At 70.2% G+C, this 47,321-nt stretch carries 42 protein-coding genes, 1 other RNA gene and 1 pseudogene; 12 read left to right on the forward strand and 32 right to left on the reverse strand.

All coding sequences use genetic code 11. The features are described from left to right. Positions 1-411: DUF6318 family protein (locus ACTHJJ_RS01170; protein WP_440301110.1), on the reverse strand; the 411-nt coding region annotated here is incomplete at its 3' end. Here ACTHJJ_RS01170 and ACTHJJ_RS01175 point away from each other — a divergent pair. Both ACTHJJ_RS01175 and ACTHJJ_RS01180 read left to right on the forward strand, forming a co-directional pair. Then, entirely contained in the window at positions 392-598 is a 207-nt protein-coding gene (locus tag ACTHJJ_RS01175; RefSeq protein WP_440301111.1) for a hypothetical protein, read from the forward strand. The genes ACTHJJ_RS01170 and ACTHJJ_RS01175 overlap by 20 nt on opposite strands. Positions 599-729: 131 nt before the next feature. Continuing rightward, complete coding sequence (locus tag ACTHJJ_RS01180; RefSeq protein ID WP_440301112.1) at positions 730-1,581, forward strand: hypothetical protein; 852 nt, start codon at positions 730-732, stop codon at positions 1,579-1,581. Positions 1,582-1,690: 109 nt separating this feature from the next. On the opposite strand, the gene ACTHJJ_RS01185 is transcribed toward ACTHJJ_RS01180, so the two are convergent. The 9 genes from ACTHJJ_RS01185 to ACTHJJ_RS01225 all read right to left on the reverse strand — a co-directional run bounded on the left by ACTHJJ_RS01185 (position 1,691) and on the right by ACTHJJ_RS01225 (position 14,390). Then, on the reverse strand, positions 1,691-2,551 hold the full coding sequence (locus ACTHJJ_RS01185; protein WP_440301113.1) for an RDD family protein: 861 nt from the start codon (positions 2,549-2,551) through the stop codon (positions 1,691-1,693). Between the two features lie 112 nt (positions 2,552-2,663). After that, a complete protein-coding gene (locus ACTHJJ_RS01190; protein WP_440301114.1) occupies positions 2,664-4,436 on the reverse strand; it encodes an immune inhibitor A domain-containing protein in 1,773 nt (590 codons plus the stop codon). A 208-nt stretch (positions 4,437-4,644) separates the two neighbouring features. Next, complete coding sequence (locus ACTHJJ_RS01195) at positions 4,645-6,495, reverse strand: bifunctional metallophosphatase/5'-nucleotidase (protein ID WP_440301115.1); 1,851 nt, start codon at positions 6,493-6,495, stop codon at positions 4,645-4,647. A gap of 97 nt (positions 6,496-6,592) precedes the next feature. After that, positions 6,593-8,362, reverse strand: coding sequence for a bifunctional lysylphosphatidylglycerol flippase/synthetase MprF (locus ACTHJJ_RS01200; RefSeq protein ID WP_440301116.1), 1,770 nt, complete (start codon positions 8,360-8,362; stop codon positions 6,593-6,595). A gap of 65 nt (positions 8,363-8,427) precedes the next feature. Beyond that, positions 8,428-10,182, reverse strand: coding sequence for a DEAD/DEAH box helicase (locus tag ACTHJJ_RS01205; protein WP_440301117.1), 1,755 nt, complete (start codon positions 10,180-10,182; stop codon positions 8,428-8,430). A 170-nt stretch (positions 10,183-10,352) separates the two neighbouring features. Further along, entirely contained in the window at positions 10,353-10,673 is a 321-nt protein-coding gene (locus ACTHJJ_RS01210; RefSeq protein ID WP_440301118.1) for a DUF3039 domain-containing protein, read from the reverse strand. A gap of 9 nt (positions 10,674-10,682) precedes the next feature. Beyond that, a complete protein-coding gene (locus ACTHJJ_RS01215) occupies positions 10,683-11,555 on the reverse strand; it encodes a glutamate racemase (protein ID WP_440301119.1) in 873 nt (290 codons plus the stop codon). Further along, entirely contained in the window at positions 11,555-12,115 is a 561-nt protein-coding gene (locus ACTHJJ_RS01220) for a YqgE/AlgH family protein (RefSeq protein WP_440301120.1), read from the reverse strand. Before ACTHJJ_RS01220 ends, ACTHJJ_RS01215 begins: the two co-directional genes overlap by 1 nt. Positions 12,116-12,149: 34 nt before the next feature. Next, positions 12,150-14,390 (reverse strand): DEAD/DEAH box helicase, encoded by a 2,241-nt coding sequence (locus ACTHJJ_RS01225; RefSeq protein ID WP_440301121.1) that lies wholly within the window; start codon positions 14,388-14,390, stop codon positions 12,150-12,152. Between the two features lie 348 nt (positions 14,391-14,738). Here ACTHJJ_RS01225 and ACTHJJ_RS01230 point away from each other — a divergent pair, with 348 nt between their 5' ends. Together ACTHJJ_RS01230 and trxA are read left to right on the forward strand one after the other, a co-directional pair. Next, positions 14,739-15,356, forward strand: coding sequence for an SIMPL domain-containing protein (locus ACTHJJ_RS01230; RefSeq protein ID WP_440301122.1), 618 nt, complete (start codon positions 14,739-14,741; stop codon positions 15,354-15,356). 60 nt (positions 15,357-15,416) lie between these two features. Next, the gene (gene trxA, locus ACTHJJ_RS01235; RefSeq protein ID WP_440301123.1) at positions 15,417-15,803 is read left to right on the forward strand and encodes a thioredoxin; all 387 of its coding nucleotides are present in this window, start codon (positions 15,417-15,419) and stop codon (positions 15,801-15,803) included. Between the two features lie 166 nt (positions 15,804-15,969). Here the strand turns inward: trxA and ssrA are convergent. The 18 genes and pseudogenes from ssrA to ACTHJJ_RS01325 form a co-directional block, all read right to left on the reverse strand. Then, positions 15,970-16,336: a transfer-messenger RNA gene (gene ssrA / locus ACTHJJ_RS01240) on the reverse strand. 128 nt (positions 16,337-16,464) lie between these two features. Continuing rightward, entirely contained in the window at positions 16,465-18,066 is a 1,602-nt protein-coding gene (gene ligD, locus ACTHJJ_RS01245; protein ID WP_440301124.1) for a non-homologous end-joining DNA ligase, read from the reverse strand. Between the two features lie 31 nt (positions 18,067-18,097). Further along, a complete protein-coding gene (locus ACTHJJ_RS01250; RefSeq protein ID WP_440301150.1) occupies positions 18,098-19,402 on the reverse strand; it encodes a DUF2207 domain-containing protein in 1,305 nt (434 codons plus the stop codon). Then, positions 19,403-20,089 (reverse strand): annotated as a pseudogene (locus tag ACTHJJ_RS01255) (DUF2207 domain-containing protein); the annotation flags it as partial. Positions 20,090-20,094: 5 nt separating this feature from the next. After that, entirely contained in the window at positions 20,095-20,571 is a 477-nt protein-coding gene (gene smpB / locus ACTHJJ_RS01260) for an SsrA-binding protein SmpB (RefSeq protein WP_440301125.1), read from the reverse strand. A 155-nt stretch (positions 20,572-20,726) separates the two neighbouring features. Next, positions 20,727-22,226 (reverse strand): peptidoglycan DD-metalloendopeptidase family protein, encoded by a 1,500-nt coding sequence (locus ACTHJJ_RS01265; protein ID WP_440301126.1) that lies wholly within the window; start codon positions 22,224-22,226, stop codon positions 20,727-20,729. A 117-nt stretch (positions 22,227-22,343) separates the two neighbouring features. Further along, positions 22,344-23,249, reverse strand: a complete 906-nt coding sequence (ftsX, locus tag ACTHJJ_RS01270) for a permease-like cell division protein FtsX (RefSeq protein WP_440301127.1) — start codon at positions 23,247-23,249, stop codon at positions 22,344-22,346. An 11-nt stretch (positions 23,250-23,260) separates the two neighbouring features. Continuing rightward, positions 23,261-24,151 carry a cell division ATP-binding protein FtsE gene (ftsE, locus tag ACTHJJ_RS01275; protein WP_440301128.1) on the reverse strand — a complete coding sequence of 297 codons (891 nt, stop codon included), beginning with the start codon at positions 24,149-24,151 and terminating at the stop codon, positions 23,261-23,263. 192 nt (positions 24,152-24,343) lie between these two features. Further along, a complete protein-coding gene (gene prfB / locus ACTHJJ_RS01280; protein WP_440301129.1) occupies positions 24,344-25,471 on the reverse strand; it encodes a peptide chain release factor 2 in 1,128 nt (375 codons plus the stop codon). A gap of 78 nt (positions 25,472-25,549) precedes the next feature. Continuing rightward, on the reverse strand, positions 25,550-26,842 hold the full coding sequence (locus ACTHJJ_RS01285; protein WP_440301130.1) for a class I SAM-dependent methyltransferase: 1,293 nt from the start codon (positions 26,840-26,842) through the stop codon (positions 25,550-25,552). Beyond that, positions 26,839-28,227 (reverse strand): FAD-binding oxidoreductase, encoded by a 1,389-nt coding sequence (locus ACTHJJ_RS01290; RefSeq protein ID WP_440301131.1) that lies wholly within the window; start codon positions 28,225-28,227, stop codon positions 26,839-26,841. The genes ACTHJJ_RS01285 and ACTHJJ_RS01290 overlap by 4 nt, the downstream gene beginning before the upstream one ends. Before the next feature lie 107 nt (positions 28,228-28,334). Further along, complete coding sequence (locus ACTHJJ_RS01295; protein ID WP_440301132.1) at positions 28,335-28,832, reverse strand: pilus assembly protein TadG-related protein; 498 nt, start codon at positions 28,830-28,832, stop codon at positions 28,335-28,337. A 10-nt stretch (positions 28,833-28,842) separates the two neighbouring features. Beyond that, positions 28,843-29,295, reverse strand: coding sequence for a pilus assembly protein (locus ACTHJJ_RS01300; RefSeq protein ID WP_440301133.1), 453 nt, complete (start codon positions 29,293-29,295; stop codon positions 28,843-28,845). Then, the gene (locus ACTHJJ_RS01305; RefSeq protein WP_440301134.1) at positions 29,292-29,660 is read right to left on the reverse strand and encodes a TadE family protein; all 369 of its coding nucleotides are present in this window, start codon (positions 29,658-29,660) and stop codon (positions 29,292-29,294) included. The genes ACTHJJ_RS01300 and ACTHJJ_RS01305 overlap by 4 nt, the downstream gene beginning before the upstream one ends. 67 nt (positions 29,661-29,727) lie before the next feature. Next, entirely contained in the window at positions 29,728-29,949 is a 222-nt protein-coding gene (locus ACTHJJ_RS01310; RefSeq protein WP_440301135.1) for a hypothetical protein, read from the reverse strand. A 43-nt stretch (positions 29,950-29,992) separates the two neighbouring features. Next, positions 29,993-30,970: a type II secretion system F family protein gene (locus ACTHJJ_RS01315; protein WP_440301136.1), complete on the reverse strand. Its 978-nt coding sequence runs from the start codon at positions 30,968-30,970 to the stop codon at positions 29,993-29,995. Next, the gene (locus tag ACTHJJ_RS01320; RefSeq protein WP_440301137.1) at positions 30,967-31,833 is read right to left on the reverse strand and encodes a type II secretion system F family protein; all 867 of its coding nucleotides are present in this window, start codon (positions 31,831-31,833) and stop codon (positions 30,967-30,969) included. Before ACTHJJ_RS01320 ends, ACTHJJ_RS01315 begins: the two co-directional genes overlap by 4 nt. Beyond that, on the reverse strand, positions 31,833-33,071 hold the full coding sequence (locus ACTHJJ_RS01325) for a CpaF family protein (protein WP_440301138.1): 1,239 nt from the start codon (positions 33,069-33,071) through the stop codon (positions 31,833-31,835). The genes ACTHJJ_RS01320 and ACTHJJ_RS01325 overlap by 1 nt, the downstream gene beginning before the upstream one ends. Positions 33,072-33,290: 219 nt before the next feature. Between ACTHJJ_RS01325 and ACTHJJ_RS01330 the strand changes: the two genes are divergently transcribed. Next, complete coding sequence (locus tag ACTHJJ_RS01330; RefSeq protein WP_440301139.1) at positions 33,291-34,427, forward strand: FHA domain-containing protein; 1,137 nt, start codon at positions 33,291-33,293, stop codon at positions 34,425-34,427. Beyond that, on the forward strand, positions 34,418-37,600 hold the full coding sequence (locus tag ACTHJJ_RS01335; protein ID WP_440301140.1) for an FtsK/SpoIIIE domain-containing protein: 3,183 nt from the start codon (positions 34,418-34,420) through the stop codon (positions 37,598-37,600). Before ACTHJJ_RS01330 ends, ACTHJJ_RS01335 begins: the two co-directional genes overlap by 10 nt. A 100-nt stretch (positions 37,601-37,700) precedes the next feature. On the opposite strand, the gene ACTHJJ_RS01340 is transcribed toward ACTHJJ_RS01335, so the two are convergent. After that, positions 37,701-38,636: a DNA-3-methyladenine glycosylase family protein gene (locus ACTHJJ_RS01340; protein ID WP_440301141.1), complete on the reverse strand. Its 936-nt coding sequence runs from the start codon at positions 38,634-38,636 to the stop codon at positions 37,701-37,703. A gap of 68 nt (positions 38,637-38,704) precedes the next feature. Here ACTHJJ_RS01340 and ACTHJJ_RS01345 point away from each other — a divergent pair, with 68 nt between their 5' ends. After that, entirely contained in the window at positions 38,705-39,136 is a 432-nt protein-coding gene (locus ACTHJJ_RS01345) for a nitroreductase family deazaflavin-dependent oxidoreductase (protein ID WP_440301142.1), read from the forward strand. A 4-nt stretch (positions 39,137-39,140) separates the two neighbouring features. On the opposite strand, the gene ACTHJJ_RS01350 is transcribed toward ACTHJJ_RS01345, so the two are convergent. Next, positions 39,141-40,097 (reverse strand): lysylphosphatidylglycerol synthase domain-containing protein, encoded by a 957-nt coding sequence (locus ACTHJJ_RS01350; RefSeq protein WP_440301143.1) that lies wholly within the window; start codon positions 40,095-40,097, stop codon positions 39,141-39,143. A 143-nt stretch (positions 40,098-40,240) separates the two neighbouring features. Between ACTHJJ_RS01350 and ACTHJJ_RS01355 the strand changes: the two genes are divergently transcribed. The 4 genes from ACTHJJ_RS01355 to ACTHJJ_RS01370 are packed head-to-tail and all read left to right on the forward strand — an operon-like array spanning position 40,241 to position 43,344. Further along, the gene (locus tag ACTHJJ_RS01355) at positions 40,241-40,921 is read left to right on the forward strand and encodes a glycosyltransferase family 2 protein (RefSeq protein WP_440301151.1); all 681 of its coding nucleotides are present in this window, start codon (positions 40,241-40,243) and stop codon (positions 40,919-40,921) included. Further along, positions 40,918-41,358 (forward strand): DUF2304 domain-containing protein, encoded by a 441-nt coding sequence (locus ACTHJJ_RS01360; RefSeq protein WP_440301144.1) that lies wholly within the window; start codon positions 40,918-40,920, stop codon positions 41,356-41,358. Before ACTHJJ_RS01355 ends, ACTHJJ_RS01360 begins: the two co-directional genes overlap by 4 nt. After that, positions 41,358-42,602, forward strand: a complete 1,245-nt coding sequence (locus ACTHJJ_RS01365; RefSeq protein ID WP_440301145.1) for an LCP family protein — start codon at positions 41,358-41,360, stop codon at positions 42,600-42,602. Before ACTHJJ_RS01360 ends, ACTHJJ_RS01365 begins: the two co-directional genes overlap by 1 nt. 25 nt (positions 42,603-42,627) lie before the next feature. After that, positions 42,628-43,344, forward strand: a complete 717-nt coding sequence (locus ACTHJJ_RS01370; RefSeq protein WP_440301146.1) for a TIGR03089 family protein — start codon at positions 42,628-42,630, stop codon at positions 43,342-43,344. A 39-nt stretch (positions 43,345-43,383) separates the two neighbouring features. Here ACTHJJ_RS01370 and ACTHJJ_RS01375 read toward each other — a convergent pair whose 3' ends face one another. Together ACTHJJ_RS01375 and ACTHJJ_RS01380 are read right to left on the reverse strand one after the other, a co-directional pair. Beyond that, complete coding sequence (locus ACTHJJ_RS01375; RefSeq protein ID WP_440301147.1) at positions 43,384-44,502, reverse strand: alpha/beta hydrolase; 1,119 nt, start codon at positions 44,500-44,502, stop codon at positions 43,384-43,386. A 122-nt stretch (positions 44,503-44,624) separates the two neighbouring features. Beyond that, positions 44,625-46,682 (reverse strand): peptidoglycan-binding protein, encoded by a 2,058-nt coding sequence (locus ACTHJJ_RS01380; RefSeq protein ID WP_440301148.1) that lies wholly within the window; start codon positions 46,680-46,682, stop codon positions 44,625-44,627. Between the two features lie 337 nt (positions 46,683-47,019). Here ACTHJJ_RS01380 and ACTHJJ_RS01385 point away from each other — a divergent pair. Further along, a partial coding sequence (locus tag ACTHJJ_RS01385; protein ID WP_440301149.1) for a CoA transferase subunit A occupies positions 47,020-47,321 on the forward strand: 302 nt, incomplete at its 3' end.

Genomic DNA, 47,321 nt, shown 5'->3' on the forward strand with positions numbered 1-47,321 from the left:
CACCACCTGCAGTCGTTCGATGAACCACCGCCTGTCGAACTTGAGGGTGGCAACAAAGGAACCAGAGTCAGCCTCAGTCTTTCCCACAACTACCCCAGAATCATTGACGATGGGGACGGAGAACAACTGCACATCGAGCAGCACCGTTCGCTCGTTGGCAGTAAAACGGAGCGAGTCGCTGCGCCGCACCTTCAGCGTTGTCCCCTCGTGGTGCTGCCCCTTCTCCTTCAGAGAGCTGACAGATGCGAAAAAGTTCTCGCACATTTTGCAGGTATCCAACGTCAGTCCCGTGAGTGCGGACGGATCCCCCTGCCTCGAGGCGACATCAAGCTGCTTCAGGTAGTACGCGGCAAATGCAACCGCAGCTTCTTTGGTCTCGGCTCGCGCTTTCTTGGGAATCTTCGCGAGCACCGGGTCTTCGGTCTTCGTCGGTGAGGCACTCGTCGACGACGTGCCGCTCGTCGGGCTGGGCGCACTGGACGAGTTCGTCGTCACCGTGGAGGCCTGCAGCGTCTCCCCGGGGGCAGGATCGGCGCCCGAGCAGGCCCCCAGCGCCAGAGCGGCAGCCAGCACTGCGGCATACGGAAACGTCCTGTGAGTCGCTACCATCGGCTCCCCTGTCCTAGGCGCAAACAACTGCATCAAACGCTCTCACGAGCATGCCAGAACCGCACCTCGAGACGATCCGGCCATCCACAGCCTTCTCACGGGCCGGAGTAGCCTCCTGTCATGTCCAGCCCCGCACCGCCGCACGTGTCCGCACTCCTCGCCGGTCTCGTCGACGACGCCGCGGTGTTCCCGCCGGGACTCGCCACGCTCGACGTCGCGGTGGACGAGTACCTCGGCCGTCGGCACGATCCGTACGCGGCCTGCATCGGCCCTCTGCTCGTGCCGGCGACTGCCGCCGGCGAGCTGGCCAACGTCGCGGCGAAGGACGAGCGCGCCGTTGACAGCCCGATCGACGTGGGGCTCATCGTGCGCCCCGACAGCCCGATGGAGCCGCTCTTCGACGCGGTCGACCTGTTGCGCGACGAACCGCGGGTCCACCTCACAGGCGGAGAGGTCGGCTGGAACCCCGACTGGCGACAGGCCCTCGGCCTCGAACTCCCCCTGGTCGTCGAGGTGCGCCTCGGAGACGAGCAGCGGCACGGCCTGGACGAGATCGCGGCCGCGGTGGACGAGGCCGCGCACGTGATCACCAAGTTCCGGACCGGCCCGACGCCGGCGTGGCCGTGGCCCGACGAGGAGACGCTGGCCGGTTTCCTGGCCGGCGCCATCGAGCGCGGCCTGCCGTTCAAGCTGACCGGCGGGCTGCACCACGCCATCCGGGGCGAGTACAAGGGCCGCCCCATGCACGGCGTCGTCAACGTGCTGCTCGCGACGCACGAGGGCCTCGAGGGGGCGGACGCCCCGGACCTCGCCGAGATCCTCCGGCAGACCCGATCGGAGCCGCTGGTCGAGCGGCTCGCCGCGCTGACCACCGACGAGGTGGACCGCTTGCGGGCGCGCTTCACGTCCTACGCCTGCTGCGGAGTGCTCGAGCCGATCGACGAGCTCGCAGCGCTCGGCCTCGCTCGCTGAGACCGCCGGACCCACCAACGCGAACGGTCCCCTCTTGGTCGAGCTGGGCGGTATACCGAGCAGCCCGACCCCGAGCGGACCGTTCGAGGAAAGGCGATGAAGGGGCCGGTCAGCGAGGCAGGCGAGGCTGCTTGCCGAGGACCACCTGCGTGCTCGCGATCTTGTCGTGGAGGGTCTGGCGCTTCTCGTCCCAGAGGGGCCACAGCCCGTCGAGCAGCATCACGATCGAGTAGAGCCCACTCACGCCGGGGATGATCGAGAGCAGCTGGAGCAGGCGGCGACGGACGGCGGTGCCCATGTCGAGCGGGCCGGGACGGTCGGCACGGCGGACGCTGATCCGCAACGCCATCTTGCCGATCGTCTGCGCCGTGGTGACCCAGAACGCCATCGCGTAGATGCTCGCGATGAGGTAGGAGAGCAGGCCGACGAGGAACACGGTGCCGACGCTCTCGCCGATGATGGTGTTCATCGCCTGGGCGTTGTTGCCCTCGATCGCGCGCGTGACGTCGTCGATCATCTTGGAGTAGCTCGGGACGAACAGGTTGATCAGGACGCCCGAGATGACCGCGATGAAGATGCCGTCGATGATCCAGGCCGCGAAGCGTCGGCCCCAGGGGGCCAGCGGCACGCCGTCGATCGTCGTGGGCCCGCTGTGCATCCAGCCCGTGCCCGGCGCCTGCGGGTACTGGGGCGCCTGCTGGTACGGGTACTGCGGTGCCTGCTGGCCGTAGGGGTACTGCCCACCCTGGCCGTAGCCCGGGCCGCCCTGGGCCGGCCGGTCGTGCCACCCGCTGCCCGACGGCATCGGCGCCGTCGGCTGCTGCGTCTGCGGCGGCATCCCGATCGTCGACTGGGAGACCGTGGGTGACTTCTTCGGAGCCGTGTGGGTCGTCCAGGTCACCCCGTCCCAGTACCGCAGGAGATCGGGATCGGTGGGGTCGTCGTACCACCCGGACGGCTGTTCGCTCATGGGTCCAACTCTGCCATGTGTGGCGCACGGAATCGTATGCCGTCCAGCGCGCCACGCGGGCCAGATGGCCCGGGCATCGCGACGCGATGCCCGGGCCGACGAAGGGTCGCGGTCAGTTGACCTTCACGGTCATCTTCCCGGTGGTGTTGGACTGAACGACCTTGATCGTGACGCCGACCCCGGCGACCTTGACGCTACCCATGGGGTTGGCGCGGTCGTAGTAGCGCTCCGGATCGCTGTCGTCGAAGACGGAGACCGGCGCCTGGGCCGGGACGTCCAGGGTCGTCAGGCCGGCCGGTGTCTCCCGGTGGAGGGAGACCGGGTCGGTCGGGTCGACCCCGAAGGTCGAGTCGAAGCTCTGGATCCGGTTGCGGGCCACTTCGCCGTCGCTCCACCTGAGAGCGGTGGGTCGGGCGTCGACCGGCAGGATCCGTCCGGTTCCGGGATGCGACTTCGTGTTGTTGTTCGACACGGCCGTGTTCCAGTAGCTGACGAGCAGACCGTCCTGGTAGGGGTAGTGCTCCACCCAGTCGGGCCTCGTCTGGCTCCAGCCGAAGTTGTACGGTCCGGGGCGCAGGGTCGCGTCGTACCCGGTGTACTGCCGGTTCTCGGCGATGTAGAACCGGTCCTTGCCGTTGGCGTCCTTCGGCAGGGTGACGACGAGGGCCTGATCCTTCTTCGTGGCGTGTGCCGACGGGCCGAGCATCAGGGTGGCCTTCTCGTCGTGCGCGACCGTGGTGTAGTCGAGCCAGCCGAGCTGCAGCTTCTCCCACGCGCCCATGTGGTTCGGCGTCGTCCCGATCGCGTCCTGGCCGTGGCCGAGCCAGGAGCCGGAGCTCATGAGGGTCCAGAAGCCGGTGCCGTTCTCGCCGCCGCCGGTGTCATAGAGGTCCGGCAGGCCGAGGTCGTGGCCGAACTCGTGGGCGAACACGCCGAGGCCGCCGTTCTCGGGCTCCGTCGTGTAGTCACGGATCCAGAAGCCGGTGTTCCCGATCTGGACGCCACCGTTGCGGTTGTAGCCCGGCCCGCCGGCCGCGCGCTGGCCCACGGACCAGCGGTGAGACCAGATCGCCCACTCCGGGGCGCCGGCCTCCTCGCCCTCGCCGGCGTGGACCGCCTGGAAGTGGTCGATGTAGCCGTCCGGCTCGTTGAAGTTGCCGTCGTGGTCGTAGTCGTAGCGGTCCCACTGGTCGAACTGCTGAAGGTACTCCTTGATCTCCGCGTCCGTCTTGCCGCTCGCCTTCTGCTGGGCGAACCAGGCATCGGCGGCGTCCTGGATGAAGCGGGTCATGTCGGCCTGGCTCTCGGTCTGGCCGTAGCTCGCCTCGTTGTACGGCACCTTGACCCAGTCGGAGGTGTCGCCGCGCACCGTGTAGCGCCCGCTGGACATCTCGCTGTAGACGTTCGCCATCGACTCGCCGGCACCGAAGAACATGTCCTGGTAGTGGTCACGGTTGAAGTCATCGACCCAGTAGGTCGTGTTGTCTGCAGAGCGGTCCGGCTTCGGGATGGCGTTGTGCACCGGGCCCGCGGGCGCGTTCGGGAAGCGTGGGTCGATCTTGTCGCCGAAGTCGACGAGGAAGGTCAGGATGTTGTCGGAGGACTGCAGGCCGTACTGCGCCCACTGGCCGGGCGAGACCTGGACGGACTTGCCGCCACCCTTGCTCACCGGGGTGGCCTCGCCGTTGATCACCTTGGCGACGGCTTGTTCCGTCAGGGCACGTTGAGCCTCGCTCTGCTCGTCCGGACGGTCATCGGCCCGCTGGGCGATCGTGACGTCCGTGGCGTCCGTGTCCGCTTGGGCGTAGGCGGACACGGCTGGCGCCATGGCCGTGGCGGCGGCGACTGCAGCCCCCAAGAGGATCCGGGATCGGAGATGCGGCATATCAACTCCTCTGTCCTGCTCCTGTGCAGGACGGTTCGTGAATTCGCACGCCGGGCAAGGGAACCCGTGCGCGACCTGCCGCATGACAGGTGTTCGGAGCCTAGGGGAACACCGCTCGGTCCGCGCGTTGAAAACCTTGCACGGAAAAGGCCAGCTCACGCCATACGGATGGCGTGAGCTGGCCCAGCGATCGGAAGTCGCCTGTCGATCAGGGGATGACGCTGATCGGGTTGCCTCCGCTGAGCAGCCGCCAGTCGACGGACGCGAAGTCCTTCGGGTCGATCGAGCCCTTGGCCGTCACGTAGTCGATGAGCAGCTGTCGGATCTCGACCTGACGGTTGTAGACGACGGGCGCCGCGGTGACATGCGGGAAGCCGCCACCACCGGACTGCCGGTAGTTGTTGATGGCGATGACGAACTGACGCCCCGTCTCGATCGGGTCACCGAGGTAGCGCAGGTTGCTGATCCGGGAACCCACGGGCCGCGAGATGTCGATGTCATAGGACAGCTCGTTCTTGAGCCCGCCCATGACGTCGTAGTTGTAGTCGGGTGTCCCACCCGGCGCCTCGGGCGTCACGGCGTTCGTCACGTCACCGGACGGGAACGGACCGGGACCGCTCACCTGCTTGAAGTACACCGCGCTCTTCTCGAGGTAGTCCTTGATCTGGGCGCCGGTGAGGACGATGGCGAGCAGCGTGTTGTCGTAGATGTAGAGTCCGGCGACGTCCTTCACCGTCATCGGGCCCTTCGGGATGACCGCACCCCGGTTGAACGGGGCCGCGATGGACAGGACCGCCTTGTCCCCGTCCGGGGTCCCGGCGAGCGCCTGCTGCACCGCGTCGGCCTGGACATGGTTGATGAAGTCGATGGCCGCGGTGTCCTCCCAGCAGGACGTCGCCGCAGGCATCTCGGCGAGACAGGTGCCGACGACGCTGTTGACGTAACCCCGGACCGTCTCGTGCGCCCCACGGATGACCGACGCGATCTGCGCGTCCTCGGGCGCGGTGTTCGAGTTGAGCAGGGTCGCGCGGGAGTCGACGAGCTGCCACTGGCCCCGGACCTTCTGGATCTCGAGATCCATGACCGTCACCCGCATGCCCCAGTAGTAGGGCTCCGAGAGGAGCACCTTCTTGCCGGTCTGCGTGTTCGTGACGAACCGCTGCGGAATCTCCTTGTGGGCGTGCCCGACAAGAATCGCGTCGATGCCCGGGACCTGCTCGGCCAGGAGGCTCGCGGCGTTCTCCGGGTAGGGCAGCGCGTCACCGTACGAGGACGAGGTGTCCATGCCCGAGTGGACCGACACGACGACCAGGTCCGCACCGGCGGCCTTGAGCCGCGGGACGAAGACCTTCGCCTGCTCGACGATGCCCGGGAACTTGACCCGGCCCTCGACGTTGGCCTTGTCCCAGATGGCAACGCCGGGGGTGACGAGCCCCAGGATGCCGACCTTGATCGGCTTCTCACCGGGCACCTTGACGGTCTTGATGATGTAGGGCTTGAAGACCGGCTCGCCGCTGTTCCAGTCGACGGAGTTGGCCGACAGGAGCGGGAAGTTGAGCTGGCTCTCCCACGTGCGCAGCGTGTCGAGCCCGTAGTTGTACTCGTGGTTGCCGAGTGCCGCCGCGTCGTAGCCGACGAGGTTCATCGCGACCGCCATGGGGTGCTTCGAGCCCTTGGTGATCGGGTCGATCTTCGCGTAGTAGTACGCGAGCGGGGTGCCCTGGATCGTGTCGCCGGCGTCGAGCGTGATGCAGGAGTCCGCCCCGCGCTCGGCGCGGACGGCCTTGATGAGGGTCGCGGCCTTGGCGATGCCGATCTCGTTGCCGCTCTTGTCGGTGTACTTGGCGTCCTTGAAGTAGTCCCAGTTGTAGACGTTCCCGTGCAGGTCGGTTGTCCCGAGGACGGTGAGCAGCACGCTCTTGCCGCTCGTGCCGGCACCCTGCCCGGCGGCGCGGGCACCCGGGGCACCCGTGACGGTGAACAGACCGGCGCCCCCGACGGCGGCCATGGTGAGGAGTTGGCGACGGGTCGTGCTCGACCCGAGGATCGCATTGGTCATGGAGGGTCCTTCGCTTCTCAGGCCACGGTCGTGACCGGTGCGCCTGACCTTAGCCCTCCAGATCTGTCCGTGTGGGGCCAATGATGTGACGAGATCTTTACGCCGCCACCAATGAAGAGGTATGCCGCTCAACCTGATTCGCGGTGAGGTGCCCATTCCGGGCAAGTCGGGTCAACTCACCGAGGCCGACACCGGGCAGGTAGGCCGCCGTGAGGGCCGCGGCGATGCGGGGCAGCGCCAGGGTGGAGGGGTAGAGCAGGTGGAGCGGCTCGTAGCGCGGCTGGAACTTCGACTTGAAGGCGTGGAGCGAGCGGAACCCGTAGCACGGCTCGAGGACCGCGCCGAGCCGGTCGAGCCACGCGTCGATTCGGCCGCAGACGGCGTCGCCGGAGCGTGCCAGCGGGGAGGCTGACAGTGAGACGGTCTGTGCGCCCTCGGCCCCGAAGGCCAGGCAGGCGCTCGCGACGAGGAACTCCATGACCCCACGGAAGGCCTGCTGACCTCGACGCATGACGTCGAGGGTCCACCCGCTCACCGCGCCGTCTCCGGCCCGGTGGACCGGGAGCCACGACGTGAAGCCGTGGACCCGGCCCGACTCGTCGACCGCGATGCCGACCCGGACGGACGGGTCGAGCGCCTCCGCCATCCCGCCGAGGGTGAAGCCGAGCTCGGGCAGTGCCTTGCCGGCGACCCACGCGGCCGAGATCGCCTCCACCTGGACGCGGATGTTCTCAGGCTCGTCGACGAGCCGGCACAGGCGGAAGGAGATGCCTTGGCGCGCAGCGTGGTTGAGAGCCGTCCGCACGTCCTGCCATGCCTTGCCACGGAAGGCGAGACCGGGCAGCTCGATGACGGCCTCCTCGGCGACGCGGATCGCCTTCCAGCCGAGGCGCTGGGCGGCGAGGCGGGTCTCCTCCCCCGCCGCGAAGACGCACGGGACGAGGCCGGCGCCACAGCAGTGGGCGGCATACGCGTCGAGGATCTCCGCGCGCTCGCGTGGCGAACGCCCGATGGGATCTCCGAGGGCCAGCGCCACGCCCGCGTGCCGGCGGTGCGCGACGTACCCGGGCAGGTGGGGCAGGCGGAACCACTCGTTGCCCCGCCACGTCGTCATCCACCCGAGGCGGCTCGGTGAGCCGTGCCGGCGCAGCAAGGCGGCCGCGGTGGTGCGCTCCTCCCACTCGTCGCGTCCCGCCGGTGGGTCGGCGGGCCACGTGGGCTCCTGGCGCGGACCCCGCTGGTGCCGCCTGAGAACCGGGACGAGGGCCAGGCCGATGAGGACTGCGAGCGCGTGCTCGAGGTCGGCGAGGCCGCCCAGGAGGACGACGGAGGCGATGACGTAGGTGACGAGCCCGAGGCGCCAGCGGAACCGCCACTTGGGCGTGAAGGCCGCGGTGGCGACGGTGGCTGCCCCGATGAAGCCGGCCGAGGGACCGGCGTCGGTCAGGTCGGCGAGGCGGGCGAACCGGTCCCAGCCGACGACCTCGGCCAGCGCGACGAAGGCTGCCGCCCCGACGATCCCGCCGACGTGGCAGGCAACCATGGCGGCGAGGGCGGGCCTGGTCCCGAGGCGCCGCTCGGCGATGCCGCCGAGGACGGCGAGGGCGACGAGAACCGGCAGGTAGCCCCAAGGGCTGACGGCGAGGAGCGCACCGGACAGGAGGGTCCACCAGCGGCCGTCGGCGAAGGCGGGCAGCCCGTAGCCGAGGGAGCCGCTCAACCGGTCGGCCGTGACCTCGGAGGTGAGAGCACCGGTGACCACGCCGATGGCCGTGATGGTGGCGACGGCGGTGATGGTCAGGGGCAGCGACCGGGCCACTGTGAGGAGCCGACCGAGCGTCGCGGAGGTGGAGGGGGTGCGAGGCATATCGCCTCAGAGACGCTCCGGCCGCCCCTGATACGCCGCCGGTTCATCTGCCGAAGGTACTGCGGTCAGCGGCGGCCGACGAGCCAGTTGCGGATCTTCTCGATCCGCTCGGTCACCTGCTCGGAGCTTGCCGCGGCAAGGTCCGGTCCCCCGCAGGCACGCCGCAGGTCCATGTGGACGTTGGCGTGGGGGTAGCCCTTCTGTCGGGCATAGGCGGCCACGAGCTTGTTGAGCTCCTTGCGCTGCGCGGCCAGCGCCCGGTGCGTCGCAATCGGTGCCGGGGTCGCGTCCTTCGGCGCCCGCCTCGACTGCTTGCTCTGCCGCTCCCTTAGGAGCGACGCGACCTGGTCCGGCTCGAGCAGGCCCGGCAGGCCGAGGTACTCCTGCTCGTCCTCGGAGCCGACGTCGGCGTGCATCCCCCACTGCTGCTTGTCGAACAGGACGTGGTCGAAGTGCGCCTCGGACTCGAGCGCCTCGAAGGCCCCCTCCTCGAGCCCGACCGCCTTCGCCTCGCGGTTCGCCTCGTCGATGAGGGACTGCTCCTCGGCCCACATCGCCGCGACGTCCTCAGGGTCCGGCGTGCGGTTCAGGGCGTGGTCGCGCTGCTCCTCGAGCCGGGCGGCGTGGTCAAGGATGACCGGCACTGACGGCAGGAAGACCGAGGCCGTCTCCCCCCGGCGTCGCGCGCGGACGAACCGGCCCACGGCCTGCGCGAAGAAGAGGGGTGTCGACGTCGATGTCGCATAGACCCCGACCGCGAGGCGCGGCACGTCGACGCCCTCGGAGACCATCCGGACGGCGACCATCCACCGGGAGGTGCCGGCCGAGAACTCTTCGATGCGCTGTGAGGCGCCGGCGTCGTCGGACAGCACCACGGTGGGAGCCTCGCCTGTCAGCGCGCGGAGCTGAGCGGCGTAAGAACGTGCCTGGGTCTGGTTGGAGGCGATGACCAGCCCGCCCGCGTCCTCCACCCCGCGACGCACCTCGGTGAGGCGTTTGTCGGCGGCGGCGAGCACGGATGCCATCCACTCACCCTTCGGGTCGAGGGCGGTGCGCCAGGCCTGGGCGATGGCGTCCTTCGTCATCGGCTCCCCGAGGCTCGCCGAGATCTCGTCGCCCATCTTCGTGCGCCAGCGCATCGTGCCGCCGTAGGCCATGAAGAGCACGGGGCGCACGACGCCGTCGCGCAGCGCCTCGGCGTAGCCGTAGGCGTAGTCGCTTGAGCTGACCAGCGTGCCCTCGGCGTCGAGCTCGTAGCGCACGAACGGGATCGGCGAGCTGTCCGAGCGGAACGGCGTGCCGGTCAGGGCCAGCCGCCGGGTAGCCGGCTCGAACGCCTCACGGATGGCGTCGCCCCAGCTCTTGGCGTCGCCACCGTGGTGGATCTCGTCGAGGATCACGAGGGTCGGGCGCGTCGTCGTCAGCTCGCGGTGCAGGCTCGGGCGCGAGGCGACCTGCGCGTAGGTGACCGCGACGCCGTGGTAGTCCTCGCTGTGCCGGCCGATGGAGTTGCTGAACTTCGGGTCGAGGCTGATGCCCACCCGTGCGGCGGCGTCTGCCCACTGCGTCTTGAGGTGCTCGGTCGGGGCGACGACGGTGACGCGCTGGACGACACCGCGCGTGAGCAGCTCGGTCGCCACACGCAGGGCGTATGTCGTCTTGCCGGCGCCCGGGGTCGCGACCGCGAGGAAGTCTCGCGGGGAGGCTGAGAGATAGCGGTCGAGCGCCTCCTGCTGCCAGGCCCGCAGCTTGCTGGCGGTACCCCACGCGGCCCGCTCCGGGAAGGCGGGTGGCAGGTGGAAGGCGGCCCCAGAACTCATAGGCCCCCCACCGTAATACCTTCCGGACAGTGACATGCCGAGGCCCCGTCCTGCCGGACGGGGCCTCGACCGCGTGCTATGGATTGCGCCTCAGGACTCGTCGTCCCCGCGGCCCCACGGGCGGTGACGCCTGAGTCCCTCCGGGCCTCGCTCGTTCCTCGCTCGTGTCCTCAGGACTCGTCGTCCCCGCCGCCGTCCTGCGGGTCGCGGAGGCCGTCGTAGATCTCCTTGCAGACGGGGCAGACCGGGAACTTCTGCGGGTCGCGGTTGGGGATCCAGATCTTGCCGCACAGCGCCACCACGGGCTCGCCGGTGAGGGCGCTCTCGAGGATCTTCTCCTTGCGCACATAGTGCGAGAAGCGTTCGTGGTCACCGGGCTCCTGAAGCTCCTCGCGGACCTCCTCGCGCTCGATGGTCGCAGTGCCGGCGCGATGCGGCATCGGCTCGGTCTCGAAGGGGTCGGGCGGCATGCCAAGGGGCGACTCGGTCATTCCCCGAGTCTAGACGGCCCCCTCGGAGACCTCGGCGTCCTCCCTCAGCGTTCGCATGGACAGTTCGTCCTCGCTCGACAGGAGGCAGGACGCGCTGAGACGCCGGCCCGCCGGGTAGGCCAGCATGGCGCCGGGCAGCCTCCCCCGGCGACCCGACGACAACACCGCCTCGACGCCCCCACCGGAGGCTTCCGGGTCGGCCTGGAGGTCGAGCCTGCGCAGGGTCTGTCGCGCGACGGCTACCGGCGAGTCGAAGATGGCGACGCCACCGACGGCATCGGCGATCTGGTCCGCGACGAGCCCGTAGTGGGTGCACCCGAGCACCAGTGCCTTGACGGGCGGTGTCGCGCGCGCGGCCGCCTCGATACTGACCCGCACGGCGTCGTCGTCCGCCGCCTCGATCGCCTCCGCGAGCCCCAGGGCTGCCACTGGGTGCGTCTCGATGTCGGCGGCAAAGGCGTCGACGAGGCCCCGCAGGTAGTCGCTCTCCGAGGTGGCCAGGGTCGCCCAGACGGCCACGGGCCCCCCGGTCAGGGCGGCGGGCCGGATCGCGGGGACCGTCCCGATGACGGGGACCTCCGGCTCGAGCTCCGCGCGCAGCGCCTCGAGTCCGTGGACGGACGCGGTGTTGCATGCGACGACGATCGCGGCCGGGTCGTAGGGCAGCGTCGCGCGGGCCGTCTCCAGGATGAGGTGCCGCACCTGCTCGGGTGTGCGGGGCCCGTACGGCATGTGGTCCGGGTCCATCGACAGGACGAGGTCGAGGTCCGGCCGGAGGGTCAGGAGGGCGTCGGCGTAGGCGACCAGGCCGACGCCGGAGTCGACGAAGGCCACCCGAGCGGCGGGTCGGCGATCCCCGGAACCGGGGTGGGCGGCATACATCAGTTCATCGAGGGGTCGTCGGGGAAGTTGGCGACGAAGGCGAGGCTGTCGCGCTGCCGGCGCAGGACGCCGCGCCAGAGCCCGTCAGGCTCGGACGTGAAGGCGTCCCGCACCTCCGACTCGACGACGTACCAGTCACCACGGCGGATCTCCATCTCGAGCTGCCCCTCCGACCAGCCGGAGTAGCCGGCGAAGATCCGCATCCCGGCGAGCTCGGCCGCGACGACCGGGGTCGGCACGTCGAGGTCGACCAGCCCGATGGAGCCGAAGAGCCGTTGCACGCCAAGAGGTTCCGGCTCGTCACCGGGAACCGTCACGATGCCGAGCGCCGAGGACGTGGAGACCGGTCCGCCCTGGAAGAGCACGGGTGGGGCGGTGACGACGCGTTGCCAGCCGGGCAACACCGAGTCGACGGGCGCCGCGAGCGGCTTGTTGAGCACGACGCCCTGCGCGCCGCTCTCGTCGTGGTGGAGCATGAGGATCACCGACCTGCGGAACACGTCGCCCTCGACGGACGGCGTGGCCACGATCAGCCGGCCGGTGTGAAAGCTCGAACTCACGGTCCAAGACTTCCACACCGCCCGGCCGTCTCGGTCAGCTCCTGCGATCGTCGCCCCACCGCCCGACGAGGGGCTGCTCCCGGTCCCCGCGCCGGTTGCCACGGTGCGGACGGTTCGGCCGGTGCTGGCGCGGACCGCGGGCCCCATGCGGGTGGGCGTGCTTCTTCGGGCCCTCGAGCAGGCGCGCGAAGTCGGCCTCCGGGACCGGTATGCCGCTGGGCTGGGTCGCACCGGTCTGGGCGATCAGCTCGTCACCGGGACGCGTCTTGACCAATTCGGTCTCGACGCCGGCCTCGGCGAGCTGGCGCTCCACGGTCCTGCGCTGGTGCGGCAGGACGAGCGTGACGACCGTGCCGCGCTCCCCCGCACGAGCCGTGCGACCGGCGCGGTGCAGGTAGTCCTTGTGGTCGGCCGGCGGGTCGGCCTGCAGGACCAGCGACACGTCGTCGACGTGGATGCCGCGTGCCGCGACATCGGTCGCGACGAGCACCGGGAGGGTGCCCGTGCGGAAGGCGCCGAGGACCCGGTTGCGGGCGCCCTGCGTCAGGCCTCCGTGGAGGGCCGCCGCCATCACGCCCTCCTCGCGCAGCTGCCGGGCGACGCGGTCGGCACCGAGCTTGGTCCGGCAGAAGACCACCGTGCGGCCGGGCCGGTTGGCGACCTCGGCGGTGATGGCCTTCTTGTGGACCGGGTCGATGAGGAGCGCGTGGTGCTCCATCGTCTCGACCGAGGCCGTGGCGTCGTCCGTCGAGTGGACGACCGGGTCGGTGAGGTAGCGCTCGACGAGCCCGTCGATGCCGTGGTCGAGCGTTGCGGAGAAGAGGAGGCGCTGGCCACCGGCCGGGACCCTGTCGAGGATCGTCGTGATCTCGGGGAGGAAGCCCATCTCCGCCATGTGGTCGGCCTCGTCGACGATGGCGACGGCGACCTCGTCGAGCTCGACGGCGCCGCGCTCCAAGAGGTCGTTGAGGCGCCCGGGGGTCGCGACGAGCAGGTCGACGCCCTTGTTCAGGGCGTTGATCTGGGTGGTGTAGCTGAGGCCGCCGGCGACGAGCTTGTGCCGCAGGCCGGTGACGTGGATGAGGGGCTCGAGGGCGTCCGAGACCTGCATCGCGAGCTCACGGGTCGGCACGAGCACGAGGGCCCGGGGGCGCCGCGTGTTGCGGTCGGTGCCCGCCTCGAGGAGGCGCGTGATCGTCGGGAGCCCGAAGGCAAGGGTCTTGCCGGATCCGGTCTGCCCGCGTCCGAGGACGTCGCGGCCGGCGAGGGCGTCCGGGATGGCCGCGCTCTGGATCGGGAAGGGCTCGGTAATGCCCTCCCGGGCGAGCCGCTCGACGAGCCGCTCGGGCAGGCCCAGGGCAGCGAAGCCGTTGTCCGCCGTGACCTCGACCGGGCCGTCGCTCACGGGAGTGCGGCTGGCCTTGGTCCAGGTGTCGGCCTCGAGGCGCTCCGCCTCCGCGTCGTGGACCTGGTCGTCACGACGGTCGAAGCGGTCGCGGTGGTCGTCACGACGCTCCCAGGAACGACGGTCGTCACGACGGTCGAACCGGTTCCCGCGGTCATCGCGGCGGTCGTACGAACGGCGGTGGTCACGACGCTCGAACCCGTCACCGCGGTCGTCACGACGCTCGAACGAACGACGGTCGTCGCGACGCTCGAACCGGTCGCCACCACGGTCGTCACGACGCTCGAAGGAGGGGCGGTCGCCGCCGCGGTCATCCCGACGCTCGAACGAACGACGGTCGTCACGACGGTCGAACGGACGGCGGTCGTCGCGACGGTCGAACGGACGGCGGTCGTCACGACGCTCGAACGGACGGCGGTCGCCCCCGCGCTCGAACCGGTCACCCCGGTCATCCCGACGGTCGAAGGAACGGCGGTCGCCGCCGCGGTCGAAGGCGCGGCGGTCGCCACCCCGGTCATCCCGACGCTCGAACGAACCACGGTCGTCACGACGCTCGAACGGACGGCGGTCACCGCCGCGGTCGAACCGGTCGCCACCACGGTCGTCACGGCGGGCAAAGGAACGGCGGTCGTCGCGACGCTCGAACCGGTCCCCACCACGGTCGTCACGGCGGTCGAAGGAACGGCGGTCATCCCCCTCGAAGCGCGACGTCCGGGCCGGTCGGCTCGGTGCAGAGGAAGTTCCGGCGGTGCGGTGCGGCTTCTTGTTGCGGGCGTCAGCGGAGATCGTGGCTGCCGTGCGGGCAGCCTTCTTCTGCGCCGGCGTCCAGCGGGCCTTCTTGGCAGCGTCGGAGACAGACTTCTTGGGCATGCGTATTCAACTCATTTCAACTCGAGCAGACACGTCTCGAGCCGTGAGTTCACGACCATGCAAGACGAGCCTCAGGCACATCGTTCGGTGCCCCGTGGACCGGCGGCAGCTGCGCCGTCCGGTGTGATGTCCGCCAAGTCGATGCCGAGGCATCGTCGATCGCGGGCGGACCGAGGGTCAACTGTACCAGTGCTCACGCCGTGGTCCGAACACGAGGAACGCCGGCCGGACGGGGCCGACCCGACGAGGCCGACGACGTCCGCCCTGCTTCCCCGGGTGAAGTCTCGGCACAGCGGGCCCAGTCTAGGTACGGTGCGAAGAGAGCGAGCCACACAGCCGAGGAGCGCCATGGACGAACCCAGCGTCACGATGACAGGGTCGGGCACCGCCTCGGTCTCGCCCGACGTCGTACGGCTCGACCTCCGGGTCGGCCACGAGGCGGCTGAGGTGGCAGCGGCGCTGTCGGGGGCAGCGGCCCAGGTTCGCGTCGTCGGCACCGTGCTGCGCGAGCACGGGGTCGCCGAGAACGACATCCGCACCATCGACACCAACGTGCACCAGCGCTACGACAACTCCGGCTCCCCGGTGGGGTTCACCGCGGAGCAGCGTCTGGGAGTGACGGTGCGTGATCTCGAGCTCGTCGGGACCATCCTGGAGTCCGCGGCCTCGGGTGTCGGCAACGCCTTGCTCGTGGATGCCGTCCGTCTCGACGTGGCCGACCGCTCGGAGGGCCTGCGGCGCGCGCGGGACGCCGCCTTCGCCGAGGCCCTCGCCAAGGCGGAGCAGTATGCCGCGCTATCCGGCTCCGAGCTGGGCCGAGTGCGCGAGGTGGTGGAGACTGGGGCGATGCCGGTCGCCATGCCACGGATGGCAATGGCGGCCCTGGACACGATGGGCGGGATGCCGATCGAGGGCGGGGATCTGGAGCTCCACGCGTCGGTGACGATCCGGTGGGTACTGGCCTGAGCGGTGTCCGGAAGACGCACGCATCGGAATACCCCCGAGAACCGATCCGTTGGGACAGACATGGCAACGACAGACCTGACCGCACAGACCTTCGAGAAGACCGTTCTCGACAACGAGATCGTGCTCGTCGACTTCTGGGCCTCCTGGTGCGGCCCGTGTCGGCAGTTCGCCCCCGTGTATGACGCCGCCTCGACCGACGAGGCGAACGACGGGATCGTCTTCGGCAAGGTGGACACCGAGGCCGAGCAGGCACTGGCCGGCGCGGCGAACATCACCTCGATCCCGACGCTCATGGCGTTCAAGGAGGGCGTGCTCGTCTTCGCCCAGCCCGGCGCGCTCCCCCAGTCCGCGCTCCAGGACGTCATCAAGCAGGTCAAGGACCTCGACATGGCCCCCATCAAGGAGCAGCTCGCGCAGGAGGCCCAGCAGGGCGGCGCGACGGCCTGACCGGCCGACACAGCTCGTGCGGTGATACGCGCGAGCGAGGGATGCGTGCACCTGTCCAGGTCCTGAGGACGTCGACGACGTGCTCCACACGACGCAAAAGAGGGCGCCCGGTGAGAACCGGGCGCCCTTTGCGCAGCAGTGCACAGCGTGACGTGGCCACCACGAGTGGTGGAGGTGGCGGGAATTGAACCCGCGTCCGATGACGAGAGACCAGGGCTTCTCCGGGCGCAGTGCGCTATGGATTTTCTCGGCCCCAGGGCTCGCGCGCACACGTTCCCTGACAGGCCCAGTTGAGTAAGAGTCCCGCGCCGTCCCCCAACATGACGACGCAGCAAGTTTCCTAGCTGACGCCAGACACTGAGTCGGAAACTAGCTCAGGCTGACGGACTTCGAGGCTCGCTCAGGCGGCGAGGGCGAAGTCGGTGCGCTTGGAGTTGGCACCTATTGGTTTGCAAGGAGCGTTGACGAGATGACCTTGCATCCTCGGCCCGCTTCCCCTGGCGAATCGACCACCGTCGAAACCGATCACCCCCATGAGGGCGACCACATCACGCTGTGCACTTGTCAAGCTGCGAGATCACAGTATGCCTGAGTAACGCCAAGGTGGTCCACGCAATTCCCATGTGCCGCACACCTGGGCCGCGCGTTGCGGCCCGCCCGGTCAGCGGAGCCTTGGCAGGTGCTGGTCTCGGGCCAACACTCCCCGGAAGAGATCGCCCTGCTCCTCGAGCCGGTCGAGGATGGTGCGCATCGTCCAGCGGTCCGGCCGGAGGTCCGGGTCGTCGAGCTCGTCCCAGAGGATGGGGGCCGACACGGGCGCACCCGCGGAGGGCCGCGGGCTGTACGGCGCGACAAGCGTCTTGTTGACGGCATTCTGCGTGTAGTCGAGCCGGGCGCGACCCTTGCGGTCGCTCTTGACCCACTTCCAGCTGACCACGTCGGGCATGACCGCACCGACCGTCTTGGACACCCGCTCGGCCCAGGCTCGGGTCTCGTCGAAGGTGGGGCCGGGAGCGATCGGCACCCAGATCTGGATGCCTCGTCGACCGGTCACCTTGGGGTAGGCGCGCAGGTCGAGATGCTCGAAGGCCGTCCGGTGCAGCCGGGCGAGGGCGACCAGCTCATCCCAGGTCGTGTGGTCGCCCGGGTCGAGGTCGAACAGGACGTAGCTCGGTTCGTTCGGAGCGGACGTCGGGGACGTCCACGGGTGCCACTCGAGCGCGCCGAAGCCGGCGACCCAGACGAGTGTCGCCGCCTCGTCGACGACGACGTAGTTCTGGGTCTCGTCGCGGTCGGCCTCCGGGTTGTGCCAGCGCGTGACCCACTCCGGGGCATGGTCCGGGACTTCCTTGTGCCAGAAGCCCTTCGCCTCGGCTCCGTCCGGATAGCGGTGCATGTTGAGCGCCCGGTCATGCAGGTACGGCACGAGCAGCGGGGCGATCCGGGCGGCGTACGCGACGAGCTCGCGCTTCGTCACCGGTGCCTCCCCGTCCCGGCCGGGGAAGAGGACCTTGTCGAGGTTGGTGAGCTTCAGCGTGCGCCCGAACACCTCCCACGTCCCCTCGCGGTCCAGGTCGGCGAGGGCGGCGAGCGCCTCCTCGGAGGGGCCCTCGATCAGCGGCTCGCCTGCTGGCACCGATGCCTGGTCAGCGGGCAGGTCCGAGCGCCAGAGCCGTTCGGGCGCGGCCTTCACCTCGTCATTGGTCCGGCCGGTGAGGACCGACGTGTGGAAGTCCTCGGCATCCCACCCGTCCTGGGCATAGGCGTCGTGCTTGTGCAGCAGCAGCCACTGCTCCTTCCCGGACTGTTCTCTGCCGCCGCGTCGGACGAGGGCGAACCGGCCCTTGAGCCGCTCACCGGACATCTCGATGTGGAAGTCCCCCGCGCGGACGGCGGCCGCCGGGTCGGTCGATCCGACCGGCTCCCAGGTGCCACGGTCCCAGACGATGACGTCGCCCCCGCCGTACTCCCCCTTCGGGATGACGCCTTCGAAGAACTCGTACTCGAGGGGATGGTCCTCGACGTGGACCGCGAGTCGCTTCGCGTCGGGGTCGAGCGTCGGCCCCTTGGGCACCGCCCAGCTGGCGAGGACCCCGTCGATCTCGAACCTCAGGTCGTAATGGAGTCGGCGCGCCCGGTGCCGCTGCACGACGAAACGGCGGCGACCGTCGCCGGGCGACGCCGCTCCCCCGGACGGCTCCGGAGTCCGGGTGAAGTCGCGCTTGCGCCGGTAGGGGGCGAGCAGGTCGGCGGTGTCGGCCATGCCCTCGTCCTACCCCTCGGCGGTGTCCGCCTCACCACGATCCGGACGAGGAGCCGCCACCGCCGCCGCCGCTGAAGCCACCGCCGGAGAAGCCGGAGGACCCCGACGAGCCCGGGGTCGACGTGAAGGTGCCCGTCGAGGTGGTCGAGAAGCTGTCGACGCCGCTGGCGATGCTGGTGAAGTCGGGGAAGGCGTTGCCGCTCCAGATGTACCAGGTCGGCATGACCAGCGGTTGGTTCGCCGCCTCGGCCGCGCGTGCCACATCGGCGAACGTCCTGGCCCACCGGTCCGCGACGCCGAAGACGACGGCATACGGCAGGTAGCGGCTGAAGATGTTGGACGCCTCGTCGAAGGCGATCTGCCCAGCCTCCGCGGTGACGAGGTACTCCTTGAAGCCCAGTGACTGCGCGAGGACGGTGGAGCCCTCGGGGGTCTTCGCCGCCATCCGGCCGCCGACGAGGAACACGATGACACCGGAGAGGACGAGGCCGATGCCGAGGACGACACCGCCGGTGAAGCCACCTCCGAGAATGGCGGCGAGGGCGGACTGGCCATAGAAGAGGACGAGCCCCCCTACCACGGCGAGGACCACGCCGAAGCCCTGCCAAACGGACCGCTGGGTCTGCGGTGACTGGCGGAACCACCCGCGCTGCACGACCTCGCGGTACATCAGGCTCTGGATCCGCTTGAGGGTCTGCGCGAACGTGTTCTTCAGGTCCGAGAGCAGGACCTCGTCCTGACCACCCCTGAAGAGCCCGCTCAGCAGCTCGCTCTCGTAGGGCAGGAGTCGGTCGTCGGCGGGCGGCGTGAGCCGCGTGATGCGCCAGTCGGTCCGCTTGAACATGCTCTCCGCCTCGATCTCCTCGATGCGGATGTAGCCGCGGACGGCCAGGTCGATGACGGTCGCGGAGACGTCGATCGGGTTGGCCGTCTCGTCGATGATCGTGCCCACCATGCCGGGCTGCACGCCCTTCGGCGGCTGGAACTGCACCGCGATGGTGGGCCGTCCCCCACGTATCGTCGCCGGCGCCGGCCCCGCGACGGCTCCACCGGCGGCCACGCCGCCGGCCGGCCCGCTGACCTGCGCGGGGCCCCCCGCGAAGGCCGGGCTGAGGCCCGGGGTGAGGTCGGCGTAGCGCTCGTCCCGGCCGCGGGTCCACCAGAGGGTGCCCATCACCGCGGCGGCGATGAGCGGTGCCCCGATCCCCGCCGCGTACGCGGCCACATTGACGGCGGGTGCGGCCTGCCTGCCGACACCCGAGTCGACGCCACCGGTGCGCACGTCGGCCCGCGGGTTGTCGAACGCCGTCGCCGGATACTCGGCGATGACGGTCATCGCCTCGCCCGCGGCGAGGTTGTCGGCGCCGAACGTAGTGCGTCCGCCCGCCGTGCCCTGGCACGGCGTGGTCGACCCCGTCGGGCCGCGGTAGCACAGCACGCGGGTCGAGGCGGCCGGCGCGCTGACCGTGACCGAGACGCGGTCGCGCGGCGTGTTCTCGTTGGCGCCGAAGACGTTGTAGAAGAACTCGACCGTGTCGTTCTGCTGGATCGGGTTGAGTACGTTGTGGAGCGTGTACTTCACGACGTAGGTCTGGGTGCCGCTGGTCCACTCGTCGGCGCTGCCGATCCGGATCTGGTCCGCCGCGCCGTTCTCGCTGACCTGGTACTGGGAAGGAGCACCGGTCGGGCTCGACACCGACACATCCGTGAGGTCGAAGTTGCGGTACTACCCCTCCTCGTTGTTGTAGCCCATCCGGACGACGACGTTGCGGAAGATGCCGTGGCGCTGCTCGCCGCTGGGGAACTGCCACTGGATCGTCTCGGTGACGCCGACGCTGCCGTCCCGCTGCAGCTCGTAGACGACGTCGAACGACTTCATCACGTCCTCGCCCGCCGCGCGGGCCGCGCCGGCCGGGCCGAACACAAGACCGCCGAGGGCGAGCAGGAGCGCGAGCAGCGCGGGCACTCTCCGCCGCATCCGGACCCGAGCCGGTCGGTCTGCCATCGCGCCGCTCGTCGCCATCGCGCTCACCTGCCAGCCCGTCGAGACGCGCTCATGGCGCGCTCCGCCTCGCGCCGGTCCTGCCGCTCGCGGAGTGCGTGCCGCTTGTCGTAGGCCTTCTTGCCGGTGGCGAGCGCGATCTCGACCTTGACCCGGCCGTCCTTGAAGTACATCGACAACGGAACGATCGTCCGACCCGACTCCCGCGTCTTGCCCGCGATCTTGGTCAGCTCCTGACGGTGCAGCAGCAGCTTGCGGCGACGCCGGGGGGCGTGGTTGTTCCACGTGCCGTTGAGGTACTCGGGGATGTGAACGTTCTCGAGGTATAGCTCGTCGCCCGAGAACATCGCGAAGCCGTCGACGAGCGAGCACCGGCCCATGCGCAGGGCCTTGACCTCGGTGCCGGACAGGACGAGGCCGGCCTCGTAGGTGTCCTCGATGTGGTAGTCGTGGCGCGCCTTTCGGTTGCTCGCGATGAGCGAGCGCCCCTTCTCCTTGGCCACCGCGATGTCCCTCCTGTCGTGTCGCGCCCGCGCCGACCGCGCTCGCGCGTCAACGCTACCCGGTGAGACTGGGGTGAGCGCGACTGAGTTCCCGCTGGCCCCATGGGGGCCGGCTCAGCGCCATACCGACGACTGGGGCCGCAATCGGCGCAAGGTCAGAGCCACTTGTTCGGGTTGACCGGGGTGCCGTCCTCGTAGACCCCGAAGTGCAGGTGGCAGCCGGTCGAGTAGCCGGTGGTGCCGGAGTAGCCGATGAGCTGCCCGCGGTTCACTTGACCGCCCCACTTGACGATGCTCGAGAGGTGGTTGTAAGTCGTCACGAGGTCGACGCCCCGGTGTATGCCGTGGTCGATGACGACCTGGTTGCCCCAGCCGCTCGGGCGCCAACCCGCCCGGACGATGTCGCCCGGTGCGGCCGCGTAGACCGGCGTGCCGCACGCGATCCCCCAGTCGAGACCGTCATGGAGCATCCACTTCTGCAGCACCGGGTGCCAACGCATTCCGAAGCCCGATGTCGTCGGGCCGATGGCGGGGCGGCTGAGGAAGTTGGACGGCGTCGGGTCCGCGACGACGGGTGGCGGAACCTTCGGGGTGTAGCTCTGGCCCTTCTTGCGTGCGTCCGCCGCCTTCTTCTGCTCGGCCCGGATCTTCGCCTGCCGCTCTGCCTCGAGCTTGGCCAGGCGCCTCTGCTCCGCGAGCCGGGCCTGCCGAGCGCGCTCGACGAGGATCGCGTTGAGCCGGGCCGACTCGACCTTGGCGGCGGCGAGGTCGGCCTGCTCACTCGCCTTCTGCGCCTGCAGGTCCTTCGCGTAGGCGCTCTGCTGCGCCTTGAGCTTGTCGAGCTCCGACTTGGCGGTCTCGGCGTTGGTCCGCGCAGTCTCGGCGTTCTGCTTGGCGACGATCGCCTGTTCCTTCGCCTGGGTCGCGGCAGCGGCCGCGGCCTCGGCGTTCTGGAGGGCGACCTCGGCCTCCTGCTTCAGCTGCGCGATCTCGGCACGGACCGAGGCGAGGTAGGCGCGGGTGGAGACGTTGTCGGCGTGCATGGTCGCCAAGCGGTCGACGGTGTCACTCGCGACGTTGCTCGCCGTGTCGGCCATGATGAGACGGTCGGCGAACTCCTGGGGCGAGCCGGCCCCGAAGACGAGCCCGAACTGCGACTCACTGCCACCACCCTGGAAGACGTCCGCGGCATACGCGTCGAGCGTGTCCTGCGACGAGCTCAGCTGGGACTCGGTCTTGGTCAGCTGCTCCTTCGCGCGGGCCTCGTTGGCCTGGGCGACGGCGAGCTTCTGCGCCGCCTCCTCGTTGTGGGCACGGGCGGCGGCCTCGGCGGTCAGGGCCCGGCTCTCGGTGTCCTCGGCCTGCGTCTTTGCCGCCTCGGCGCGGGTGACCGTTGCCTGCGCGTTGGTGAGCCGCTGCTGCGCTCCGGGCAGGGCCGCCTTCGTCTTCTCGAGGTTGACGTACGCCGAGGCGAGCCGGGCGTTGGTCCCTTCGAGCTGCTGCCCGAGCGCCGCGATGCGCTTGTCCGCCTGCCGCTTCTGGTCCTGGACGTCGTCCGCCCGCGCGACGAGGGCCGACCCGAGCGAGACCGTGCACGCGAGGGTGACGCCGACCGCCGTGAGGCGGCTCCCGGGACGAACCGCACCAACGCGCAACTTTGGCCACATAAGTCTCATTGGTACCACACCTTCAGACAGACGAGGGAGGCCAGCGGGTGAAAATTCACCGTTCGGAGGGGGCGAGCAGGCGCCGCCGGGTGCGGCCGACGCCGCTCAGACGCGCAGGTAGCGGCGGAGCGTCACCCATGACGTGACCGATGCCAGCGCCGCCACCCCGACGACGATGAACGGCGCCACGACCCACACATCGGTGACCCCGACGAAGGCGGTGTCGGTCATCGTCTCGCTGAGGAAGCCCGTGACCCCATACCTCACGGTCGCCCAGAGCATGGTGACCGCGAGGCCGGCACCGAAGACGCTGGCGATGATCGTCTCCATGACGAACGGGAAGCGGATCGTGAAGTTGGAGGCACCGACGAGCCGCATGATCCCCGTCTCGCGGCGCCGGCTGAAGGCCGTCTGACGGATCGTCGTCGAGATGAGCATGATCGCGGCGAGCACCATGAGCGACGAGAGCGCGATGGCCGCCCACGACACGGTGTTCATGAAGGTGAAGAACTTCTCCAGGAGCTTCTTCTGGTCCTGCACGTCGGCCACGCCGGGCATGCCCTTGACGGTGCTCGCGACGACGTCGAACTTGCTCGGGTCGTTGAGGTTGACGCGGTAGGAGTCGGCGAAGTACGACTCCCCCGCCCGGGCCAGCGGCGAGTTCTTGTAGGTCTGCTGGAACCGGGAGTAAGCGTCGTCGCGCGACTCGTAGAAGATCTCTTTGACGGTCGGCCGGAGGGCCTCGAGCTCGTTCTTGATCGTCGTGCGCTGGGCGTCCGTGGTCGGCTCGCCGGCACAGTTCGCGTAGCGGGTCTTCTCGGCGCAGAGCAGGACCGTCACCTGGACCCGGTCGTACCAGTAGTCCTTCATGGTGTCGACCTGGCGCTGGCCCATGAGGCCAAGACCGAGCAGGTACATCGAGATCATCGTGACGATGACGACCGAGACGGCCATGGACAGGTTGCGGCGCAGGCCGTTGCCGATCTCGCCGAGCAGGAACTGAAGCTTCATGGTCCCCCCGTTCAGTGGCTCTTGACGGGCGAGCGACGGCCCCGGCCGAAGAGCCGGGGGCGACGCCGCGGCGCATCGGCGTCCCGTCCGATCGGGGGCAGCCCGTCAGGGTCGTCGTACTCGTCGAACTCGTCGACGTCCGGCTCGTCGGCCTGGGCCGAGTGGGCCGGCTCCGCCTGACCGCGGGCTCCGCCGCCGGCCGCGATCCTCGGGATGCTGCCGGTGGTGTACTCGCCGGCCTCCTGGTCGCGCACCATGACGCCGTTGTGCAGCTCGATGACGCGGCGCCTCATCGCGTTCACCGTCGCCGTGTCATGCGTCGCCATGACGACGGTCGTGCCGGTCCGGTTGATCCGCTGGAGCAGGTGGACGATGTCGAGGCTCGTGCCCGGGTCGAGGTTGCCGGTCGGCTCGTCGGCGAGCAGGATCGGCGGCCGGTTGACGAAGGCACGGGCGATCGCGACGCGCTGCTGCTCCCCGCCGGAGAGCTGGTGCGGCAGGCGCTTCTCCTTGCCCGCGAGGCCGACGAGCTCGAGGGTCTCCGGGACGGTCTGACGGATCCGGGACCGGGAGGCGCCGAGGATCTGCAACGCGTAGGCGACGTTCTGGTAGACGGTCTTGTTGGGCAGCAGCCGGAAGTCCTGGAAGACGCAGCCGATCTCGCGGCGCAGCGCCGGCACCTTGCGCTCCGGGAGCCGGTCGAGGTCGCGGCCGGCGATGAGGATGCGGCCGTCCGTCGCGTCCTGCTCCTTCATGGCGAGCTGGAGCATCGTCGACTTGCCGGAGCCGGACTGGCCGACCACGAAGACGAACTCGCCGCGCGGGATCTCGAGGGACACGTCGTCGAGGGCGGGCCGCTGCGTCCTCGGGTAGGTCTTCGTGACGTTCTCGAAGAGGATCATGCGAGCGGGCCTAACGTGAGCGGGAGTGCAGGTCGGGCTGGCGCCCGAGCCCAGCGGCATACCTCCGGTACGTCACCGGGCCATCCACGAGGCTACGGCCCGGCTGGACGAAACCGGTGTTACCGCTGTGACCGGCGTGGCGCGCCGCTCAGCCGCGCCATGAGCACCGACCGGCCGCTCCTCGAACGCCGCTCAGGCGCTCGCCGCGGCGGTGTCCTTCTTCCGCTGCTCCACGGTCCAGCGGATGCCGGCCTCGATGAAGTCGTCGATGTCGCCGTCGAACACGGCGGACGGGTTGCCGGTCTCGTGGTTCGTGCGCAGGTCCTTGACCATCTGGTACGGGTTCAGGACGTAGGAGCGCATCTGGTCACCCCAGCTGGCCTTGACGTCGCCGGCCAGCTCCTTCTTGGCGGCGGCCTCCTCGGCCTTGCGCATGAGGAGCAGGCGCGACTGGAGGACGCGCAGGGCGGCGGCGCGGTTCTGGATCTGCGACTTCTCGTTCTGCATCGAGACGACGATGCCGGTCGGGATGTGGGTCATCCGCACGGCCGAGTCGGTCGTGTTGACGCTTTGGCCACCGGGGCCGCTCGAGCGGAAGACGTCGACCTTGATCTCGTTCTCGGGGATGTCGATCGAGTCGTCGCTCTCGATGAGGGGGATGACCTCGACGGCGGCGAAGCTGGTCTGGCGCCGACCCTGGTTGTCGAACGGGCTGATCCGCACGAGCCGGTGGGTGCCGCCTTCGACGGCGAGGTGGCCGTAGGCGTAGGGGACGTTGACCTCGAAGGTGACGGACTTCAGGCCCGCCTCCTCGGCGTAGGAGGTGTCCATGACCTTGGTCGGGTAGCCGTGGCGCTCGGCCCAGCGCAGGTACATCCGGAGCAGCATCTCCGCGAAGTCCGCCGCGTCGACACCGCCGGCGCCGGCGCGGATCGTCACCACGGCCTCGCGCTCGTCGTACTCGCCGGACAGCAGGGTGCGCACCTCGAGCTCGCTGACGTCCTTCTTGAGGGAAAGCAGCTCCCGCTCGGCTTCGTCGAGGGTCGAGGCGTCGTGCTCCTCCTGGGCGAGCTCGACGAGGACCTCGAGGTCGTCGACGCGGCTGTCCATGCCGACGACCCGGTCCCGCTCCGAGTTGGCCCGGGAGAGCGCGCTCGTCACCTGCTGCGCGCGGTCGGGGTCGTCCCAGAGGTCCGGTGCGGAGGCCTGCTTCTCGAGGTCGGCGATCCGTGCTTTCAGCGCGTCCAGATCGGTGACGCCGCGCACGGAGTCCATCGTCGCGCGGAGGTCCTTGAGTTCTTGCGAGAAGTCGACAGCCACGACATGACAGCCTACGGCAGCGCAGGAGTATGACGGTCCGCCCGCTCCCGCGGCGGGCGCGGTCGGCAGGCGGCCGGGTCAGACGCCGAAGGTGTGCCGGAGCGGGTAGTGGGCGTCGAGGTTGGCGTCGAGCTTGGAGCCCAGCACCTGGTGCAGCTGCACGACGTTGGTCTCGAAGCCGTGCGAGCTCCCGCTGAGGTAGAGGCCCCAGATCTTCGCCTTGGCCGCGCCGACCTCGGCGACCGCGGCCTCCCAGTTGGCGGAGAGGTTGCGAGCCCAGGCGCGGCACGTCCTGGCGTAGTGCTGGCGGAAGCTCTCGTGGTGCTGCACCTCGAAGCCGGTGTCCTCCATGACCGACACGATCGTGCCGGATCCGGCGAGCTCGCCGTCGGGGAAGATGTAGCGGTCGATGAACGAGCCGCGCAGCCCGCTGGCCTTGAGGGCACCGTTGTGCTGGTTGTCCGGACGGGTGATGCAGTGGTTGAGCAGCCGACCGCCCGGCTTGAGCTTGTCGTGCAGGGTGCGGAAGTAGGACGGGTAGTTGCCCACGCCGATGTGCTCGGTGAGGCCGATCGAGCTGATGGCGTCGAAGCCGGTCTCGGTGACGTCCCGGTAGTCCATGAACCGCACCTCGGCGGCGTGGGACAGGCCCGCGTCGGAGATCGCCTTCTGCGCCCAGAGCGCCTGCTGCTTCGTCAGCGTCACGGCGAGGGCGTCGACGGCGTAGTGCCGGACGGCGTGCAGGACCATGCCGCCCCAGCCACACCCGACGTCGAGCAGCCGCATCCCGGGCTTCAGGCCCAGCTTGCGGCACACGAGGTCGTGCTTGTGCTCCTGGGCCTGCTCGAGGGTCGCGTCCTCACCCGGATAGATGGCGCACGTGTAGGCCATCGACGGGCCGAGGACCATCTCGTAGAACCGGTTCGACACGTCGTAGTGGTGCGAGATCGCCTCGGCGTCGCGCTTGCGCCCGTGGACGAGGCCCGAGGCGAGGCGGTGCAGCCGGCTCGGCACCTCCTGCGGCGGCAGGGGCGGACGACGGAAGGCGGATCGGCCGAGGCCGCGGAGGATCTCGGGCACCTCTGCCGCCCGCAGGCTGGGATTCGGGATCTTGTCCATCGTCCGAACGAGGACCTCGTAGGGGTCGCCGGGGTCGATGGGGTCGACCTCCAGGTCGCCCATGACGTAGGCCCGGACGAGGCCGAGCTCCCCGGGGGCGGTGACGAGGTAGCGGAGTCCGCGTTCGTTGAGGATCCGTAGCGTGACCGGGGCCGCCCGGTCCCCGCCGACCGACCCGTCATACGCCTCGACCCGAAGCAGCAGCCCTGCCGGGAAGAGGCGGTCGACCACCTCACCGATCGTCATCGTCATACGCGTCGCACCGCCTTCGCATAGAGGTCCGGGAGTCGCCCCTCCGGGTCGTGTACCCGCTTGGCCGTTCGATAGGCCTCGCCCCCGTACAACCCCCAGAAGGTCTGTTCGTCATAGTAGGCATCCGAGTAGAGCGACTTGTGGCCCCCGAGCGCGGCGACCTCGGCCTCGATGGCCCGGTTGACGTCACCGTCCTCGCGGCCCGGGAGGATCGGCGCCGTGGACCAGAAGCCGACGTTGACATAGGTCTTCCCGGGTTCGAGCGGGTAGAGCGGCCATCGCCTCTGTCCGGTGCCGGTGTCGCGAAGAACCAACGGGCACAACCAGACTGGGTCGATCGGGACCGTGTCGAGGAACCAGTGCAAGAAGTCCGCGGTGCGTTCGAGCGGGATCTCGACGTCCTGGACGACCCGCTCCTGCGAGGGCTCGCCGCGGCGCTGCTGTAGGCGCGCCCACCAGTGGTGCTGGTTCTCGAACCGGATGATCTTCCAGTAGACGTCGCTGCGCTTGAGAGAGTCGGGCCAGAGCCGTCGGATCAGCGGGCGCTGGACACCGAAGGCGCGCGAGCACCAGAACCAGTCGGTGTCCCAACGCCAGAGGTAGTCCTTGGTCGTGAGGTAGTCCTCGGACCGCAGGCGGAGGGAGCGGTAGTAGACCTGCTGACCGGTATAGCTGCTGGTGTAGGGCGCGGAGTCGGCCCAGGTCCCGAGGGTGAGGTAGGCCTCGTCGGCACTGAACACGACGCCGTCGATGAAGTCGACGTCCTCGCCCTCAAAGGTCCGTGACCTGACGATCTCGCCGATCGCGTCCTGTATGCCGCTCAGCTGGGTGAAGGGGACGTGGCGCAGCCGGACGTAGGCGTGGACCCGTTCGAGCTGGATCACGAGCCTCGTGGCGTAGCCGAGGCTGCCGTAGGAGTTGGGGAAGGCTTCGAACAGGTCGGCGTTGGGCCCGTCGGGGCAGGCGGTCACGACCTCGCCGGCGCCGGTCAGCACGTCCATCTCGAGGACCGACTCGTGCGGCAGGCCGTTGCGGAAGGACGACGCCTCGATGCCGAGGCCGCTGACGGCCCCGCCGATGGTGATCGTCCGAAGCTGCGGCACGACGAGGGGCATGCAGCCGACGGCGAGGGTGGCGTCCACGAGGTCCTCGTAGGTGGTCATCCCCTCGACCTCGGCGGTGAGCGCGATGGGGTCCACCGCGAGGACATGGCTGAGCTGGGTGACGTCGAGTCCCGGCGTGGACGGCGCGGCGCGCGGCCTGAAGAGGTTGGAGGTCCGCTTGGCGAGGCGGACGGGCCGGCCGGCGGGGATCGCCCGATAGGAGCGGCGGAGCGCCTCGACGCGGCGCTGGTGGGCGGTGAGGACCTCTGCCGAGACGGGCACGTCGCGCTCCTTCGCGTCGGACCCCGGGCCGCCCGGGGCTCGTTTCGCAGGCTACGCCGTCACTGGCCGCCTGCGCCCGGAGAAACGGCGCCGAGCAGGGCGCGCCGTCACTGAAGCGGCGCCCTGGCCCGGGACTCCACGGTGATCGTGACGCTCCCCCCGAGGGCACCGAGGATTCCACCGGTGATCGGCAGCTGCGCCTGCCCCTGCAATCTCACGACCGCGGTGCGGCCGTCCGGGGTTCCGGTCCCGTCGACCAGGGTCCAACGGATCAGGCCAGTGGGAAGCGGCGTGCGCGACAGGTGGTCGGAGGCCGCCGCCAACACCGAGGCGTCCGAGAGCGCGACCGCGTCCTGCACACCGTGGCCGTAGGCGCTCGCCTCCTCGAGCGAGTCGGCCGCGTCGAGGGCGATGGCGTCGGCGGCATCGAGGATCCTCATCCGGGCGAGCTGGGCGGCGGTCACGTCGATGGCCCCGACGACGAGCAGGGCCACGATCGAGAACAACCCGAGGATGAGCAGGCCGATCTGGCCAGTGTCCCGGCGCCCGTCCGGGTTGGCCACTCGCCAGAGCCTCGCTCCGCGCCGACGTGTCTGCTGTGCCATGCCGCCTCGCTCACCGAGCCACATAGGTGTCCACCGCGGACACGTGGGTCGAGGACACCGTCACCGAGGAGGGGACGTGCTCGGCGATGAAGTCCGGCACGAACGGGAGCTGGACCGTGATGAAGGCCGTGGCCGTGACTTCGCCTCCCGGACGCAGGCAGGGGCTGCCGTCACACCGCAGCTCGAGGCGTGTCCCCCGGTCGAAGGCGAAGTCGCTGAACGCCAGGGAGGCCGCCGCTCTGGCGCGGCTCTCGGCCTCCTCATCGGTGGTCGCGGTGACGAAGGTGCGGCCCGCCTCCCGCCCGGCGAGTGACGCGCTGAACGCGCCTGCCTGGATGCGCGCGGCCGTCAGGACGAGGTAGAGCAGCGGCAGCAGTAGTCCGATCCCGAGGACGATGAACTCGACGACTGCCCGGCCGTCCTCGCGGCGGTCCCAGAGTGCGTGAAACGCCGGCCACCTCATGAGTCGCCGGTCCCGATCTGGCGCTCGCTGAAGGCACGGCCACTCACCGCGAGCCATCCGGAGGGACCGACCGGACCGATGACCGGCAAGGGAGCCCGCACGACGACCTCGACGACGCGGATCCCTCCCGAGGTCCGCTCCACGGCGGTGACGTCGCGGGCGAAGCTTGCGCTCAGGCCGGTGGTGATGAGCTGGATCGTCCGGTCGACGCCGGCATCTGGGCTGGAGTCGGCCCGGGCCGCGACCCGGGCCCCCTCCGACGCGGCGGAGATGAGGCTGTTGCGGACATACAGGGCGAGCCCGAGCTGGAAGACGCCCATGGCCACGAAGAGCAACAGCCCTGCCACCATGACGAACTCGGCCACCGCCGAGCCCTGATCGCGTGGTTGCCTCAGGTGCCGGTGCACCGCGTTCCTCGCTGACGGGGCGTCGTCAGCGGCCGGGGCCGCTGACGTTGCCGATGGCGTCGCTGAACAGCTCCAGCAGCCGGTCGCCGGCGAAGCCCCAGAGCACCGTGACGATGCCGGCCGTCATCAGGGTGATGAGGACCCAACCCGGGACATCGCCGCGGTCGCGTGCGCCGCCGAGGCGGCTGACGACGGACGTCAGCACCTCGCGGCGGTATCGGTCCCTCGCGCGGATGAGCTTCTCCATCGTGGTGCTCCTATCAGTGCGTGGCGGGTCGCCGGTGTCATGGTCAAAGGGAGAAGTTGAGGAAGGCAGCGCCCGGATAGAGGGCGAAGAGGATCGTCACCGGCAGGATGAGGAACACGACGGGGACCATCATTGCGATCTCCTTGCGCGCCCCCTCCTCCATGAGTGCGCGCCGGCCCTCCTCGCGGACGTCCTGGGCCTGGGCCCGGAGGACCTCTGCCAAGGGGGTGCCTCGCTCGACCGCCACGACGATGCCGTCCACGAAGCGGCTGAGGCTCAGCAGACCGGTCCGCCGGGCCAGCCCCTCGAGGGCCGCGGGCAGGTTGGCGCCGGCCCGCGCGTCCGCGAGGCATCGCCGCAGCTCGTCGGAGAGCTCCCCCTCGGAGAGGCGACAGACCCGCTCGAGAGCACCGGTCGCTCCCTCACCGGCACTGACGGCGAGCGCGAGCAGCTCCGCGACGGTGGGGAACTCGCTGAGCATCCGCCGCTCCCGCCGCCGCGCCACCCTGGACAGCTGGACATCGCGAGCGACGACCCCCGAGACGGCCCCCACGAACACGAGCAGCACGAGCAGCCCGACCGAGAGGCGTCCCTTGGAGGCAGCCATCAGGCCTGTGGCGAGGACGGCGAGGCCAGCGCCGCCGAAGCCCCAGAGGACCTGCTCCGCACGGAAGCCTTCGAGGTCGGGAGCCTGTCCCGAGCGCAGCTGGCGCCGGACGACGGTCGCAGATCCTCCGAGGATGCCGTCGACACGGCCGCCGAGCCGTTTGACGTAGGGGGCCACGAGCGTGCCCAGACCGAAGAACGTCGGCACCGTGGCGGGGGTGGCGAGCAGCCGCGATGGTCGGACGGTGTCCCGCAGATACGGCTCGAGACGGTCGTCGAGGCTCGCCCGTCGCATGACGGGCAGCCCCGCGATGACGAGGGCGAGACCGGCGAGGCCGAGGACCCCCACGGTGGCGCCGGCCCAGGACCAGCCGGAGCCCGGCAGCAGGTCGAGAACGTCCACAGCTCTGGTCATCGGAGGACCCGCTCTTCTTCTGGCAGGCGGCCGATCCAGACCATGATCCGGTAGGCCACGAAGCAGACTCCGGCACCGATGATGAGGATGACCCAGCCCACGGGACGTGAGTAGGCGGCGAGGGACTGGCCTCGCATGGCCAGCATGCCCAGGACGACCCAGGGCGCCGCGACGGCGAGCCGGGCGGCTCCGACCGTCCAGCTCTGTCTCGTCTCGAGCTCGGAGCGTGTGCGCGCGTCCTCACGCAGGAAGGACGAGAGGGTGCGCAAGAGGGTGCCGAGCTCGCTGCCACCGACCTCACGGGCGATGCGGAGGGACTCGACGAGTCGGTCCGCGACTGGATCACGAAGCCGGTCCTTCAGCCGGTCGAGGCAGTCATGGAAGCGTCCGGTCGTGCGGTAGTCCTCGGCGAACGCGGCGAAGGCGGGGCGCAGCTCCTCGGGACCGCGGAGGGCCAGCTGGGCCAGCGCCTCCGGGAGAGCGAGCCCGGCGCGGATCCCGGACGTGATGTTGTCGACCGCGTCCGGCCACAGGTCGCGCAGCTTGCTGCGGCGGGCCCGGGCACGGGACCGGACCAGGGTGACCGGCGCAAGCCCGGCCATCAGCGCGAAGCAGAGGGCGATCGGGACAACGCCCACGAAGAGCATGACGCCGAGGAATACGAGGACGAACAGGACGAGCGAGCCGACGACGAGGTTGCCCGGAGTCACGGACGGATAGCCGGCCTGCGTCAGGTGGTCGCGCAGGTCGGCGAGGAAGCCGCCGTCGCGCGCCCGCGGGGGCCGCTCCTCCTTCGGCCAGAAGGACCAGTAGATGCAGAAGACACCGAGACCGAAGACGATGCCCACGGCGAGCGGAGACATCAGCGGTCTCCGTGGACGAGGAGGGAGGCGAGGTCATAGCCCGCCCGCTCGAACGCCGCCCGGTGCGGCGGGAAGCCGTCGGCACGCTCCAGCCGGTCACCGCGGGTCACGAACAGGTCCGCGGTCTCGATGACATCGCCCTCGGCGCGACCGGGCACAGCGACGATCTCCCGGACGCGTCGGCTCCCGTCCCGCTCGAGCGCCACATGGATGACGATGTCGACGGAGGCCGCGACCGTCGGCACGACGAACCGGCTCGACACGTTGTCACCGGCGAGGAGGGGCAATGTGCACATCTTCGTCACGGCCTCGCGAGCGCTGTTCGCGTGGATGGTGCACATCCCCGGCACGCCGCTGTTGAGGGCGATGAGCAGGTCGAGGCTCTCCTCCTGACGCACCTCGCCGACGATGATGCGGGAGGGCCGCATGCGCAGGGCCTCCTTGACCAGGCGGCGCAGCGGCACCTCACCGGTACCCTCCAGACTCGGCTGGCGGCACTGCATGGCGGCCACGTCGCGGAGCGGGATGCGCAGCTCGAAGACCTCCTCGCAGGTCACGACACGGTCCCGGGGTGGGATCGCAGCGGAGAGGCAGTTGAGCAGGGTCGTCTTGCCCGCCTGCGTACCGCCGGCGACGAGGATGTTGAGCCCGCTCGCCACGGCCGCCTCGAGGAAGGTGGCTGCCGGCTTGGTCAGGGTGCCGAGGCGAACGAGGTCATCGAGGTGGTCCGCCTTGACGACGAACTTGCGGATGTTGACCTGCCAGTGCTCCCGGCTGATGTCCGGGATGACGACGTGCAGCCGGGACCCGTCCGAGAGGGTTGCGTCGACGAAGGGTGACGAAAGGTCGACCCTGCGGCCACTGCTCTTCAGCATCCGCTCGACGAGGTCGCGGACGTCGTCGGCCGTGAGGATGGTGGGCGTCAGCTCCGCGGTCCCACCCCTGGCCACGAACACACGCGAGGGTTCGTTGATCCAGATCTCCTCGACGGTCGGGTCGTCGAAGTACTGCTGCAGCGGGCCGTAGCCGGCGACGACCGAGAGGATGGAGCGCACCGCGTCGCCCGGGTCACCGAGGACCGGCAGGCCGCCGTGGAGGGACCGCTCGTCGTACTCCTGGACGGCCTCGACGACGAGCTGACGGATCTCGACGTGGTCCCGTCCGGGGTCGATGCCCGACCTGCGTATCAGTTCACGGACGTCCCCCTCGATCTGGGCGACGGCTTCGTATGTCGACATGGGACCCCCCTGCGAAAACGCTGCCGGACGCCATCCTGCCCCGGAACGGCGGGAGGCGCGCGTCGAAACTAGCGCCAATGTGACGCAGAAGCACCGAGCAGCCGCCAACCCTGTGGACAAGGCTCATTTGGGACTCAGCACGCGCATCAGGGTGTGGAAAACGACAAGCTGCTGCGAATGAAGTCTGCTGCGATGTCTGCAGGAGAGGAAGGAGCGCCCGTGCGCCTGCTGGTGACTGTCGTCGACCCCCAAGGGGACGGGCCCCGCTGCCAGGACGTTCTCCTGGAGACTGATGCGCGCACCACACTCGGCGACGTCGCCGACGACCTGCGCCGATGTATCGGCTGCACGGACGAGCACCTCGGCTTCCGGGCAGAGGGGCGGTTGCTCGAGCCGTCGCTGCTCCTCGGCGAGCCGCCTCTGCTGCGTGGAGCCGTCCTCACGCTCGCCCGACCCAGCACCCCAGGTATGCCGCTCCCCACGGAGGCGGTCGTCCGACTCGAGGTGGTCGGTGGGCCGGGGGCGGGTGGCGTGGTCCGGCTCGGGCGCGGCCTCCACGTCGTGGGGAGGAGCGGCGGCTGCGCCGTCCGGCTCGAGGACGGCACGGTCTCGCGTCACCACCTCGAACTGTCCGTCAGCTCGACCGGCGTCGCCGCGCGTGACCTCTCCCCCACGAACGGCTCGAGCATGGACGCCGTGCCCGTCGGCTGCGAGCCGAGACCATTCCTGCCGGGCAGCCGCCTGCGGGTCGGGTCGACGACGCTCACGCACCGAGTCGTGCCGATGGTGCCCGGCGCATCGACAGTGAGTGAGGGCATCCGCCATGTCCACCGGCCACCGCGGTTCATGACCCAGCCGTCCATCTCCGAGATCGAGTTCCCCCGGCGACCGGCCAAGCCGGAGCGCAACCGGCTCCCCATGATCGCTGCCCTCGTGCCGATGCTGCTCTCGGCGCTGCTGTCGGTCGTCCTGCGCTCCCCCGTCATGATGCTGTTCGCCCTGCTCACGCCGGGGATGCTTCTGGGGCAGTGGTGGAGCGATCGCAGGCAGGGCCGTGTCTCTCACCGTCGTCGGCTCATCGAGCACGCCCGTGAGTTGCAGCGGGCCGAGAGCGCGCTCCGGGTCGCCCTGGAGCGCGAGCACACCGAGCGCCATGCGGAGGCTCCGGACCTCGCGTTGGTGGCCGCGGTCGTCGGCGCCCTCGACGCCCGGCTCTGGGAACGTCGCCCGGTTGACCGGGACCACCTGGCTCTGCGTCTGGGCGTGGGCGCACGAGAACCCCGGACAAGAGTGGCAGGCGACCCGGCCGACCGTCCCGAGCTCCCCTCGCTCGACGTACCGTCGTCGTGCGCCTGACCGAGGTCGGTGTCCTCGGGCTCACGGGGCCCAGAGATCGCTGCCTCGCTATGGCCCGCGGTCTCATCACCCAGCTGTGCGCGTGGCACTCGCCCCGCGATGTGCGCCTCGTCGTCCTCACCACCGACTCGGTCGGGGGCGACGCGTGGGGGTGGACTACTCTTCTCCCCCACCTCGCGCCGCTCACCTCTACCAGCCTGGCGGCGATCGGCGACCTGGGCCACGACGGCTCGGTGCCCCGCCGCGTATCGGAGCTGGCGCATCTCCTGGCCTGCCGAAAGGAGTCCGCGGCACCTGCCGAGGCCCGGCCGGACCTCGTCGTCGTCCTCGACGGGGCCGAGCGAATACGACGGGTTCCCGGGGTCGCGGAACTGCTGAGGGACGGCCCGGGCGCCCGGATCCACTTCATCTGTCTCGACCGGGACGTGACTCGGCTGCCCGTCGAGTCGACGGCCCGAGTCGTCCTCGGTGCAGCCCAGCGAGCTGAAGCACGTCTCGACCTGTCGGATGGAACCTCCGCGACCTTCGTCCCGGATCTCCCCGGCCGAACCTGGGCCGAGGGTGTCGCGCGGGCGCTCGCCCCACTTGAGGACGCGACCCCGCTCGAGGAAGGTCCCGCCCTCCCCGACCGGATCGACTTCGTCGAGGCGCACCGGCTCGGCGGTACGTGTGGTGACCCGCTGGACGCCGGCGACATCGCGTGGTCCTGGGCCGGGACGGGTCGTCGCCCGATCGCCGTCCTCGGGGCGGGCGACGACGGCGCCGTGCTCGTCGACCTCGTCCGGGACGGTCCCCACGTGTTGGTCGGCGGCACGACGGGCGCCGGCAAGTCCGAGCTGCTTCAGACCCTGGTGGCGAGCCTGGCCGTGCACCTGCCGCCGCACGAGCTCACCTTCGTCTTGGTCGACTACAAGGGTGGATCGGCCTTCCGGGACTGCGCCGACCTGCCACACGTCCTCGGGATCGTGACCGACCTCGATGAGCACCTCACAGCACGGGCGCTCACCTCCCTCGGCGCCGAGCTGAAGCGACGTGAGCGGCTCCTCGCCAATGTAGGGGCCAAGAGCTTCGACGACTACCGGCGTGCGGTCGGTGACAGCCACGAGCCCTTGGCACGCCTCGTTCTCGTCGTCGACGAGTTCAAGGTGCTGGCGGAGGACCTGCCCGACTTCATCGGGGGGCTGGTCCGGCTCGCCGCCGTCGGACGGTCGCTCGGGGTCCATCTCGTCCTGGCGACCCAGCGCCCGGCCGGCATCATCTCCGCGGACATGAGGGCGAACATCTCCCTGCGGATCGCCCTTCGAGTCCGCGACCGGGCGGACAGCGACGATGTCATCGAGGCACCGGACGCGGCGCGCATCCCCGACCGGTTGCCGGGTCGGGCCTACCTGCGGACCGGCTCGCGCCGCCTCGTACCCGTCCAGGTGGCCCACGCCGGAGGTGTCCCCTCAGCAGCACGGAACGGTGCACGCCGCCTCCCGCCGCTCGTCCATGCGGTCCAGTGGCGCCACTGGCTCGAGCCGCTCCCCGAGTCCAGCACGGACGAGCCCCACCCCTCCGGCGACACCACACTGCGGCGCGTCGCCGCAACCTTGACGGAGGCAACCCGCCTGGCGGGCCGGAGCCGGCCTCCGTCGCCCTGGCTCCCGCCCCTGCCCGGTCTCCTGGCCGCGTCCGACGACCGGCTCCATCCCGACTCGCCGATGGACCCGGGCGTGCCCATAGGACTGGTTGACCGCCCTTCCGAGCAGCGGCAGACCGTGCTCACGTGGGATCCCGCTCGTGACGGCCACCTCGGCATCGGCGGTGGTGCGCGCAGCGGCCGGACGACATCAGTCGTGACCGTCGCGCTCCGGCTAGCCGAGCGGTTCACGCCGGCCGCGCTGCACCTGCACGCGCTTCAGGGCAATCCCGGCTCCCTCGACTGCCTGGCACCCCTGCCGCAGTGCGGGTCGATCACCGGGATCGACGACGCCCAGCGACTCCGGCGTGCGGTCCGCCGGCTCACGGAGATGCAGCCCCACCCGGAGCGGCTCACCGTCCTGCTCATCGACGGCTGGGAGACGATCACCGGCGCCCTCGAGGAGCTCGACCAGGGGGACACCTGCGAGCGACTCCTGGCACTGGTCCGCGACGGACTCTCGAGAGGGATCGTCGTCATCGTGACCGGTGGCCGCGCGGTCGCCTCCGGCCGGCTCGGCAGCCTCCTCCAGTGTCGTCTCCTGCTCGACATGCCCGACCCCATCGACCTGACCCTCGCCGGCATCAGCCCCGCCGTCGCGAGCCGGCGCCGGCCGCCTGGACGGGCGCTCGACGTCCACGACGAGGCAGAGGTCCAGTTCAGTCTGCCGGGTGACGACCGAGGAGCGGACCATGCCGCGCTGGCGCGCGACGTCGCCGATGCAGTGGAACGCCGGCACGGCCCTTCTCCGGCCAGCGACCTACCCTGGCGTTTGCTGCCGCTCCCCGAACGCGTCTCCATCGAACAGTTGCCCACGACGCCGGGGCGTCTCGTGGTCGGTGTCGGCGGCGACGACCACGTCCCGGTCGGCTTCGATCTCACGAGGGACGAGAGAAGGATGCTCGTCCTGGGACGGCCCCGAACCGGCAAGTCCACGCTGCTCCAGACGCTGATGACCCAGCTGCTCGCGGCGGGGCACGAAGTGGCCGCCATCGCCCCGCGTCGCTCGCCGCTCACCGGGCTGCCGCCCCGCTCGGGCCTTCACCTCCTCCGCCCCGATGAATGCGACCGGTTCATCGCCCTCCGCCGGCAGCACGGCGATCTCGCGATGCTCGTCGACGACTGCGACTGCCTCGACGGCACACCGATGGAGACCGCCGTGATCGAGGCGACGCGGCTCGTCGAGCACTCGGGTGGGCTGGTCGCGGCGGCTCTCGACACCCGGCGCGGCGCCACCGCGTTCCGCGGACTCGTGCCGGAGGTCGGCAGGGCGGGCACTGGGGTGATCCTCTGTCCGAGCGGCCCCACCGACGGCGACCTGCTGCACGCTCGGGTGGAGCCCCAGTCCGTGCGGGCACCCGGCCGGGGCGTCCTGGTGGCCGAGGGCATTGCCACAGCGGTCCAGGTCGCGACGCCCACTCCCCCAAGGGCGGGCTCGGAGTCGACAGCGCGTGCCCCAGCCCGGCTCTCGGGACCGAGACCTCGGGCCTGATGAGCCCAGCGCCGGCCGGTCAACCGCAGTAAACCGCCAACCGCATGAGCGCAGCCTGCGGGTCAACCGCGGGCCGGGGCCAACCAAAACCCCCTGCCGGTCAACCGCGGCCGGCCGCCCCGACCGGTAGATGGCCACGGGGCGCCATCCGGGGACCCCGCCGGGGCCGGTGGTGGCCTACGAGCTCGAGCAGCTGCTGTACGCGGAACCGGTGGCCCCGGTAGGGCTCGAGCAGCTCGGCGAGCGCCTCGTCATGGACGGGCCGCCCGAGCAGCGCCCAGCCGATGTCCTTGGCCACATGGAAGTCCCCGAAGCTCACGGCGTCCGCGTCCCCGAGGGCGCGCTGGGCCGCCTCCGCGGCCGTCCACACCCCGACTCCCGGCACCGTCACCAGCCGCCGCCGTGCCTCGAGAGGTGGCAGGTCGACCACCTCCTCCAGGCGCCCAGCAACCTTCGCGGCGCCCACGACCGCCCGGGACCGCGCCGGGTCGACCGAGGCGCGAAGGAACTCCCAGGACGGGATGGTGGCCCAGCCCCGGCCCGTCGGCGGTGCGAAGAGGCGGTCACCGAAGGGGCCCGGAGCCGGTTCGCCGAAGCGCCGGACGAGCCGCCGGTAGCCGGCGAACGCCTCGTGCCCGGTGACCTTCTGTTCGATGATCGCCGGCACGAGCGCGTCGAGCACGAGCCGCGAGCGGGGCACGCGCCAGTGCGCGAACCGCCGCCACGCATCCCGGACCGGCGGATGGCAGGGGCGGAAACCGCTCGGGTCGTCCGCCGCACCGAGCAGGTCGGGCACCGAGTCGAGCAGCCACCCGGCGCCGGGCCCCCACGCGCGCGCCTCGACCACGGACTCCGGCGAGCGGCATACGAGATGGATCGTGCCGGCACCGTCCGGCGTCTGCGCTGCCCTGGCGAAGCCGGCCGCTCCTCCGCTCCACGACGTCGGGTCGCCGGATCCTCGACGGAACGGCATCAGCTGCGCCTGCAGGTTGATGGGCCGATCGGCGCGCCACACGCGGACCCGGCCAGCTGTCATGGGGCCAGTCTCCCCCGTCGTCGCCTGTGCCGTGGAATGGGGCCACCGTGGGCCTTGTTGCCCCTGTCATGAATCCCGCTAACTACGTCCCCAGCCCGCGCTCCTTCGTCAGGGAGCAGGTCGACCAGGTCGAGCAAGCCGGGACGACCGACGGTGTGCTCATGCAGGGCCGGCCGATCGTGGTCGTCTCCATGCAGGGCGCCCGTTCCGGCGCTCTGCGCAAGGTTCCCCTCATGCGGGTCGAGCATGCGGGCCGATACGCGCTGGTGGGAAGCCAGGGCGGGAGCCCCAAGCACCCGCTCTGGGTGCACAACCTCCGGGCCCACCCCGAGGTGACGCTCCAGGACGGCGACATGTCGATGCGCTATCACGTCCGCGAGGTGAGCGGCACCGAACGGGACGAGTGGTGGACGCGATCAGTGGACGCGTTCCCTCCCTACGCGAGCTACCAGGAGAAGACCGACCGGCTGATCCCCGTCTTCGTCCTCGAGGAGATCTGACCCCTCACGCCCGCGGCGCGAGCCCTTCCGCTCGTCGGTCGACGAGCAGGTGGTGGCGCCGGGCGTAGAGCCACCCGAACAGCGCGCACGCGACATCGACGATCGTCACGATGAACCGCGAGACGATGGCCACCGTCCCGGCTGCCGACAACGGGATCGCGGTCGCGAGGATCAGCGTGAGCAGGCCCTCGCGGGCTCCGAGCCCGGCCGGCAGGATCACGGTCAGCATGCCGAGCGAGACGGAGAGGGCATACCCGGTCATGGTCGCCACGCCCAGGTGCGGGTGGACGTCGGGACCTGCCACCGCGCGCGCGAGGAGCAGGGTGTGCAGGCCGAAGGTGGCCCAGACGAGGCCGAAGAGCAGAACGGCGCTCAGCACCGCCCGCCCGGAGAGGTCGTGCTCCAGCGGTTCCCGGCGCAGCAGCCGCAGCGCCGCCCCGATCAGACGGTTGAGGATCCGCGGTACGAGGAGGACGACGACCACCGGCAGGGCGAACAGGGTCCACCAGTCGAAGCCGTCCGCCTGACGGCGGATGAGGTATGACGCGGCCGGCAGCCCTACGGCGACTCCGGTCAGCAGCGAGAAGCCGAGGGCGAGCAGGGCCGCGACGGCCGTGCGGCGCCTCGGCACCCTCAGGCTGCTCGCGATGTCGGCCTGCACGAGAACCGACCAGAGCGACCCGGGAAGGTACTTGCCGAGCATGCCCACGAAGTAGACGCCGCTCGCCGGGGCGAGATGCAGCGGCGAGCCGAGGTCGGCGAGCAGGACCCTCCAGCCCAGCATCGTCAGCCACGTGCCGACGAGCGCCGCGAGGGTCGAGAGGAGGAAGGTGCCTGCCGAGATCTGGCCGAGGTGGACCGACACGTCCGCCCAGTTCGTCACCACCGCGTACACGACCGCGCCGAGCGTGAGGACCGCGACCGCGACACGTATCGCGGTGACGATCGGCCCTCGGGTCATGAGGCCGAGCCCTCACCGATGTCGCATCCGCGCCCGCTCGTCATGATCCCCGACTCTAGTGCCGATCCGGCCTTTGCCCTGCCTGTCACGGCCTGCACGCACGGTCCGCTTGCCTGGTCGCTCTAGGCTTACCCCTGATGAACATGGACGACGTGTGGCTCGTGGTGCCGCTCTACAACGAGGCCGAGGTGATCGGCGACGTGGTGAGCGCGGCTGTCACGACCTTCCCCAACATCGTGTGCGTCGACGATGGGTCGCGCGACGAGTCGGCCGGCCGCGCCGAGGCAGCGGGGGCGGTCGTCGTGCGACACCCGGTAAACCTTGGCCAGGGCGCCGCACTCCAGACCGGCTTCGAGTATGCGCTGCAGGACCCCTCGATGCGCTATGTCGTCACCTTCGATGCGGACGGTCAGCACCAGGTGAGCGACGTCGAGGCGATGCTCGGACGGATCCGTCAGGGCGATGTGGACGTCGTGTTCGGCTCGCGCTTCCTCGACGACCGGAACGAGGCCGGCGCGCTCAAGCGCATCGTGCTCCGGGCCGCCGTTGCGTGGACGAACCTGACGACGAGCACCGAGCTCACCGACGCCCACAACGGCCTGCGAGCCCTCAGCCGCCCGGTCGTCGAACGCATCAACATCACCCAGAACCGGATGGCCCACGCCTCTGAGATCGTCGCCCAGATCGGGTCGATGAACCTCGCCGGCCGGACCGTCCGCTACGCAGAGGAGCCGGTCCACATCCTCTACACCGATTACTCCAAGTCCAAGGGCCAGTCGCTCTGGAACGCGGTCAACATCCTGGCGGAGCTGATCTGGCGATGAGACAGTTCGGCATCCAGGTCGTCCTCATCGTCCTGACGCTCGCCATCGCCTGGCGCCTGCTCATCTCCTACGGGCAGAGGGCACAGGCCCTGCGGCGCCTCGGTCTCGTCGTCCTCGCCGCGCTCGCCGTCTATTCGATCATCGACCCCAGCCAGACCTGGACCAGGCTGGCCCGGTTCCTCGGCGTCGGGCGCGGTGCGGACCTCATTCTCTACGCCCTCGTCGTCGCCTTCTTCGGTTTCGTCGTGACGACCTTCAAGCGCTTCCGTGCCATGGAGATCCGATACACCCGGCTCGCCCGCCGCATGGCTCTCGACGAGGCTCCGCTCCCCGCGAGCCGGCCCCGTCGTGGGCGTGGCGGTCCCGACGGCGTGGATGTGCCCGATACTCTCGACCGGCCGAGTCCCCCTCCAGTGACCGACCCGGAGACCCTTTGATGCCGAGCGACCCGCACCGCCCTGAGCAGGACGCCTGGGAGGACGACGCGTATGTCGTCGACACCCGGCGATCGCGGCAGCGCCAGCCGGGCGGCGCCTCACGGGCCGGGGAGGTGCGGGACGAGAGGTCGACGAGCAACGCCGACGACGACACCTACGTCGTCGACACGCGGCGGCAACGTCCTCGTGCGGAGCGACGGCTCGCCGGCGACGGCGGGCCCGGTGAGGGCCATACCCCTCCCCCTGGGCCGCCCAGGCGCAGGCGCGTGCGCAAGGGCCGCGCCATCCTGCTCGTCGCGGTGCTCCTCATCCTCGCCTGGCTCGCGTTCATGGTCTGGGTGCCCTTCAACGCGTGGAACAACGTCGCCCGCGTCGACAACATCCCGGGCGGCTCGCGGCCGACGGACACGACCGGCTACAACTACCTGTTGGTCGGCTCGGACAGCCGCGAGGGGCTGACGAAGGCACAGCGCAAGGAGTACGCGACCGGCAACGCCGAGGGCAAGCGCACCGACACGATCATGCTTGTGCACGTCTCCGAGAGCGGGGGCAAGCCGGTCCTGGTCTCGATCCCTCGCGACTCCTACGTGCCGATCCCCGGCTACGGCAGCAACAAGATCAACGCCGCCTTCTCGTTCGGCGGCGCGAAGCTGCTGACCCAGACCGTCGAGCAGGTGACGGGCATCCATGTGGACGGCTACCTCGAGATCGGGCTCGGTGGGTTCGCCAACATGGTCGACGCCCTCGACGGCGTCAACATCTGCGTCCCGCGCAACATGAAGGACAAGAAGGCGGGCATCGACCTCAAGAAGGGCTGCCAGGTCCTCGGCGGCAAGGACGCGCTCGGCTACGTGCGGAGCCGCTACGAGGACCCGCTCGGTGACATCGGCCGGGCGAACCGGCAGCGCCAGTTCCTGGCGGCCGTGATGAAGAAGGCGGCGACACCGGCTACCGTCCTCATCCCCTGGCGTTACAAGGGATTCGCGGATGGCGTTGCCTCTGGAATCAACGTGGGCGAGGGCACAGGCATGATGGACGCGGTCCGCATCCTGCAGGCGATGCGCAGCGTCAGCAACGACGAGGGGCTCTCCCTCACTGTCCCGATCGAGACCATGTCGCTGCCCACCCGCAACGCGGGTGTGGCCGTCAAGTGGAACACCGATCAGGCCAAGGCGCTCTTCCGGGCACTCAAGGACGACCAGCCGCTCACGACGCCGCCCGCGGGGACCAACATCCACCAGTGACCGCCGACGGCCGTAGGCTCGGGCCGTGCTCACCCCCCTCGAGATCTTGGACCGGATGGTGGCGGCCGACCCGGGGCGGCCCCGGCTGACCTGGTACGACGACGAGCCCGGACCGACGCACGGCGAACGCATCGAGCTGTCTGCCCGGGTCCTAGCGAACTGGGTCGCCAAGGCCGGCAACCTCCTGCAGGACGACGTCGCCGCCGAGCCCGGGACCACCGTCGGCCTCGACCTGCCCGCTCACTGGCGATCGCTGTACTGGGCCATGGCGACGTGGGCAGTCGGGGCGACGGTCGTGACCGGCGAGGAGGCCCGCGAGGCGGACGTGCTCGTCACGGACGACCCGGAGAGGGCGGCGTCACACGGCGGCGACGTAGTGCTCGTCGCCCTGGCCGCGCTGGCTCGGTCCCACCCGGGTGCCGGCCTCGCGCCCGGGGCGGTGGACGAGGCGCGGGAGCTGTCGACCCACGGCGACGTCTTCGCACCGCTCGCCGCTCCGGAGGCAGGTGACCTGGCACTGGTCGGCGACGGGCTCTCGACCACGTATGGCAACCTCGTCGCCCCGGAGCGCGCCTGGGGCGAGCGTCCCCGCGTGGCCGTCGCCGGTGCCCTACCGGAGGTGCTCCCGGCGGTGCTGGCGGCGTGGACCGCCGACGGTTCGGTCGTCCTGTCACGCGGGACGCCTCCTGATGCCGCCGCGCGGGCCGCCGCCGAAGGCGTGACCGCGGACCACCGACCGTAGAACTGACCCAGTCGGCCGTGCGGTCGGATCACTCCCCGGTCAGGGCCGGAACCCGGGCAGCGTCTGGGCGAGCCAGGCCAGCGCCTTGCCGCTGTACGGCTCGAACACGGCGGGACGGTGCCCGCCCTCGGGGACGATGACCGAGGTGATCGACAGCGGTGGTTTCGCTGCGAGGAGGAACCGCGAGGTTGTCGGGTAGGCCAGGTGGTCCTGCCGCGAGGCGAACACCCACAGCGCGACCGGCGGGGGCGCGCTGGCCGCGAGTCGGGTGAGGTCGTACGGCCCCAGCTGGGTCGCGGTGAGGGGCTTGTAGTGGACCCCGAAGTCGGGTTTGAAGTAGCCCTCCATGACGATGCCAGCCCCGAAGACGTCGGGATGGCGCATGGTCAGCATCGCGGAGCACCAGCCGCCGTAGGAGAGACCCATGGTCGCCCATGAGGTGCGGCCGGTCTGGACCCGCAGGTGCTGGACCGCCCACTGCGGCACCACCCGGCTGAGCCAGGTCTCGGCCTGGGGGTAACCGGGGGGCCCATTGACGCACTCCGTGTCGACGTTGGCCGGCAGGTCGATCAGGGGGATCACGAAGATCGTGGGGGCGAGACGGTGCTCGGCGGTCAGCTGGTCCGCGACAGCCAGGAAGTTCCCGTTGACCCAGCTCTGCGGTTCCCCGGGATAGCCGTGCAGGCCGACGACGACCGGATAGCGCTTCGACGCGTTGGGCTGGTAGCCGAGCGGAAGGTAGACCAGCACCTGCCCGACCCTCCCGGATGTCGGGTCCTGCACCTGGTAGGACTGCAGCCGCGCTCCGGGTTGGGGTAGGGCGTACTGCCCGCTTGCCCCGGGTCCCACTGCCTGGAGCCCCGGTCCTCGCGTCCGGGCGCGCAGTGCCTGCTGGATCGAGCCGCCGTGGTGGGTCTGCACCTCCGGGGCCGTGGACCCGAACAGGTCCGCCCAGGTTGCATAGAAGACGTACTGGTCGTTGAGCACCGTGAAGGAGAGCAGGACGACGAGGGCGTTGAGCAGCAGCACCTGGACCGTGCGGGTGACGAGACGCAGCGGCCGGTGCCGCGGACGTGGACGACCCAGGACGACGAAGACGAACATCGCCAGCGCGATGACCGCGATGATGACGACCACGCCGGGATCAGTGAGCTCCATGGGGACCTCTTTTAAAGGGACCGCTGACGCTACCCAGCGTCCTGCTTCCGGCTGTGACCGTGCTGGAGCTTTTCAGTGGGCCGCCTGTGCGCCCCCTGAGTGTGTGAGCGCCGTGCGAGAGGTCAGGCCGAGAGCCGGTCGAAGAGGGACCACGTCCGCGAGGCGACCACCCCCGTGCTCGCAAGGCCTCCCCGCGCCTGGGCCGCCTTCACGGCGTCGCGGGTGGCAGCGTCATACGTGCCGGTGACCGGCACCCCGAGCACGCGCTGGACCTCTGCCACCGCTGGACCGGTGTCCCCCGGACGGAGGACGGTGGCGCGGTTCGCGGCGAAGGGGAAGTCGCGCTGCTCGAGCACGTCCCAGACCTCAGGGGTCACGACGCCCGTCGCCGCCATCACCTCGGCGACCTGGAGCGCCGTCACCGCCCGCTGGGTCATGGTCCCGAAGACCCCGTCGACGGCGAGGCCCCCGAGCGCGCGCTGGAGGAACCGCACCGCCGCCCCGCGGGCTCCCAGGGCGAGCACGACGTCCTTGTATGGCGTGTACGCCGTCGTCGTCGAGACGGTCGCGACGGCCGGGGTCATGGTCGGGGTCCGGAGGACCGCGAACGCCCGGGAGGCCGGCACGTCCGGCACCTCGGGCTCCATGTAGGCGACGGCCGCGGCCGTGCTCCAGCCCTTCGTGAAGAGGGCCTGCTGGGTCTGTGCATCTGCGACGCCGGTGATCTTGAGCCCGACGAACTTCTGGTACTGCTTCACCCTGGCCTCCGTCATGGTGCCGAACCACGCCGTTGTCGGCAGCGCACCCAGCGCTGCCTGCAGCTTCCGCACGGACTCGGATGTCATGCCGTAGCGGAGCGTGGGGTAGCTCTGCGCCGCCCCCTTGGTCGCCCAGCCGGCCCCGAAGAGCCGCCGTTGGGTGGCGGCGTCTGCGACGCCCGTGACGGGCAGGCCGGCGAACTTCTGGAACGCCTTGACCCGGGCGGTCGTCATCGGGCCGTACCAGGCCGTCGTGGGGAGATTTCCGAGTGCCGCCTGCAGTCGGCGGACCGACTCCGAGGTCATGCCGTACTTCAACGTCGAGTACGTCGTCTCCGGCGCCGGCGTCCGAGTGGCTGTCGGCTTCGGAGCCGCGGGCGGCTCGACAGCCATCGACTTGGGAGCCGCGGGCGGCGGAACGGCCATCGACTTCGGAGCCGCGGGCGGCGGAACGGCCATCGACTTCGGAGCCGCGAGCTGGGGGGCTGCCGCCGCCTTCGGGGCGACCGGCTGGGCTGACTGCGGGCTCGGCGTGTGCGGCCGAGGCAGGCGCGCGGCCGCGCTCCAGCCGTAGGAGAAGAGCCGCTCCTGGGTCCGCACGTCGGCGGTTCCGGTGACGGGCACGCCGATGAAGGTCTGGTAGGCCTTGACCCGGGCCGTCGTCTGGGGCCCGTACCACCCCGTGACCGGCAGGCCGCCGAGCGCCGTCTGCAGCCGGCTGACCGCGTCGGAGGTTGTGTCGTAGCTCAGCGTGAGGTATGGGGCCGTGGGAGCGGGGAGCGTCACCGTCCCCGAGGGCGTGGCCGGGGGGAGAGAGGTCAGGTATGAGGTCGTCGCGACGCCCGTCCACCACGACGTGCGCTTGGCCGCCCCGTCGTAGGTGAAGCTGAAGTGGATGTGGTCAGTGTGCGGAGAGGCGCCGGAGTACGGTCCCCAACCGTATGGCGCGTCCGCCCGGCCGGTGTCGTACGAACGCCAGATCTTCTTGTTGTGGATGATGTACATGATCCCGAAGCGCCGCGCCATGCCGCCGGGACGGCCTTGGGCGTCAGGCCCGGTCAGCCAGTTCAGGACCGACTGGGCAACGGCCTCCTGCTGCACGTTGTTGACGTTGAGCATCCAGTCCCACGCTCGGCCGTCGTAGTGCTCCGAGACGTCGCTGCCGCAGGTGCGCTCGATGAGTCCGGTGTTGCCCATCCCGTAGTGCGAGGTCATCAGCTGGGCGAACGCGAGGACGCCCGTACGGGCCACGGGGTCGCAGAGGGTCTGGCCCTGGTACGGCACCGCGACGTCGAGGGCCGAGGGCAGCTGCTTCGTCGGCGGGGATGGCGGCGTGTAGGCGTCCGCTCGGGCGGCAGTGAGGGGGATGCCGAGCGTCGGAATGACGAGCACCGCCCCGAGTCGTCGCCGTCGCGTCACCATGTCCCCTGCTTTCCCCAAACGTGATCGTCCGCCTCATTTATGCACTCTTGTCACAGAATTAACAAGTCCGTCCCGATAACTACAAACTTGTAATTCTCGGGCCACTCAAAATGACACTGATGTCGTTTCCTGCCTTTGTGTGTGCCGCCCGCCTGGCGTCGGCCGGGAAGGGCACCTCACGAGGGGCGACCTTCCCCGCTCTGGACGGTGCGGTCGGGCATACCACTGACACGACGAAGGCCAGGCGGCGCATACGTGTCCGTGTGCCACTGATCCGGCGGCCTTGTGGGGCGGGGCCACCCCCGCGGCGCCACCGACGAGCGGTAGTGTCCGGCCCATGGACAAAGTCGTCACCACTGCCCAGGAGGCCATCGAGGGCATCGCCAGCGGCGCGTCGATGGCGGTCGGCGGGTTCGGCCTCTGCGGGATCCCGAGCGTGCTGATCCAGGCCATTCACGACGCCGGCGTCGACCAGCTCGAGGCGATCTCGAACAACTGCGGCGTCGATGACTGGGGCCTCGGGATCCTGCTCAAGGACAAGCGGATCCGGCGCATGGTCGCCAGCTACGTCGGGGAGAACAAGGAGTTCGAGCGGCAGTACCTGCACGGAGAGCTCGAGGTCGAGCTCACGCCCCAGGG

Origin of the sequence: Intrasporangium sp. (genome assembly GCF_051961875.1) — a bacterium.
GTDB lineage: Bacteria > Actinomycetota > Actinomycetes > Actinomycetales > Dermatophilaceae > Intrasporangium_A.

Coding starts and splice junctions, on each gene's coding strand:
- ACTHJJ_RS01340 (WP_440301141.1), bottom strand. CDS start 38,636: ATGACAGCTGGCCGGGTCCGCGTGTGGCGCGCCGATCGGCCCATCAAC.
- ACTHJJ_RS01300 (WP_440301133.1), bottom strand. CDS start 29,295: ATGAGGTGGCCGGCGTTTCACGCACTCTGGGACCGCCGCGAGGACGGC.
- ACTHJJ_RS01345 (WP_440301142.1), top strand. CDS start 38,705: ATGAATCCCGCTAACTACGTCCCCAGCCCGCGCTCCTTCGTCAGGGAG.
- ACTHJJ_RS01195 (WP_440301115.1), bottom strand. CDS start 6,495: ATGACCAATGCGATCCTCGGGTCGAGCACGACCCGTCGCCAACTCCTC.
- ACTHJJ_RS01250 (WP_440301150.1), bottom strand. CDS start 19,402: ATGACCGTCATCGCCGAGTATCCGGCGACGGCGTTCGACAACCCGCGG.
- ACTHJJ_RS01360 (WP_440301144.1), top strand. CDS start 40,918: ATGAGACAGTTCGGCATCCAGGTCGTCCTCATCGTCCTGACGCTCGCC.
- ACTHJJ_RS01285 (WP_440301130.1), bottom strand. CDS start 26,842: ATGACGATGACGATCGGTGAGGTGGTCGACCGCCTCTTCCCGGCAGGG.
- ACTHJJ_RS01185 (WP_440301113.1), bottom strand. CDS start 2,551: ATGAGCGAACAGCCGTCCGGGTGGTACGACGACCCCACCGATCCCGAT.
- ACTHJJ_RS01320 (WP_440301137.1), bottom strand. CDS start 31,833: ATGTCTCCGCTCGCCGTGGGCATCGTCTTCGGTCTCGGTGTCTTCTGC.
- ligD (WP_440301124.1), bottom strand. CDS start 18,066: ATGGCCGACACCGCCGACCTGCTCGCCCCCTACCGGCGCAAGCGCGAC.
- ACTHJJ_RS01215 (WP_440301119.1), bottom strand. CDS start 11,555: ATGTATGCCGCCCACCCCGGTTCCGGGGATCGCCGACCCGCCGCTCGG.
- ACTHJJ_RS01200 (WP_440301116.1), bottom strand. CDS start 8,362: ATGCCTCGCACCCCCTCCACCTCCGCGACGCTCGGTCGGCTCCTCACA.
- ACTHJJ_RS01365 (WP_440301145.1), top strand. CDS start 41,358: ATGCCGAGCGACCCGCACCGCCCTGAGCAGGACGCCTGGGAGGACGAC.
- ftsX (WP_440301127.1), bottom strand. CDS start 23,249: ATGAAGCTTCAGTTCCTGCTCGGCGAGATCGGCAACGGCCTGCGCCGC.
- ACTHJJ_RS01190 (WP_440301114.1), bottom strand. CDS start 4,436: ATGCCGCATCTCCGATCCCGGATCCTCTTGGGGGCTGCAGTCGCCGCC.
- ACTHJJ_RS01380 (WP_440301148.1), bottom strand. CDS start 46,682: ATGGTGACGCGACGGCGACGACTCGGGGCGGTGCTCGTCATTCCGACG.
- ACTHJJ_RS01310 (WP_440301135.1), bottom strand. CDS start 29,949: ATGGAGAAGCTCATCCGCGCGAGGGACCGATACCGCCGCGAGGTGCTG.
- ACTHJJ_RS01315 (WP_440301136.1), bottom strand. CDS start 30,970: ATGACCAGAGCTGTGGACGTTCTCGACCTGCTGCCGGGCTCCGGCTGG.
- ACTHJJ_RS01210 (WP_440301118.1), bottom strand. CDS start 10,673: ATGACCGAGTCGCCCCTTGGCATGCCGCCCGACCCCTTCGAGACCGAG.
- ACTHJJ_RS01325 (WP_440301138.1), bottom strand. CDS start 33,071: ATGTCGACATACGAAGCCGTCGCCCAGATCGAGGGGGACGTCCGTGAA.
- ACTHJJ_RS01225 (WP_440301121.1), bottom strand. CDS start 14,390: ATGCCCAAGAAGTCTGTCTCCGACGCTGCCAAGAAGGCCCGCTGGACG.
- ACTHJJ_RS01230 (WP_440301122.1), top strand. CDS start 14,739: ATGGACGAACCCAGCGTCACGATGACAGGGTCGGGCACCGCCTCGGTC.
- ACTHJJ_RS01375 (WP_440301147.1), bottom strand. CDS start 44,502: ATGGAGCTCACTGATCCCGGCGTGGTCGTCATCATCGCGGTCATCGCG.
- ACTHJJ_RS01295 (WP_440301132.1), bottom strand. CDS start 28,832: ATGGCACAGCAGACACGTCGGCGCGGAGCGAGGCTCTGGCGAGTGGCC.
- ftsE (WP_440301128.1), bottom strand. CDS start 24,151: ATGATCCTCTTCGAGAACGTCACGAAGACCTACCCGAGGACGCAGCGG.
- trxA (WP_440301123.1), top strand. CDS start 15,417: ATGGCAACGACAGACCTGACCGCACAGACCTTCGAGAAGACCGTTCTC.
- ACTHJJ_RS01205 (WP_440301117.1), bottom strand. CDS start 10,182: ATGAGTTCTGGGGCCGCCTTCCACCTGCCACCCGCCTTCCCGGAGCGG.
- ACTHJJ_RS01350 (WP_440301143.1), bottom strand. CDS start 40,097: ATGACCCGAGGGCCGATCGTCACCGCGATACGTGTCGCGGTCGCGGTC.
- ACTHJJ_RS01355 (WP_440301151.1), top strand. CDS start 40,241: ATGGACGACGTGTGGCTCGTGGTGCCGCTCTACAACGAGGCCGAGGTG.
- ACTHJJ_RS01180 (WP_440301112.1), top strand. CDS start 730: ATGTCCAGCCCCGCACCGCCGCACGTGTCCGCACTCCTCGCCGGTCTC.